This is a genomic window from Pantoea sp. USMM079 (assembly GCF_037153115.1).
Classification (GTDB): domain Bacteria; phylum Pseudomonadota; class Gammaproteobacteria; order Enterobacterales; family Enterobacteriaceae; genus Pantoea; species Pantoea communis.
This window is the reverse complement of the sequence record NZ_JBBCKX010000014.1, coordinates 56,599-114,269: the sequence shown is the minus strand read 5'-3', so window position 1 is coordinate 114,269 and position 57,671 is coordinate 56,599. Positions and strand designations below refer to the sequence as shown.

The following is a 57,671-nucleotide window of genomic DNA, read 5'->3' as shown; positions in this document are numbered from 1 at the left end:
AGCACCTGCCGCAGGGCTTAACGGAAGTCCAGTGGATCTACCTCGAAGACCTGAAAGATACGGTCACACTGAAAGACAAGTTGTGGATTCTGGCTCACTTGCTGATGCCGCGTCGCGCACAGGTCAGGCAGCAGCCGGAAGATGCCGCGATGGTGCTGTTCACTTCGGGTTCGGAAGGCAATCCCAAAGGCGTGGTGCACTCGCACAAAAGCCTGCTGGCTAACGTTGAACAGATTCGCACCGTGGCGGATTTCACCCCGCGCGATCGCTTTATGTCGGCGCTGCCGCTATTCCATGCTTTCGGCCTCACGGTCGGCTTGTTTACGCCGCTGCTAACCGGCGCACAGGTGTTCCTCTATCCGAGCCCGCTGCATTACCGCATCGTGCCGGAGCTGGTGTATGACCGTAACTGCACCGTGCTGTTTGGCACCTCGACTTTCCTCGGCAACTATGCGCGCTTTGCCAGCCCGTATGATTTTGCACGCCTGCGCTATGTGGTAGCGGGTGCAGAGAAGTTGCAGGAAGGCACGCGCCAAATCTACGCCGAGAAGTACGGCATTCGTATTCTTGAAGGCTACGGCGTGACCGAGTGTGCACCAGTGGTGGCAATCAACGTGCCGATGGCGGCGAAAACCCACACCGTGGGCCGTATCCTGCCGGGCATGGATTCACGTTTGATCTCCGTGCCGGGTATTGAGCAGGGCGGTCGTCTGCAACTGCGTGGTCCGAACATCATGAACGGTTATCTGCGCGTCGAGAATCCTGGCGTGCTGGAGAAGCCAGTAGCCGATAACGGTGAAGGCGAGATGGAAGCCGGTTGGTACGATACCGGCGACATTGTTAGCTTCGATGAAGGTGGCTTCTGTCAGATTCAGGGCCGTGCCAAACGCTTCGCCAAAATTGCCGGTGAGATGGTGTCACTGGAAAGCGTCGAACAGATCGCTTTGAAAGCCTCGGGCGAGAAGCAGCATGCCGCGTCACTGCGCCCTGACGGTCATCGCGGTGAAGCCTTAGTGTTGTTCACTACTGACAGCGAACTGGGGCGTGAGCAACTGCTTAAAGCCGCCCGCGATATCGGTGCGCCAGAACTGGCTGTGCCGCGTGACATTCGCTTTATGAAACAGCTGCCGCTGCTGGGTAGCGGTAAACCAGACTACGTCAGCCTGAAACAGCTGGCCGAAGAGGATCAAGCATGAGTCAGGCGGTTAATCCCGATTCACCGTTACTGTCACGCAATATGATGGCGGTGATTGTGGCGCAGTTTTTCTCCGCGTTTGGCGATAACGCGCTGCTGTTTGCCACGCTGGCGGTGCTGAAAAGTCAGCTCTATCCCGACTGGAGCCAGCCGATTCTGCAGATGATGTTTGTGGCCACTTACATTCTTCTGGCACCGTTTGTCGGGCAGATGGCTGACAGCTTTGCCAAAGGCCGGGTGATGATGTTCGCCAACAGCCTCAAGCTGCTGGGCGCACTGATTATCTGTTTTGGCTTCAATCCATTCCTTGGCTATACGCTGGTGGGTATTGGTGCGGCATCCTACTCGCCTGCTAAGTACGGCATCCTCACCGAGATCACTAGCGGTGAACGACTGGTGAAGGCCAACGGTCTGATGGAGTCCTCTACCATTGCTGCCATCCTGTTGGGTTCAGTGGCGGGCGGTATTCTGGCGGACTGGAATCTACTGGCCGCACTGATTGTGTGTGCACTCACTTACGCGTTGGCAGTGGTGGCGAATATCTTTATTCCTAAGCTGTTGGCGGCACGACCGGGTCAGAGCTGGCAGTTTGGTGCCATGTTCCGCAGTTTCAAAGATTCCGCTTTGCTGTTGTGGCGTAACGGCGAGACGCGTTTTTCCCTGCTCGGCACCAGCATGTTCTGGGGCGCAGGCGTGACGCTGCGTTTCCTGCTGGTGCTGTGGGTGCCCGTGGCGCTCGGTATCACCGACAATAAAACGCCGACCACGTTAAATGCCATGGTGGCGATCGGGATTGTGATTGGCGCTGCCGCGGCGGCGAAACTGGTGACGCTGCAAACCGTGCGCCGCTGCATGCCCGCCGGGATATTAATTGGCGTGATGGTGGTGGTGTTCTCACTGCAAACCAGCTTGCTGAATGCCTATCTGGTACTGATGGTGTTGGGTGCGCTCGGTGGCTTCTTCGTGGTGCCGCTTAATGCGCTGTTGCAGGAGCGCGGCAAAGAGTCGGTGGGCGCGGGTAATGCGATTGCCGTGCAGAACTTCGGTGAAAACATCGCGATGTTGGTGATGCTGGCGCTGTACACCATCGCTGTTAAGTTGGGTGCACCTGCAGTGGCAACCGGTATCGGGTTCGGTGGGATTTTTGCTGTGGCGATTGCGTTGCTGTGGTGGAAATCGCGCCGTTAAGGCGGTGCGTTGAAAAACCAGGTCGCCAGCAATGGCGACCATAGATCCGAAATGCGCGCATTCGGGTGTGCACAATCAAAAACTGCGTCATACGCCTGTAGGGTGTGCATCCAGGCACATCGGGCCAAAGTCTTAGCCACCAGGCCATCAATGCTGCAGGTCGTTGCGATGCAAACCGTTGCGCCGCAACGATGACATCCCGTTAGGGTGCCGGGTAAGTATACTGACGATGAATCGCTTCCAGTTCCTCTAACACATCGGCATTCAGCGTCAGGTTGAAACTCTCCACGTTAATCTTCAGCTGTTCCAGCGTCGTCGCGCCCAGCAGGGTACTGGCGACAAATGGCTGCTGACGCACGTAAGCCAGTGCCATCTGTGACGGATCCAGGTTGTGCTTCTTCGCCAAATCCACGTAAGCGGCAATCGCCTGATTCGACTGCTCACCGCTGTAGCGGGTGAAGCGGCTGAATAGGGTGTTACGCGCACCGGCTGGTTTCGCACCATTCAGATATTTGCCGCTCAAAGTACCAAACGCCAGGCTTGAGTAGGCCAGCAGTTCAACGCCTTCGTGCTGGCTGATTTCCGCCAGGCCAACTTCAAAGCTGCGGTTCAGCAGGCTGTACGGGTTCTGAATGGTCACAATACGCGGCAACTCGTGCTTCTCAGCCAGCTGCAGATAGCGCATCACGCCCCATGCGGTTTCGTTAGACACGCCGATGTAGCGAATCTTACCTGCGCGCACCTGCTCATTCAGGGCTTCCAGCGTTTCCAGCAGCGTCACGTTGGCGGTGGTTTCGCTGTACTGGTAGCCCAGTTTGCCGAAGTAGTTGGTTTGACGTTGCGGCCAGTGCAGCTGGTAGAGATCGAGATAGTCGGTGTTCAGACGTTTCAGACTGGCATCCAGCGCTTCGCGAATGTTTTTGCGATCCAGCGCCTGGTTAGGGCGAATCGACGCATCTGCGCCGCGCACCGGACCGGCAATTTTGCTGGCCAGAATGATCTTGTCACGGCTGCCGCGCTTCTTCAGCCAGCTGCCAATGTACTGTTCGGTTAATCCCTGGGTTTCCGGGCGCGGCGGCACCGGATACATTTCAGCGGTATCAATCAGGTTGATGCCACTGCTAATCGCGTAATCGAGTTGCGCGTGGGCGTCGGCTTCGCTGTTTTGCTCACCAAACGTCATGGTTCCTAACCCCAGTTGGCTGACTTCCAGCGTACTGTGGGGGATGCGGTGATAATGCATTGCCGGCTTCCTTTTTTCATTATGAAAGGGAATGTTGTGTCCTCTGGGACTATATCCTGTGAAGCGGCGCGGAAGGAAGGGGGGAAAGTTCGGGAAATCGCCTGCACTGGGGAAAAAATCGTGCAGGCAATCGAATTTGGCACTTAACGCTCAATGATGGTGGAGACCTCGTCACCATTGATCTGCATCACATGACCTTGATCGTCAGTGTACTGCACCAAACCTGTCTCTTTATCGATGGACGGTTTGCCATCAGTTTTAATCATACGGCCATCTTTGGTCGCCATCACGTAATCACTGCTGCAACCACTCAACGTCAGCGCGACCAGCATAATACCCACGACACTCACCAACCCTTTCATTCTTATCTCCCTCAACCTACTTCAACTGCAAAAGTGTAGTAATAAATGCTTTCGCTGGCTGACGTAATCGCATCATTCCTAAAATTAAAGGGCGAGATGCGCTCGCCCTTGACATCGTTAAGCCGCGCTTTTCTTGCTGCGCATCAGGTTCAGGCACTCCACGGCCATGGAGAAGAACATGGCAAAATAAATGTAACCTTTTGGTACATGGATACCGAAACTCTCCAGAATCAGGGTAAAGCCGACCAGAATCAGGAATGCCAGCGCCAGCATTTTCACCGATGGATGACGCTCAACAAATTCACCAATGGCGCGTGCGGCAAACATCATCATCAGCACCGCTATGACCACGGCAGCCATCATGATGAACAGATGATCGGACAAGCCGACAGCGGTGATCACCGAATCGAGGCTGAAAATAATGTCCAGCAACATGATCTGAACGATCGCGCCGAAGAAGGAGTGGACGTTGGTTTGGTGCTCACCTTCGGCGCCTTCGATGGTTTCATGAATCTCCATGCTGGATTTCCACAGCAGGAACAGACCACCAAACAGCAGGATCAGGTCGCGCGCAGAGAAGCTGTGATCCATCAGGGTAAACAGCGGATTGGTGAGACGGACTACCCAGGCAATGGACGCCAGCAGACCCAGTCGCATCAGCATGGCACCCATTAAACCGAGGCGGCGAGCTTTGTTTTGCTGGTGTTTCGGCAACTTAGCGACAACCAGCGACAGGAAGATAATGTTGTCGATACCCAAAACCACTTCCAGAATGGTCAATGTTCCCAGTGCCAGCCAGGCATTGGGATCAGCAATCCAGTCAAACATGAATCATTCAATCCTAAACGAAAATTAAACGGCGATTATACACGTCCTGTTTCGGCTTGCAGCTGCCTTGGTTGCTCACGTTCACCCCAGTCACTTACTTATGTATGCTCCCGGGGATTCGCGTACTTGCCGCATGGCTGCACCAAAAAAAGGCCCCATCAGGGGAACCGAACCAGTCGTGTAAGGAGTCGAGTCATTTACAGTAGAAAATGGCGTGCCAGCAGCGGTCCGGTGAAGCTTTTCTTGAGATAAAAACCGCGCGGTAGCGTCATTATAGGCTCTCCATGCTCACCGATGGCTTCCGTCAGCGCTTTGCTGTTGGCCGCTTTCGGGCGAATCTGCAGCCAGGCGCCGTGACGGGCGGTAATACGTTCCACCTGGCCCAGCACGATCATATCCATCAACTCTTCCCAGTCTTCACGCAACTGCTGATCTTCTTCTTCGCTCGGTTGCCATAACAGCGGCGATCCCACTCGACGATCCGCGAGGGGCAAAGCACGGTCACCCTCAATCGGGATCCACAAAACGCGAGCCAGCTTGTGGCGCACATGGCTGGTCTCCCAGGTTACGCCGCTGTTGCCGGTCAGAGGCGCAACGCAGACAAAGGTGGTTTCCAACGGTTTGCCCAGCGCATCCACGGGGATGGTCTTGAGTTCGATACCGAGATGGGCGAAATCCTGTTCCGCTTTGCTGCCCGCGCTGGCACCAAGGTGCAGCTCAATCAGCATGCCAACCCAGCCCTTATCCCGCCTCAAATCGGCTGGCACCGGCAAACCCAGCTGAGCTGCCAGTGCGGCAAACGTCTGGCCTGCCAGCTGTTGTGCACGTTGCAGTAATTCCGCTTCATCTTGTGGTGGCGGCGGCAATAAAACGGGGGAATTCATGGCAAAACTCATATTGGTTAAAGGATGTACAGCGCTGGCGGGGACGAGTTTTCCACATGCGCGCAGCGTGAATAACCGTGATAATAGCATGATTAAGCGTGCTTTTTTATTTGCATTGCCGGACGGTTGTGGATGCTATGGCAAGGTTATCCCAGTTTGTTATCGACAATGAACAGGATCTCCAGACTACTTATCCACAGAATGGTGGGATAACCCCCCTCACAGAGCACCCCTGTTTCGATTTACAGCCTTGACTTTAGCGATTTGAACGCTTTTTTTCCTTTCTTTGACCAGGTTTAGGGCATTATCTGTGGATAAAAGCGACGGTGGTGGATCTTTGAGCAGCGAATGGAACCTGAGGATAATTAGAAAGTGATCCTCGTTGAAACAACACTGTGATTTTTTCCTATCACTATGATTAATGGTGTTTTTAGTGCTATTCTTAGTCTGCCTTATGAGAATTTTCCGAAGTGGTTATTCAACTCATTCCCGTGTTCTGCACAAAGCTATCCACAGAAAAGGTGAATAAGATCGCCCTGAAAACCGCTCCGCTGTTTATAACTTGGCTAAACTCTGTGAGTTATCCTGTTTTTATTCGGCTATCGCCCCGGATATCCAGTGGTTTACCGCCTGTAAGGAGTGTGAAACAATCAGGCTATTCAAATTTAGCTTTGAGGTAGTCCAGTGATCGATGATGATGGCTACCGCCCGAATGTTGGTATCGTAATCTGTAACAGGCAAGGACAAGTGTTATGGGCCAGGCGCTTTGGACAGCACTCCTGGCAATTTCCTCAGGGAGGCATCAATCCGGGTGAAACCGCTGAACAGGCGATGTATCGCGAACTGTTCGAAGAAGTGGGTTTACACCGCAAAGATGTTCGAATACTTGCTTCAACCCGTAACTGGTTACGTTACAAGTTGCCAAAACGTTTGGTGCGTTGGGACACAAAGCCGGTGTGTATCGGCCAGAAACAAAAGTGGTTTCTTCTGCAGTTGATGTGTAGTGACGCGGAGATCAATGTGCAACACAGCAGCACGCCGGAGTTTGATGGTTGGCGCTGGGTCAGCTTTTGGTATCCGGTGCGTCAGGTCGTCTCTTTTAAGCGCGATGTCTATCGCCGCGTGATGAAAGAATTCGCTGGCGTGGTGATGTCTATGCAGGAGAGTGCGGGGCAGCGTAATAACAATGCCGCTCATCGACGTAAAAGAGGATAGGCCACGCCCTTTATGCTCACTCAGTTGCGCGAAATAGTAGAGAAAGTGGCGAGTGCTCCGCGTCTGAATGAAGCACTCGACATTCTGGTAAACGAAATTTGCCTTGCGATGGAAACCGAGGTCTGCTCGGTTTATCTCGCAGATCACGATCGTCGTTGCTACTACCTGATGGCGACGCGCGGGCTGAAAAAGCCGCGCGGTCGCACTGTCACGCTGGCGTTTGATGAAGGTATTGTCGGGCTCGTCGGACGTTTAGCCGAGCCGATCAACCTTGCCGACGCGCAAAGCCATCCCAGCTTCAAATACATTCCTTCTGTTAAAGAAGAGCGTTATCGCTCTTTCCTTGGCGTGCCGATCATCAGCCGTCGCCAACTGCTTGGCGTGCTAGTGGTTCAGCAGCGCGAACATCGTCAGTTCGACGAAAGCGAAGAATCCTTCCTGGTGACGCTGGCCACGCAGATGGCGGGCTTGTTATCGCAATCACAGCTCGGCCAACTGTTTGGTCAGTTCCGTCAGACGCGGGTGAAAGCCATCGCGGCGGCACCTGGCGTGGCGGTCGCGCCCGGTTGGGTTGATGAAACCCAGCCCTTGCTGGATCAAGTCTCTGCGGCCTCCACGCTGGATGTGCAGCGTGAACGCGAGCGTCTGGTGCTGGCAATGGGCGAGGCGGGCAATGAATTTCGCCGCTTCAGCAAACGCTTTACCGCCAGCGTGCAGAAAGAGAGTGCGGCGATCTTTGATCTCTACTCGCACCTGTTAACCGATGCCCGTTTGAAAAAAGATCTGTTTGCCGAGATTGATCGCGGATCGGTTGCCGAGTGGGCGGTGAAAACGGTGATCGAGAAGTTCGCCGAACAGTTTGCCAGCCTGCAGGATCAATATTTACGCGAGCGTGCGGGCGATTTGCGCGTGCTCGGACAACGTCTGCTATTCCATCTCGACGATACGCTGGTCGGCACCAATGCCTGGCCTGAACGCTTCGTGCTGGTGGCGGATGAACTCACCGCGACCACGCTGGCAGAGCTGCCACCGGAGCGTTTAGCCGGTGTGGTGGTACGCGACGGTGCGGCCAATTCCCACGCGGCTATTCTGACGCGCGCGATGGGCATTCCCACCGTCATGGGTGCGGATATCATCCCTGCGCAGCTCAACAAACGCCTGCTGATTGTCGATGGCTATCGCGGCGAGTTGTTAATCGATCCTGAACCCGTGCTGGTGCAGGAGTATCAGCGTTTGATCAGCGAAGAAAATGCGCTGAGCAAAATGGCTGAAGGTGTGGTGGAGCAGCCCGGCGAGCTGAAAAGCGGCGAACGGGTGCAGGTGATGCTGAATGCGGGCCTGAGCCCTGAGCATGAGCAGAAGCTGGATAACTGGGTGGATGGCATCGGCCTGTACCGCACAGAAATTCCATTTATGCTGCACAACGGATTCCCGTCGGAAGAGGAGCAGGTCGCGCAATATCAAGGCATGCTGCAACTGTTCTACGATAAGCCGGTGACGTTGCGTACGCTGGATGTCGGCGCCGATAAACAGCTGCCTTACATGCCGATCAGTGAAGAAAATCCTTGCCTCGGCTGGCGCGGCATTCGTCTGACGCTCGATCAGCCAGAAATTTTCCTGGTGCAGGTACGTGCCATGCTGCGTGCCAACGTGGCCTCCGGCAATCTCAGCATTCTGCTGCCGATGATCAGCCATATCGATGAGATCGACGATGCGCGTCGTCTGATCGATCGCGCCGGTCGTGAAGTGGAAGAGATGCTGGGCTATGTGATCCCGAAACCGCGTATTGGCGTGATGATCGAAGTGCCGTCCATGCTGTTTATGATCCCGCATCTGGCGGATCGCGTGGACTTTATTTCGGTGGGCACCAACGACCTGACGCAGTATCTGCTGGCGGTAGACCGTAATAACACGCGTGTGGCGAACCTTTACGATCCGCTGCATCCGGCGATGCTGCGCGCGCTGCAGAGCATTGCCCACGAAGCCCGTCAGGCCAAACTGGAACTCTGCCTGTGTGGTGAAATGGCCGGCGATCCGATGTGCGTGGCGCTGCTGGTGGGCATGGGTTATCACCACCTCAGCATGAACGGTAAAAACATTCCGCGCGTGAAGTATCTGTTGCGTCACCTCGATCACGAGGAAACGCAGAAGCTCAGTGAAAATGGTGTGGCGGCCCATACCGCTTCAGAAGTGCGCCATCTGGTGTCCGCGTTTATGGAACGACGTGGCCTGGGCGGTTTGATTCGCGGCGGCCGTTAACGGCGTTTACATTTCCGCGGCAATTGTGAAAAGCGGCTGTGCTATCATGCGCAGCCTTTTATGGTATGACCCCTTAGCCAGACCCGTTTCAGGGCAGAAAAAACGATGGTGAAAGATGACTAACGGCTACATTTCGTTTCCCCAATTCGATCCGGTAATTTTCTCCATCGGACCGATTTCGCTTCACTGGTACGGTTTGATGTATCTGGTGGGCTTTGTATTTGCTATGTGGCTGGCGGTGCGCCGTGCCAATAAACCCGGCAGCGGCTGGAAAAAAGAAGAAGTGGAAAACCTGCTGTATGCGGGCTTCCTCGGCGTGTTCCTCGGTGGCCGTATCGGCTACGTGCTGTTCTATAACCTGCCGCTGTTCCTCGATAATCCACTCTATCTGTTCAAAGTCTGGGATGGCGGTATGTCGTTCCACGGTGGCTTGATTGGGGTGATTGTGGTGATGCTGGTGTTTGCGCGTCGTACTAAACGCACTTTCTTCCAGGTATCTGATTTCATTGCACCACTGATTCCATTTGGTTTGGGCGCCGGTCGTCTCGGTAACTTCATCAACGGCGAGCTGTGGGGGCGTGTCGATCCCAACTTCAAATTCGCCATGCTGTTCCCGGGTTCGCGCAGTGAAGATATCGCGCTGGCGGCCAACAATCCGCAGTATCAGCAGTTGCTGAGCACTTACGGTGTGTTGCCGCGTCATCCTTCGCAGCTGTATGAGCTGTTCCTCGAAGGTATCGTGCTGTTCATCATCCTCAACCTGTTTATTCGCAAGCCGCGCCCGATGGGCAGCGTCTCTGGCCTGTTCCTGATTGGCTATGGCGCTTTCCGCATCATCGTCGAATTCTTCCGCCAGCCGGATGCCCAACTGGGCCTGTTTGAAGGCGGCATCAGCATGGGGCAGATTCTCTCGATCCCAATGATTCTGGCCGGTGTGATTATGATGATCTGGGCGTTTCGTCGTCGTCCGCAGCAACAAACTCGTGAGGTAAAATGAAACAGTATCTGGATTTAATGCAACATGTGCTGAATGAAGGCGCAGAGAAAGCCGACCGTACCGGTACAGGCACCCTGTCGATTTTCGGCCACCAGATGCGTTTCAATTTGCAGGATGGTTTTCCACTGGTCACCACCAAGAAGGTGCACCTGCGTTCGATCATTCATGAACTGCTGTGGTTCCTGAAAGGCGAAACCAATATCAGCTACCTGAAAGATAACAAGGTGACGATTTGGGACGAGTGGGCGGATGAGAATGGCGATTTAGGACCGGTCTACGGTAAGCAATGGCGCAGCTGGGGCAGTGCGTCAGGCGAAGAGATCGACCAGATTAGCAAAGTGATTGAGCAGTTGAAGCGCGATCCCGATTCACGCCGCATCATCGTATCGGCATGGAACGTGGGCGAGCTGGATCAGATGGCGCTGGCACCTTGTCATGCCTTCTTCCAGTTCTACGTGGCAAACGGCAAGCTCTCTTGCCAGCTTTATCAGCGCTCGTGCGATATCTTCCTTGGTCTGCCGTTCAATATCGCCAGCTATGCGCTGCTGGTGCATATGGTGGCGCAGCAGTGCGATCTGGAAGTGGGTGATTTTGTCTGGACCGGTGGCGACACGCATCTGTACAGCAATCATCTGGAGCAGGCACAGCTGCAGCTGACGCGCGAGCCACGCCCGCTGCCGAAACTGGTGATCAAACGTAAACCTGCTTCTATCTTCGATTACAACTTTGAAGATTTTGAGATTGAGGGTTACGACCCGCATCCGGCCATTAAAGCGCCGGTTGCGGTGTAAACGCACGCGTCATCACGCTGAAGCCCTGCCACTGTGCGGGGCTTTTTTATCTCTGTTATCTGTATCCGCCTCGCAAAAATTTGTCTCTGCCTGTACCGCGCAAAAAACAGCCTGCGCGACGCTTTCCATCCTGCCGCTTGATGCCTTGTTGCCTGTTCGATTGAAGCGCACATTGGCTGCCATGAACAAACACGCAAACCTCGGTTTCACCCTGCTGGAGCTGCTACTGGTGATGGTGATCGCCGGCATACTCAGCCTCGGCGCCCTGCACAGTTGGCAGCGCTGGCAGCAGCATCAACAACTGCGCGATAGCGTGCTGCAGCTGCAGGGGTTTCTGTTACGGCTGCGCGCCCATGCGAACGGGCATAACAGCGATCTCAATTTGTGGCTGATTCCCGGCGAACGCGGCTGTTTGGGCGTAGGTGTAAAACCGGCGGAGGGCTGTGAACTGCCTTCACGCTGGTGGCTAGCACCGCCGCATGCCGGGGTACGCTTCAGTGCCATCATCGGCGAGCCGGGTTTCTTTGGACGGCGTGACGTGGCGCGCCCTGGCAGCATTGAGATTGAAAGCGCGGCCGGTCGCTGGCGGGTGATTATCTCTGCGCGAGCACGTATTCGCGCCTGCCAGACCGGAGAAAAAGGGTGCGAGTAGCGGAGGCCGGTTTCAGCCTGCTGGAAATGCTGATTGCTCTGGCAGTAGGCGCGATATTGATGGTGAGTGTGGGCCGATTTTTGCCGCTGCTGCTGGAGCAAAATCTGCGCCTGCAGCAGCGCGTGCAATTGCAGCAGGAGCTACAGCAGCTTTCTCATACGCTGCAAAAAGCGTTACAGCGCGCGGGATACTGTCGTGGGCAATGTACTGGCCCCGCACTGACTCTGGCTGCGAGTGGCAGCTGTGTGCTGCTGCGCTGGGATGAAAACAGCAATGGGCGCTGGGAAGATGTGGGCAGCAGTGACAGCGACTTTTACGGCTATCGGTTGCGCAGCGGGCAGCTGGAAATGCAGCGCGCGGTGGATAACTGCAACGGCAACGGTTGGGAACGCCTAACCGATCCCGCTTTCCTCACCATCGAACATTTTAGCGTGGTGCGGCAAGGCACCCGATTAATGCTCCATCTGACGGGGCGATCGGGTACACAAAGCCTGCAGGTGGAGCACTGGATTGAAGGACGAAACTTATGAGCCAGCACGGCAACAGCACGCTGGGCATGGTGCTGATGCTGTTACTGCTCGGCAGCCTGACGCTGCATGCCACACGCACGCAGTTGTCACAGGATATGGTGCTGGTGGCCGATACGCAGCAGCACCATAAAGATTTTGCGCAGGCACAGGCTGCGCTGCAATGGGGACTGATGCAGAGTTGGCCAGAGGCGTCCGGCTGGCAATGTCAGCAACAGCCCGTACACCAGTGGTTAAGCTGTTTATTACATACGGAGGAGGGCAATGCGCTGTTATCGGGTCAGGATGAAAAGAGTGAACTCCGCCTCTGGCAATGGGTCTCGCCACGCAACCAACGGCTGCATCCCCAGGCGCACGGCTGGATTGACTACTGTCCATTGTCTAAACCTGAGCACTGCCAGCCGCAGGAAGGATCAGCAGGGCTTTAGCCTGGCAGAAACGCTGGTGGCGATGCTGCTGCTGGCGATGACCATTAGTACGCTGATGCAATACCATCGAGCGCTGGCCTTAGGGTTTAGTCAACAGTGGCAGCAGCGCCAGGCGTGGCAGGTTGCCGGACAAGCCTTGCTGGGGCGTGAGGTGGTGGGCTGGCAGATCGATCGTCAGCAGCAGAGTGTGGGCATAGGATGCGTGCTGGAGCGTATCACGGTGACGGGCTCGCAACAGCGCAGTGCCAGCCTGGCTCAGCTCAATTGTCACTAAGGTGACCTCGGCGATAGGCATCGTTAGCGATACAGGGTAGAGTGACCAGGCTGCGCTGTTTTCCCTCTCAAGGAGATTTATGTTCCGGGTTTACCACTCCAATCAGCTTGATCTGTTGAAAAATCTGGCAGGTATTCTGATTGAAAACCAGCCGCTGAACGATGCGTTCGCGGCCGAACAGGTGCTGGTGCAAAGCCCCGGCATGGCGCAGTGGCTGCAGATGGAACTGGCAAACAGTTTTGGTATTGCAGCGAATATCGACTTTCCGCTCCCTGCGACCTTTATCTGGAACATGTTTGTCAAAGTGCTGCCCGGCATTCCAGAGGAGAGCGCTTTCACTAAAGCCAGCATGAGCTGGAAATTGATGCATCGCTTGCCCACCTTGCTGGAGCAGGAGGCCTTTCAGCCGTTGCGTCACTACCTCAATGATGACGATGACAAGCGCAAGCTTTATCAGCTCAGCGCCCGCGTGGCCGATCTGTTTGACCAGTATCTGGTGTATCGATCTGACTGGCTCAACAGTTGGGAGCGCGGAGAACTCATCGACGGCTTGAGCGATGCCCAGCAGTGGCAGGCACCGCTGTGGCGCGATCTGGTGGCGTTCACTGAACAATTGGGCCAGCCGATGTGGCACCGTGCCAACCTGTATGCGCGCTTTATCCATGCGCTGGAGCAGGCCAAAACGCCACCGGCGGAATTGCCGCAGCGCGTGTTTATTTGTGGTATCTCCGCGCTGCCGCCGGTGTATTTGCAGGCGCTGGAAGCGCTTGGCCGCCATATCGATATTCACCTGCTGTTCACCAACCCCTGCCGCCACTACTGGGGCGATATTCAGGATTACGCTTTCCTTGCCAAATTGCAGAGCCGCAAACGTCGCCGCATGCAGTCTGAAGAAGCACAGCCGCTGTTCCGCGATCCCGAAGCAGCGCCGACGCTGTTCAATGAACTCGGCGAGCAACAACTCACCAATCCGTTATTGGCCTCGTGGGGCAAACTGGGGCGCGATAATCTGTTTCTGCTGAGTCAGATGGAATCCGCCGCTAACGATATTGATGCCTTTGTTGAGATGCCGCAGGACAGCCTGCTACACAGTCTGCAAGCCGACCTGCTCAACCTGGATGACCACGCCGTGATCGGTTTGCACGCCGATGAACTGGGTAACAGCCACAAAAAACGGGTGCTCGACCCTGATGATCGCACCATCACGCTGCAGGTATGTCATAGCGCTCAGCGTGAAGTGGAAGTGTTACAGGATCATCTGCTGGCGCTGATGGAGGCCGATCCAGATCTCAAACCGCGCGACATCATCGTGATGGTGGCGGATATCGATAGCTACGCGCCCTTCATTCAGGCGGCGTTTGCCAGTGCGCCTGCGGATCGTTATCTGCCGTTTGCCATCTCGGATCGCCGCGCCAGCCAGGCACATCCGGCGATTCTGGCCTTATTAAGCTTGCTGGCGCTGCCAGACAGCCGCTTTGCTTCCGAAGAAGTGCTGGCACTGCTCGAAGTGCCTGCGCTGGCGCAGCGCTTCTCGGTGGATGAAAGCGGTTTGCGCCTGCTGCGCCGTTGGGTGATGGAATCCGGTATTCGCTGGGGGCTGGATGATGCCAGCGTCGAAGCATTGGCACTGCCTGCCACCGGTCAACATACCTGGCGCTTCGGCCTGCAGCGCATGCTACTCGGTTACGCGCTGGAAAGCCGCAACGGTGACTGGCAGGGCATTCTGCCTTACGACGAATCCAGCGGATTGATTGCCGAACTGGCCGGGCATCTGGCCGAATTGCTCTCTCGCTTAGAGTCGTGGCGCACCCGACTGACCGGCGAGCGTACGCTACCGGAGTGGTTGCCGCTGTGCCGCGAGCTGATTGAGAACTTCTTCAACGGCGATGCCGAAAGCGACGCAGCATTACTGCTGGTTGAAACCCAGTGGAAACAGATTATTGAGCAGGGCACGCAGGCTGATTATCAGCAACCGATTCCCGTCACCTTACTGCGTGATGAGTTGCGCTCGCGCCTCGATCAGCAGCGTATCAGTCAGCGCTTCCTGGCCGGGCCGATAAACTTCTGTACCCTGATGCCAATGCGTTCGATTCCGTTCAAAGTCGTCTGCTTGCTGGGGATGAACGATGGCGTCTATCCACGCACGCTGGCGCCGCTCGGTTTTGACCTGATGCAGCAGCAGGCACGCAAAGGCGATCGTAGCCGCCGTGATGATGACCGCTATCTGTTCCTTGAAGCCCTGATTTCGGCACAGCATCAGCTCTACATCAGCTATATCGGCCGCGCGATTCAGGACAACACCGAGCGTTATCCCTCCGTGCTGGTGACAGAGTTGGTGGATTATCTTGGTCAGAGTTTTTGTCTGCCAGGCGATGAAGCGTGCGAACCCGACGTCAGCGAGCAGCGTGTACGTGAGCATTTACAGAAGCTCCACAGCCGCATGCCCTTTGCAGCGGAGAACTTCCGCCCTGACGCTTACGGCCAGAGCTTCGCCGCAGAGTGGTTGCCTGCTGCTACCGACAGTGGCGTGGCACAGCCAGACTTTGTGCAACGGTTGCCGCCACTGCCGCTGGAAACGCTCTCGCTTGAGCAATTGCTGCGCTTCTGGCGTCATCCGGTACGGGCCTGGTTCCAGCAGCGGCTGGGCGTGGCTTTCTGGATGGAAGAGAGCGAATTGCCGGACAGCGAGCCGTTTGCCCCGGATAGTCTGGAGCGTTATCAAATCAATGCGCAGCTACTGAATACCCTGGTCAACGGTGAGGATCCTGCGCAGCTTTATGCGCGTCATCGCGCTGCGGGCAATCTGCCTTATGGTGCTTTTGGGGAACTTTTCTGGCAGAGCCAGACCGAAGAGATGCAGGAAGTGGCTGCGGAAGTGAGTGGACAGCGTCAGCCCGCAGAGAGTTGGGAAATCAATCTGCCGCTGAATGGGGTGCAGTTGACCGGTTGGTTAACCCAGGTGCAAGCTGATGGACTGTTACGCTGGCGTCCGGGTGTGCTGAACATGAACGATGGTCTGCTATTGTGGCTGGAGCATCTGGTGTACTGCGCGTTGGGCGGCACAGGTGAAAGCCGCATGTACGGGCGCAAACAAAGCCGCTGGCGTTTTAAAGCCATCGACGCTGAGTCTGCGCTGTCACTGTTGAACGAATACGTGACGGCTTATCAGGCGGGGATGACGGAACCGTTGATGTTGCTGAACAAATCGGGTGGCGCGTGGCTGGATGCCAGTTTTGATCGAAAATCCGGCCAGTTGCTGGACGATGACGCCACGCAGAAAAAGGCATTGAACAAATTGCTGCAAGCCTGGCAGGGTGGTTTTCAGGTGGAGGGCGAAGGCAGCGATCCTTATCTGCAGCGCCTGAGCCGTACGCTGGATGATGAGGCGGTGCAGGTAATTGTTGCCGCCGCTCGCCAGTGGTATTTACCGGTGCGCCTTGCGCATCAAGATGATGAATAGCAATTGGGTAACGCCGCTTTTGCGGGTGTTCCCAAAATCATAAAAAGTTGTCTATTGCGCCGCTGGGCACACAGCCAGCGGTAAAGGGTAAAGAAAGGGGTTTAAATGCGGATTTACGCACGCTGGATGGGAGCGCTGCTGCTGAGCATGCTGGCGCTGAATGCCTTTGCCGATAGCGATCGCGGCTGGCAGCCCATCAATGAAACGATTCGAAAAAGCGATCACGATCCGCGCAGTTATCAGGCCATCACGCTAACTAACGGTATGACGGTGTTGCTGGTGTCTGACAAAGAAGCGCCTAAATCACTGGCCGCACTGACGTTGCCTATCGGCTCGCTGGACGATCCGAATCAGCAGCTAGGGCTGGCGCACTATACCGAACATATGGTGTTGATGGGCTCAAAACGCTATCCGCAACCGGATAATCTGGCCGAATTCCTGAAAAAGCACGGCGGCAGTCACAATGCCAGTACCGCTTCTTATCGCACCGCGTTCTATCTGGAAGTGGAAAACGATGCACTGCAACCGGCGGTGGATCGTCTGGCCGATGCCATTGCAGAGCCTTTGCTCGATCCGGTCAACGCTGATCGTGAGCGTCATGCAGTTAATGCAGAGCTCACTATGGCGCGTTCGCGCGACGGCCTGCGTATGGCGCAGGTCGGGGCGGAAACTCTGAATCCAGCGCATCCAGCTTCCCGCTACTCAGGCGGTAACCTTGATACGCTGCGCGATAAGCCCGACAGCAATTTGCATCAGGCGCTGACCGAGTTTTATCACAGCCACTACTCCGCCAATCTGATGAAAGCGGTGATATACAGCAACAAATCGCTAGCAGAGATGGCTGATATTGCGGTCCAGACGTTTGGACGAGTGGCTAACCATCAGGCCATCGTACCGAAAATCGAAGTGCCGGTGGTGACTGATGCGCAGAAAGGCATCATCATCCACTACGTGCCTGCCCAACCGCGAAAACAGCTTAAAGTTGAATTCCGCATCGCCAACAACAGCGACCAGTTCCGCAGCAAAACCGATACGTTGATCAGTTACATCCTGGGCAACCGCAGTAAAAATACCCTCAACGACTGGCTGCAAAAGCAGGGGCTGGCTGACGGGGTGAATGCCGGTGCCGACCCAATGACAGACCGCAACAGCGGCGTGTTTGCTATCACGGTCTCCCTGACCGACAAAGGCCTGGCCCAGCGTGATGAAGTGGTGGCGGCGATCTTTAGCTACCTCGACATGCTGCGTAATAAAGGCATCGATAAGGGCTATTTCGATGAAGTGTCGCATGTGCTGGCGCTGGATTTCCGCTATCCGTCGATCACCCGTGACATGGATTATATTGAATGGTTAGTGGATACCATGCTGCGCGTGCCGGTGGATCACACATTGGATGCACCTTATCTCGCGGATAACTTTGACCCTGCGGCAATCAAATCTCGTCTGAATGAGATGACACCGCAAAATGCCCGCATCTGGTATATCAGCCCTAATGAGCCGCACAACAAAGAAGCCTATTTTGTCAATGCGCCTTACCAGGTCGATAAAATCAGTGATACACAGTTCAGTGACTGGCAGCAGCGCGGCAAGCAGATTCAACTGTCGATGCCGACGCTGAATCCGTATATCCCTTCTGATTTCTCCATTATGCCTGGTGATGGCAAAACGTATACGCATCCGGTGGCGCTGAGCGACGGTGACAGCATGCGCATCTACTGGATGCCAAGCCAGTTCTACGCCAGTGAACCAAAGGCAGCCATTACTCTGGCACTGCGCAACAAAGCGGCAATAAGCGACGCGCGTCAGCAGGTGTTATTTGGCCTGAATGATTATCTCTCAAGCGTGGCGCTGGATGAGTTGAACTCGCAGGCGTCAGTGGGGGGGATCAGTTTTTCTACCGGTGAAGATGACGGCATTGTGTTCAGCGCCAGTGGTTTTACCCAGCGTCTGCCGGAGTTACTGAAAAAACTGGTTGAGGGCTATGCCAGCTTCCAGCCGGACGCACAGCAACTGGAACAGGCAAAATCCTGGTATCTGGATCGACTGGAAGCCGCCGAGAAGGGCAAAGCCTTCGAGCAGGCGATTCAACCGATGCAGATGCTGTCACAGCTGCCGTATACCCAGCGTGAGACGCGCCGCAAGCTAGTGAAAGATCTGACGCTGAAAGACGTGACGGATTACCGTGATGCCTTACTGCGCAACGCTACGCCGGAAATGATGGTGGTGGGCAACCTCTCCGCCGATCGCGTTAAACAGCTGGGCACCGATCTGCAACAGCAGTTGCACAGCGATGGCCACAGTTACTGGCACAGCGATTACGTGGTGATCGATAAAGCCATGAAGGCCAACCTGCAAACCGCAGGAAGCAGCACGGATTCTGCGCTGGCTGCGCTCTACGTACCACTGGGTTACGACGAGTATCAAAGCATGGCTAACAGCACCATGTTGAGCCAGATTGTCCAACCCTGGTTCTATAACCAACTGCGCACTCAGGAACAGTTGGGCTATGCGGTGTTCTCGTATCAGATGCCGATTGGTCGCCAGTGGGGGATTGGCTTCCTGCTGCAAAGCAACAGCAAGCAGCCGGCCTATCTGATGCAGCGCTTTGAAGCGTTCTATCCGCAGGCTGAGCAACGCCTGCGCGACATGAAACCGGAAGATTTTGCCCAGTATCAGCAGGCGCTGATCAACGACTTAAAACAGCGCCCGCAAACGCTTGATGAAGAAGCGAATCGCTACAGCCGTGACTTCAACCGGCAGAATTTTGCTTTCGATACCCGTGAAAAAGCCATCGAGCAGATTCAGAAGCTCACGCCGCAGGGCGTGGCCGATTTCTTCCATAAAGCGGTGCTGGAACAGCAGGGCATGGCGATGATTTCGCAGATTGGCGGTAGCCACGATGGCGCCACCAAAGATGATTATGCACCTCTGCCGGGCTTCACGACCTGGGATCAGGTGGAGAAGCTACAGCAATCCCTGCCGGTTAAGAGTGACGCGCAATGAGTCTGATTCAGCCGCCAGAACCGCTCAATCCGCTGACGCTGCCATTGCGTGGCGAGCGGCTGATTGAGGCGTCTGCTGGAACCGGCAAAACCTTCACTATTGGGCTGCTTTATCTGCGGCTTTTGTTGGGGCTGGGCGGGCAACATGCCTATGCCCGACCACTGTCGGTCGAAGAAATTCTGGTCGTGACCTTTACCGAGGCGGCCACCGCAGAGTTGCGCGGACGTATCCGTGCCAACATCCATGAGCTGCGGCTGGCCTGCATTCGCGGTACCAGCCGCAATCCGATGCTGATGCAATTGCTACTGGAGATGCCGCAGCCAGCAGAAGCGGCATCGCTACTGCTGGCTGCAGAGCGGCAGATGGATGAAGCGGCGATCTTTACCATCCACGGCTTTTGTCAGCGCATGCTCAATCTCAACGCCTTTGAATCCGGCATGCTGTTTGAACAGCAGTTGATTGAAGATGAACAACAGCTGCTGCGTCAGGCCACTGCCGATTTCTGGCGTCGCCACTGTTATCCACTCTCACTGGATATTGCCCGCGTGATTGTCAGTGAGTGGAGTGGTCCGGAGCAATTGCTGGCGACGTTGCGGCCGTGGCTGCAAGGCGAATCACCTAACCTGCGTTTAGCGCCCGCTGACGACGAAACGCTGACGATGCGCCACAACGAAAACCTGGCGCGTATTAACGCGATGAAAGCCGAGTGGCGCGCGGTGGGTGAAGAGGTGCTGACGCTGGTGGGGCAGTCCGACGTGGACAAACGCAGCTACAGCAGTAAAAATCTGCCGGTGTGGGTGAATAAAGTCAGTTTCTGGGCACAGAGTGAAACCCTGGATTATCAGGTGCCCGCAGAGCTGGCGCGCTTTGGTCAACGGGTGCTGGAGGAGAAAACCAAAAAAGGCCATCCTCCGCACCATGCCCTGTTTGCGACCATCGACCTGTTTCTGACTCAGCCCATTTCACTACGCGATTTGCTGATTGCGCGCGCGCTGGTGGATATCCGCGCCGCCGTACGGAAAGAGAAACGCCAGCAGGCGCTGCTGGGTTTTGATGATCTCCTGAGCCGACTGGATGATGCCCTGCAGCAGCCTGCAGGAGAAATGCTGGCGCAGGCGATTCGTCAGCGTTTCCCGGTGGCGTTAATTGATGAGTTCCAGGACACCGATCCGCAGCAATATCGCATTTTCCGTACGCTGTACGGTAATCAGCCTGACCATGCATTGCTGTTAATTGGCGATCCAAAACAGGCCATTTACGCCTTTCGTGGCGCAGACATCTTTACCTATATCCGCGCGCGCAATGAAGTGAGCGCGCATTACACCCTCGACACCAACTGGCGCTCTTCGCCAGCAATGGTGGAGAGCGTCAATCAGCTGTTCAATCGGCTCGAAGCGCCTTTTGTCTTTGATGCTATCCCTTTCTTGCCGGTGCACTTCGCTGAGCCAAATCAGACGCTTTCTCTCACACTGGATAACCAGGATCAGGCGGCACTGCGTTTCTGGCTGCTGCCGGGCGACGGGTGCAGCGTAGGCGATTATCAGCAGGCGTTAGCGCGACAGTGTGCCGCGGATATCAGCCACTGGTTACAGGCGGGGCAGCAACAGCGTGCGCTGCTGGGTAAAGCGGCCGCGCAACGCCCGGTGCAGGCATCGGATATCACGGTGCTGGTGCGCAGCCGCAACGAAGCCAATCTGATCCGTGAAGCACTTAACCAGCTTGGCATTCCCTCGGTCTATTTATCGAACCGCGACAGCGTCTACACCACGCCCGAAGCGCGTGAGTTGCTGTGGTTACTGCAGGCGGTGCTGGCACCCGAACAGGAGCGCATGCTGCGCACGGCGCTCGCTACCTCGCTGTTTGCCTTCGATGCGGCACAGTTGGATGCATTGGATCAGGATGCGCGCGGCTGGGATGAGCTGGTAGAGACTTTTGCCCGCTGGCAATTGCTGTGGCAGCAGCGCGGTGTACTGCCGATGCTGCGCCAGCTGATACAGGAACGCCAGCTTGCGGAAAACCTGCTCGCCTCAGAAAATGGCGAACGCCGCCTGACCGATTTGCTGCATCTGGGTGAACTGATGCAGGAGGCGGCGGCGCAGCTCGACAGCCCGCACGCGCTGGTGCGTTATCTGGCGCAGCAGATAGCCAGCCCGGACAGTCAGTCGTCCAGCCAGCAATTGCGTCTGGAAAGCGATCGCCATTTGGTGCAGATCGTCACTATCCATAAATCTAAAGGACTGCAATATCCGCTGGTGTGGCTGCCGTTCGCCGCCGGATTCCGCGAGGCGGATACCGCGCTGTATCACGATCGCGACAACTTTGAAGCGGTGCTGGATCTGCAGGCTGATGACGCAAGCCTGGCGATGGCCGAGCAGGAGCGTTTGGCCGAAGACCTGCGCTTGCTGTACGTGGCACTTACCCGTTCGGTGTATCACTGTAGCGTAGGTGTGGCACCGCTGTTTCGCGGCACGCGCAAAAAAGAAGGCGAGAGCGATCTGCATAAAAGCGCACTGGGCCATCTTTTGCAGCGTGGTGAAGCGGCGACAGCGGCACAGCTGGAAACTTTACTCAATCAGCACAATGTCGCGGGTACCGAGGTGATGCACGTGCAGGAACAGGTAGCCGAACGCTGGCACGCGCCTGATCCCGCTCATGACACATTGGCTGCCCGCACCGTTAGCCGCACGCTGGTGGAACCCTGGCGCGTCACCAGCTACTCAGGCTTGCAGCAACACGGTAGCCAGCGACTACTTGATGTGATGCCACGCTTCGATCTGGAAGCCGCAGGCGAAGAACAGCAGGAAGAGATCGCTGAAGCTGCACTGACACCGCACCATTTCCCGCGCGGCGCCGCGCCGGGGACTTTCCTGCATGAACTGTTCGAATCTCTCGATTTCCCACATCCCCCCACGGCCGCATTGCTGGAGCAACATCTGCAGCAGAATGGGTATCCATTATACTGGCAACCGATACTGACGGATTGGATTGCGCGCGTAGTGAGTACGCCGCTCAACGATCAGGGGATACAGCTCGGTCAGGTACAGACCAGCGATCGACTCGTGGAGATGGGCTTCTACTTGCCGATTGACGGTTTGCTGACCGCGAATGATCTGGATGCGCTGATCCGTCAGGATGCTTTATCGTCCGATGCGCCGCCGCTCGATTTTCGTGAGGTACAGGGCATGTTGAAAGGCTTCATTGACCTGGTGTTCCGCTGGCAAGGCAAATATTACCTGCTGGATTACAAATCCAACTGGCTGGGCGACAGCCACGAAGCTTATACACCAGCAGCGATGAGACAGGCGATGATCGACCACCGCTATGATTTGCAATATCAGCTCTACACGCTGGCGCTACATCGCTATCTTCAACATCGCGTGGCAGATTATGACTACGAGCAGCACTTTGGCGGCGTGTTTTATCTGTTCCTGCGTGGCATGGATGGCACTTCACCGGCCAACGGCGTATTCCACACACGGCCAACTCTGGATTTTGTTTCACAACTGGATAGCCTGTTTCGCGGGCAGGGAGCCTCGGCATGAGTGGCATTACAGCGCTACTTCAACAGGCGGTTGAGCTGCGTTTGCTGCGCTCACTGGATGTTCAGTTCGCCCTGTTGCTGGCGGATGGCACGCAGCCAGCACGCCTCCTGGCGGCTGCCTGTCTCAGCGCGGAAGCGGGTGAGGGGCACGTCTGCTTACCGCTGTCACAGCTGAGCCGTGAAGGGTTATTCAATGGCCGCCATCCTGAACTGGCGCAGGCCATCTGGCTGGCGGCGGGCGAGCCGCAGGACTGGACGCAAATTCTGGCTGGCTGGCCTGCTCTGAGCAACAGCAACAACGATCAGGCAGCACCGATTGTACTGACCGAAGGCCGTCTTTATCTGCATCGTCTCTGGCACCATGAAGGGCAGGTGGCGCGTTTCTTTCAGGCGCAGTCTGCTCCGCAGGCATTTCCTGATGGAGAGGTGCGTGCTGTACTGGATAACCTGTTTGGTACTGAACCCGATGACTGGCAAAAAATCGCGGCAGCGGTGGCGCTAACGCAGAAAACAGCAGTCATTTCCGGCGGCCCAGGCACCGGGAAAACCACCACCGTGGCAAAATTGCTGGCGGCATTGATTCGCCTGAGCCAGGGTGCACTGCGCATTCAACTGGCAGCCCCGACCGGCAAAGCGGCGGCGCGTTTAACCGAATCGCTCGGTAAAGCGCTGCAAAAACTGCCGGTCAGCGACACTGAGCGCCAACGCTTCCCAGCGGAAGCTACCACGCTGCACCGTTTGCTCGGTGCCCAGCCCGAAACCCAGCGCTTGCGCTATCACGCCGGTAACCTGCTGCATCTGGATGTGCTGGTGGTGGATGAAGCCTCAATGGTTGATTTGGGCATGATGGCCAATCTCATCGCCGCACTGCCACCCCAGGCGCGCGTGATTTTTCTTGGTGACCGCGATCAGCTGGCGTCAGTAGAAGCCGGGGCGGTACTGGGCGATATTTGCCGCTGTGCGGAAGCGGGATACAGCGTCGCGCGTGCAGCCCAGCTGAGTGCGTTAACCGGTTGCCAGGTTGAAGGCCACGATGATGACAGCGCGCCAGCCGTGCGCGACGCCATCTGCCTACTACGCAAGAGCTATCGCTTTGATGCTAACTCGGGCATCGGCAAGCTGGCGGCTGCGGTCAATGCCGGTGAGCCAAAGGCGGTTGAGGCCGCATTTAACGCGGGCTTCAGCGATATATCACGCCAGCCACTCAATGATGGCGAGGCCTATCAGGCAATGCTGAATGCTATCGCGGAAGGCTACCGTCCATTCCTGCGGCTGGTGAGCCAGCGAGCACAGCCCGCAGAGATTCTGCACGCATTTGGGCATTATCAGCTGCTGTGCGCATTGCGCGAAGGGCCGTTTGGCGTGCAGGGATTAAATCAGCGTATTGAGCAAAAACTGATGCAGATGCAGCTGATTCGTCGTCCGCTGGGGGGGAGCCGCTGGTATCAGGGCCGTCCGGTGATGGTGACTCGCAATGACAGCGCGCTTGGGCTGTTTAACGGCGATATTGGCATTACGCTGTTTGATGATGAAGGGCTGCTGAAAGTTTTCTTCCCGTTGCCGGATGGCAGCATCAAAGCCGTACAGCCAAGCCGGTTACCGGCGCATGATACGGCCTGGTCGATGACGGTGCATAAATCGCAGGGATCGGAGTTCGACCATACCGCGCTGGTGATGCCGGCACAGTTTTTACCGGTACTCACCCGCGAACTGATTTACACCGCCATTACGCGTGCGCGCAAACAGTTAACCCTTTACAGCGATGAAGGCGTATTTCGTCGTGCGGTGCAATTACGCACTCAGCGTCGCAGCGGATTGTTGGACCGGTTAAGCGGAGAGTCATTCTGAGCGAGAGTTGAGGTCGGTAAAGAAACCGACCGCAGGCAATGCAGATGTTTTATTGGATGCGCGTGGATGCGCATCCTGACAACGTTATCAGTTTAAGACGTTGGGCAATTCCAGACCGTTTAGCGAAACCTACCCTACGCTGCCTTTAACCGCGCTAGCTGGCATTCCCCGCCGTTAGCGCAAATCCGCCATCAACACTTTTGAACGGCGCTGATAGTTATACATCTGCTTCTTACTCTCCGGCAGTGATTCAATATCCACCGGCGTAAAGCCGCGTTCCTGGAACCAGTGAATACTGCGGGTGGTCAGCACAAACAGCTTCTTCAACCCCATCTGGCGTGCCTGCAGGGCTACGCGCTCCAGCAGCAACTCGCCGCGTGAGGAACTGCGGTAGTCAGGATGCACCGCCACGCAGGCCATTTCACCAATCTGCTCATCCGGGAACGGATAGAGCGCGGCACAGGCAATGGTCAGGCTATCGCGCTGAATAATGGTGAACTTGTCGATCTCCATTTCCAGCTGCTCGCGAGAACGACGCACCAGAATGCCTTGCTGCTCCAGCGGGCGAATCAATTCGAGAATACCGCCGATATCGTTGATGGTGGCGCGGCGAATCTGCTCAGCGGACTCCATCACGATCTGCGTACCAATACCGTCACGGGAGAATAGCTCCTGAATCAGCGCGCCATCTTCCTGATAGCTAATCAGATGGCTACGACGCACGCCGCTGCGGCAAGCTTTCACCGCACCACGCAGGAAACGCACGGTGCCCGACAGGAAATCACCGTCGTTCTCCATCTCATCGATACGCGCCTGCGCTTCGTTGGGGAACAGCTCAGAGATAATGGTACCTTCGCGGTTGGTGACGCCTTGTTCAGAGCAGAAGCCAATCATTTTCTCGGCTTTCAGCTTAATCGCCAACTGCGTGGCCACTTCTTCTGATGTCAGGTTAAAGCTTTCACCGGTCACCGACACCGCGACTGGGCCGAGCAGCACAATGGCATCATTATCCAACTGACGATGGATGGCTTCTTCATCAATACGACGAATACGGCCGCTGTGGCAGTAGTCCACGCCATCATCGACGCCCAGCGGCTGGGCAATAATAAAGTTACCGCTTACCACGTTGATGTGCGCGCCCTGCAGCGGGGTGTTATTCAGGCTCATCGACAGACGTGCGGTGATATCCAGCTGCAAACGTCCTGCTGCCTGCTTCACCAGTTCCAGTGATTGGGCATCGGTTACGCGCGTGTGTTTGTGGTAAATCGGTTCCAGCTGCTGTTGCGCCATGCTGGCATCAATTTGCGGTCTGGCACCATAGACAACCACCAGGCGAATGCCGAGACTATGCAACAAGCCAATGTCGTTAACGATGTTGGAAAAGTTCTCATGCTCGATAGCTTCGCCGCCAAGCATAATGACAAAGGTCTTGTCACGGTGGGCATTTATATAGGGAACGGTATGGCGAAAACCCTGAACCAGTTCAGTACTACGTTCCTTCACGGCAAACCCTCTGTGAATGTTTATTCGTAATTTGTGTATTTTTATGCTCTTTTGCCAGCTAATGCAAGCGCCGGGCCTGACGTTACTTTACGATTTTCCTGATGCAACCCATGCTAACAGCCTGCATTATCTGGTTTTTCTGGCAAAACATGACACGGCTTGCTAAGCAAAGTTTTCGCCTTTCACTCGTCGATTGACGATATTTTAGACATTACACAGCAGTTGGAGCGGCATGTCCGAAGCATTTACACGACGACGATTATTACAGGGTGCGGGCGCGCTCATGCTATTAAGCGTAACGCGAACCGGGCTGGCGGCCAGTCAGCATATTGTGGCGGTGCGCATCTGGCCTTCGTCAACCTACTCCCGAGTGACGCTGGAGTCGAACGTCCCCCTCAAGTACAAACAGTTCACGTTGAGCAATCCCGATCGTCTGGTGATCGACATCGATAACCTGCATATCAATCCGGTCCTGAGAGGGGTGGATAAGCAGGTGCGCGTTGACGATCCCTATATCAAACATGCGCGAGTTGGCCAGTTTGATGCCAACACGGTGCGGGTGGTGCTGGAACTGAAACGCAACGTGGCGCCGAAGATCTTCACGCTGGCACCGGTTGCGGGCATCAAACATCGCTTAGTGGTCGATCTCTATCCGAGCCAGCCCTCGCCGGAAGAGGATCCGCTACTGGCGTTACTGAACGATTACAACCAGGGCGATCTTGAGCGAGATCAACCGGCGCAAGCACCTTTGCCGGGCAAAGCGGGGCGCGACCGTCCGATCATCATCATGATCGATCCCGGTCACGGTGGCGAAGATCCCGGCGCACATGGCAAATACAAAACGCGCGAAAAAGACATTGTGTTGAAGATTGGTCGCTATCTGAAGGCGCTGATCGACAAAGAGCGCAACATGAAGGCGTATATGACGCGCAACGAGGATGTGTTTATCCCGCTGCGCGTGCGGGTAGCGAAAGCACGTAAACAGCGCGCCGATCTGTTTGTCTCGATTCACGCCGATGCTTTTACCAGCCGTGCGGCGCGTGGTTCGTCGGTGTTCGCCCTTTCGACCAGCGGCGCAACCTCAACTGCCGCGCGCTTCCTGGCACAAACCCAGAACGAATCGGATCTGATTGGTGGGGTGAGCATGAGCGGTGACCGCTATCTGGATCACACCATGTTCGACATGGTGCAGCGGCAGACTATCAGCGACAGCCTGAAGTTCGGCAAAGAGGTGTTATCGCGCATGGGCCATATTAATCACCTGCATAAACGCACGGTGGATCAGGCGGGGTTTGCGGTGCTTAAAGCCCCAGATATTCCGTCGATTCTGGTGGAGACCGCGTTTATCAGTAATGTGGAGGAGGAGCGTAAGCTGCGCACGCCGCGTTATCAGCATCAGGTGGCTGAGGCGATTCTGCATGGGATTAAGGCGTATTTCGATAAAGGTGCGGTGCTGGCGCGTCGCTGAGAGGAGGGCGGCCACTGCGCCGCTTTTTTTACCGGAAGCCAAAAACAAAAAAACACCCGTTAAGGTGCTTATCTGTAATTGGTTGCGGGGGCCGGATTCGAACCGACGACCTTCGGGTTATGAGCCCGACGAGCTACCAGGCTGCTCCACCCCGCGTCCGTCTGCCGCGTTAAGCGACTTTTCACATTGTATTCTTCTTAAGACAATTGGTTGCGGGGGCCGGATTCGAACCGACGACCTTCGGGTTATGAGCCCGACGAGCTACCAGGCTGCTCCACCCCGCGTCCGTCTGACGCGTTACACGACTTTCAAATTGTCTCTTCACTTAAGAAGAATTGGTTGCGGGGGCCGGATTCGAACCGACGACCTTCGGGTTATGAGCCCGACGAGCTACCAGGCTGCTCCACCCCGCGTCCGTGGATGCGCACTATACTCTCGACGCGCGGCGATGCAACCCCTTTTTGTGTTAAAGCCTTAAATTTACAGCCAGTTGGTGATTAATAGTGCCATTGGGCGATTAATTGTACAGATGTGAGCGCGGTAACTCGTGGCGGATTTCATTCTCTCTGCCCCTTTGTTATCGTCGCGGTGCAAACAACCGAGAAAAAGAGAAAGTGATGAAAGGACATTGGGCGAAGTATGCACTTACTGGCGCGTTTCTCGCGCTGTTAGCAGGTTGTAGTTCTAAACCGACTGACCGTGGTCAGCAATATATTGATGGCAAGCTGGAGCAACCGCTTGGGCTGGTCAATGAACCGAATGCCAAAGGGCGTCCGGTGAATGGCAGAGATTTTGGTGTGCAGATTCAGCAGATTCAGAGTGCCTCCAGCGGCTTATACAGCCGCAACACCGGCACTTACAGCGCTATTCAGAACTGGCTGCTCTCCGGTGCCGATACCCGTCAGTTGAGCCAGTTTGGACTTAATGCTTATCAGATGGAAGGCACCGATAATTACGGTAACGTGCAGTTTACCGGCTACTACACCCCTGTGGTGGAAGCACGCTACACGCGTCAGGGTGAGTTCCAGTATCCCATTTATCGCATGCCACCGCGCACGCGCGGTCAGAAGCTGCCGAGCCGTGCTTCTATATATAGTGGCGGACTTGATGATCGTTACGTGATTGCCTGGAGCAACTCGCTGATCGACAACTTTATGATGGACGTGCAGGGGAGCGGCTACGTTGATTTCGGCGACGGTCGCCCGCTGCGCTTCTTTGGCTACGGCGGCAAAAATGGCTGGGCCTATCACAGCATCGGCAAAGAACTGATCGATCGTGGTGAAGTGAAGCGAGAAGATATGTCGATGCAGGCGATTCGCCAGTGGGCACAGGAACATACGCCGGAGCAGGTGCGTGACGTGCTGGAGACCAACCAATCATTCGTGTTCTTTAAGCCAGAAGAGTATGTGCCGGTGCGCGGTGCCAGCGCAGTGCCTTTGATTGCCAAAGCGTCTGTCGCATCCGATCGTTCATTGATTCCCGCAGGTACGGCGCTGTTAGCCGAAGTGCCGCAGTTGAACGATAAGGGCAAATTTAACGGCAAGTATGAGATGCGCCTGATGGTGGCACTGGATGTGGGTGGGGCGATCAAAGGTCAGCACTTCGACATCTATCAGGGTGTGGGTCCAGACGCTGCGCATCTTGCCGGATTTTATAATCACTATGGCCGCGTTTGGGTGCTGAAAGCCGCGCCAGGTGCAGGACAGCCGCTGTTCAGCAATCCGCAAAATGGCAATAATGGTTCACTGATTATCGGGGCGAATTGATATTCTTCCCTGCAGCAAATCAGCGGGAGTATTCAGCTGATTTGCCATGGGTCGCCAGTCTTCGCGATCCAATGCGTCCATCACTGTTTCTGTAGGGTGCGTATTCCTGCGCACCGCATCAAAAGGTTTGATATGAAAGTAGTCAGCGATGCCTGGCGGCAACGTTTTGGCGGTACGGCACGTCTGTATGGGGAAGAGGCGCTGCAGCGTTTTGCCGACGCCCATTTTTGTGTGATTGGTATCGGCGGTGTCGGTTCGTGGTCCGCCGAAGCGTTAGCGCGCACCGGGATTGGTAAAATCACGCTGATCGATATGGACGACGTCTGCATTACCAACACCAATCGCCAGATCCACGCCCTGCAAGGAAAAGTAGGACAAGCGAAAACCGAGGTGATGGCGGAGCGTATTCGCGCCATAAATCCTGAGTGCGAAGTGATCTGCATTGATGATTTCATCACGCCGGATAACACCGCTGAAATGCTGTCAGCCGGTTTTGATTACGTGATTGATGCGATTGACAGTGTGCGCCCGAAAGCCGCGCTGATTGCCTGGTGTCGTCGTAACAAGATTCCGTTGATCACCACTGGCGGTGCGGGCGGGCAGATCGATCCGACGCAGATTCAGGTCAGCGATTTAGCCAAAACCATTCAGGATCCGCTGGCGGCAAAACTGCGTGAGCGCCTGAAGAGTGATTTTGGCGTGATCAAAAACAGCAAAGGTAAGCTGGGCATTGATTGTGTGTTTTCGACGGAAGCGCTGGTGTATCCGCAGCTGGATGGCAGTGTCTGCACTTCCAAAAGTACCGCTGAAGGCCCAAAGCGTATGGATTGTGCGGCGGGCTTCGGTGCGGCCACCATGGTGACCGCCACTTTCGGGTTTATCGCGGTGTCGCACGCGTTGAAGAAATTCCTCGCGCGTGCGGCGCGTCAGGCTGCTTGATGCGCGCGCGCGTGGCGCTGCACTGCATCCGCCAACGCTTTTAAGCCACTGCTGCGTGAGGCGCTAAGCTGCGCACGCAGGCCTAAAGTATCAAACAACGCCAGCGGATCCTGTGCTAACAGATCGGCTGGCGTTTTGCCTTCCACCGCCGTCAACAGCACCGCCAGCAAACCGCGCACGATGCGGCCTTCACTGTCGCCGTAAAAGTGCAGTTTGCCGTTGGGTAGCCGTTGGCTGCTCAGCCAGACACGATTTTCGCAACCGCTCAGCTCAATCTCTGCCGTCTTCACGTCATCTTCCAGAGCAGGCAGCTGGCGGCTGAGCTGGATCAGCTGGCGATAGCGATCTTCCCACTGATGAAAATGGGAAAATTTTTCGGTCAGGCTGGCTTCAGTAATCACATCGCCAAACGGATGTGGGCCGATCAGGGTGGTCATAACGTTATTCACTCAATAGGTCTACGGCATGATGCATGGCGCGCACCAGCGCATCCACGTCCTGCAAATTATTATAGGGGGCGAATGATACGCGCAGGGTGCCGCTGACACCCAGTGCCGCCATTAAAGGCTGTGCACAGTGCTGTCCGGCGCGCAGCGCAATATCCTGCTCTGCCAGCAGCGTGACAATATCGCTGTGATGAATGTCCGCGATATCAAACGCCAGCAGACTGGCATTACCACAACGGAAACTGCGAAAGCCGGGAATCTCGCCTAATTGCTCTTCGGCGAGGCTGGCCAGTTGCTGGCTCCACATCTCTGCTTTTTCAGCGTGGTGATGCGACAGCCATTCCAGCGCCGCGCTCAGGCCCACCACGCCCGCGACATTGGGCGTGCCGGCTTCAAATCGCCACGGTACCGCCTGCTGCGTGAAGCCATTAAAGTCGACGTGCGTTAACATCTTGCCGCCGCCTTGCCACGCATCCATCTCTTCCAGCAGCTCGGCTTTGCCGTACAGCGCACCGATGCCCATTGGTCCATACAGCTTGTGCGCGGAGAAGGCGTAAAAGTCGATGTCCAGCGCCTGAACGTTGGGGGGCGCGTGCACCACGCCCTGTGCGCCATCTACCATCACTTTGGCGCCAACATGATGTGCCAGGGTAATCGCCTGTGCCAGATCCGGACAGCCACCGGTGACATTCGACATCTGCCCAATCGCCAGCAGCTTAGTGCGTGCGTTTAGCAAATCAGGCAGTAGACGAATATCGGGCAGACGATCCGCGCCAATCGGCCATTTCACCACTTTCGCGCCTGCGGCTTGTGCCACCTTTAACCACGGCACCAGATTGGCGTGATGCTCGGCTTCGCTGACTACGATTTCATCGCCAGGTTGTAAGCGCGGTGCCAGCCAGCTGTGCGCCACCAGATTGATGGCCTCCGTGGTGCCACGCGTCCAGACAATCTGACGTTCATTGCTCGCGTGCAGCCATTTGGCCACTCGGCCGCGCGCCTGTTCATACTTCTCTGTCAGGTCGCGTGCTGATTTGAACTGGCTGCGATGCACGGTGCCTGCGCTCAAGCTATAGAACTGCGATGTGGCGTCGATCACAGCCTGAGGCTTCAGGGCAGTGGCTGCGCTATCAAGATAAACGCCCGCATCGCTTAATGCCGGAAACTGCGCACGGAAGGCGGTTGGGGAGAAGATGGTCATACGAAACCCACTGTATTCAATTTTAGGACCAGGCTGAAACCCGGCCGATTCGCTGGCAAAGCTGGAAAAGCGCGTTATGCTATTTATTGCAAGGTTTGAACCGCAACCCGCATAACGAATCGACCTTTACCAGTCGATTTCACTTTTTGCTGCCTCTGGTCAGCGCTTGCGGGTGGTTTAATGCAATCAATCTGCAAGGAGATAGAAGATGAAAAAACTCGCCGCAGTGCTGGCCGTGTGTACCATGGCCTTTACCCTGGCTGCTTGTTCCAGCAATTATGTCATGCATACCAATGATGGTCGCACCATTGTAGCGGACGGGAAACCGAAAGTTGACGATGAAACCGGTATGATCAGTTATAAAGATGCCAATGGCAACGAGCAGCAGATCAATCGTACAGATGTGAAAGAGATGGTTGAGATGGGGCAGTAAGCAGCAAGCCAAAAATTTCCCGGAGAAATTTTTACGTCGCTTCAGTGACGGCCCGAAAGGGGTACACAGGGATGTGTAGGACAAAAAAAAGCACCGCAATTTGCGGTGCTGTATAAAATCACTTGGACAGACAGGGTAAATCTACAGGAATTAAAAGCTTGATCTGCAATCGTCAGATCAAAATGCAAACACAACATCACGACCACAAGCCAAAAGCTCTCCAAAAGTCTGCGATCTCTCGCACGTTTCCAGAAATCTTTTCGTTCCGGCTCAGGAAGTGCGGCAACTATAGGTATTTGCTGGAGCTTCCTCAACGGACAAATTATAATGTCTCGGATTAAAATAACTAATACGTAACGACCTTGTATAAGTCGGACTGTTACCTTGTGAATCCGCTGATGGAAAACCATGTCTAAACGCCTTCCACCGCTTAATGCTTTACGCGTCTTCGATGCTGCAGCCCGCCATTTAAGCTTTACAAAAGCCGCTGAAGAGCTGTTTGTCACCCAGGCAGCTGTTAGCCACCAGATTAAATCTCTGGAAGATTTTCTCGGTCTAAAGCTATTTCGACGGAGGAATCGTTCGCTTTTACTGACAGAAGAAGGTCAAAGCTACTATCTGGATATTAAAGAGATCTTCTCGGCTATCAACGATGCGACGCGTAAACTTCAGGCGCGCAGCGCGAAGGGTGCTTTAACCGTCAGTCTGTTGCCCAGCTTTGCCATTCAATGGCTGGTACCCCGTCTTTCCAGCTTTAATATGGCTTATCCGGGCATCGATGTGCGTATCCAGGCGGTGGACCGTGATGAAGAGAAACTGGCCGATGATGTTGATGTGGCGATTTTCTATGGGCGCGGTAACTGGCCGGGTCTGCGCGTTGAGAAACTGTATGCCGAATATTTGCTGCCGGTCTGCTCGCCCATGTTTCTGACTGGCGACCATCCGCTTAAAACGCCCGCCGATCTGGCACACTTTACGCTGCTGCATGATGCTTCGCGCCGCGACTGGCAATCCTATATCCGTCAGCTAGGATTGCAGCACATTAATGTGCAGCAGGGGCCGATCTTCAGCCATAGCGCGATGGTGCTGCAGGCGGCGATTCACGGCCAGGGCGTGGCGCTGGCTAATAATGTGATGGCGCACAGTGAAATTGAAGCTGGACGGCTGGTCTGTCCATTTAATGACGTGTTAGTCAGTAAAAATGCTTTTTATCTGGTTTGTCATGACAGCCAGGCAGAACTGGGTAAAATAGCCGCCTTTCGTCAGTGGATCCTGGAAAAAGCCGCAGCTGAACAAGAAAAATTCCGCTTTCGCTACGATCACTAACGCGTTGAGTGCTGCACATTGATGTGCAGTGTCATCCTGAGGAACAATGAATGTCCAGTCGTGCCATGTTTGTGTTTGCCGCCATCAGCGGATTTCTGCTGGTGGCCTTTGGTGCTTTTGGGGCACACGTGCTGAGCAAATCGCTCGGCCCGGCCGAAATGGCGTGGATCCACACCGGTCTTGAATATCAGGCCTATCACACATTAGCGGTGATCGGTCTGGGTGCAGCCATGCTGCGTCGCGCCAATATCTGGTTTTACTGGAGCAGCGCTGCGCTGGCGCTTGGCACCGTGTTGTTCAGTGGCAGCCTGTATTGTTTAGCGTTGTCGCACTTGAAGTTTTGGGTTTTTGTTACGCCAGTGGGAGGGTTGTTCTTCCTGATTGGCTGGTTCTTGATGTTGATTGGCGCATTGCGTCTTAAACGAAAGGCGGATCGCCATGAATAAAGTTTTACTCTATTGCCGTCCTGGCTTTGAGAAAGAGTGTGCGGCAGAGATCAGCGCCAAAGCCGCTGAACGTGAAGTTTACGGTTTTGCCCGTGTCAAAGATGATTCTGGTTACGTGCTCTATGAGTGCTATCAGCAGGAAGATGCCGAAAAGCTGATTCAAACGCTGCCGTTTGCCGAGCTGATTTTTGCCCGTCAGATGCTGGTGGTGGGTGAACTGCTGCGCGATTTGCCGCCAGAAGATCGTATTACCCCGATTGTCGGCATGCTAACCGGTGTGGTGGAGAAGGGCGGCGAGCTGCGTGTCGAAGTGCCGGATACCAATGAAGCGAAAGAACTGACCAGGTTCTGTCGTAAGTTAACCGTACCGCTGCGCGCCAGCCTGCGTGAGAGCAAAATCCTGCTCAACTACGAATCGCCGAAACGCCCGGTGGTGCATGTGTTCTTTATTGCACCGGGTACCTGCTATGTCGGTTACTCGCTGCCAGAGAACAACTCACCATTCTATATGGGCATCCCGCGCCTCAAGTTCCCGTCGGATGCGCCAAGCCGTTCAACGCTGAAGCTGGAAGAGGCGTTTCACGTCTTCATCCCGGCCGATGAGTGGGATGAGCGCCTGGGCAGCGGCATGTATGCCGTGGATCTTGGCGCGTGTCCTGGCGGCTGGACCTATCAGCTGGTTAAACGCAGCATGTGGGTGTACGCCGTAGATAACGGCCCGATGGCGCCCAGCCTCATGGATACCGGGCAAGTCACGCACTGCCGTGAAGACGGTTTCAAATACCGCCCATCGCGCAATAACATTAGTTGGCTGGTGTGTGACATGGTGGAGAAACCCGTTCGCGTCGCCAGTTTGATGACGGAGTGGCTGGTCAACGGCTGGTGCCGTGAGGCGATTTTCAACCTCAAGCTGCCGATGAAAAAGCGTTATGAAGAAGTGACGCAAAATCTGGCCATGATGGATGCGGCATTGAAAGAGAAGGGCGTGAATGCCCAGATTCAGGCGCGCCAGCTGTATCACGATCGGGAAGAGATTACTGTACATGTGCGCCGGCTTTGGGCGGCTGTGGGCGGCCGTCGCGACGAACGCTAAATTTCCCGTCATACTTCGCGCCACAGGTGCGTTGGCTACGTTTATACGCCCCAGTCACATACTGATGTATGTCTCTGGGGACTTAATAAACTTGCCGATCCTGCTTCATACTTTGCACTACAGCGGCGTTGGCTGCGCTTGTTCGCCCCGGTCACATACTGGCGTATGCTCCCGGGGACTCACGCACTTGCCGCCTTGCTGTAGTACAAATTATTTCGCAGGATCTCTCGGGTTAAGTTCGTCGCAGTGCAATTTTTTGCACCTATCACCTATCACCTATCACCTATCACCTATCACCTATCACCTATCACCTATCACCTATCACCTATTACCTATCACCTATCAATAGATTCGCGGGTTTATGTGGCAGAGGGTGCTGCAACCGCTATTCAAGCCTTATACCGCAACGTATTTAAATTCCCCTGCAGAACCAAATCGCGTTTTAACGTTGAGACCTGGCGGCAAATCTCTGCTATCTGCTGGTGGTCGCGCAATTTCTTTTGCCACTTTTCCGGAACCTGATCGAACTGCTGATAAAGAGCTTCAAGGGTGCCGAACTGCGTGAGTAAATCGCGGGCGCTTTTGGGGCCAATGCCGGTAACGCCGGGGATTTTGCTGCTGCTAATGCCGCACAGTCCCCAGTAATCGGGTAATTGTGCGGGCGTGACGCCAAACTCGTGCTCGATGAAAGGCACGTCCAGCCAGCGTTTCTGGAAATAATCACGGATGCGGATATTCGGCGCTAAAAGCTGGCAATAACCTTTGTCGGTGGAGACGATAGTTGCCTGATGTCCGGCATCGGCCATTTTCACCGCCAGCGTGGCAGCGAGATCGTCAGCTTCATCGAGATCGGCGACCCAGCAACGCACGCCGACAGCCTCAAAGGCCTGCTGGATAACGGGCATCTCCATCTGCAAATCATCCGGCATCGGTGGGCGGCCCGCTTTGTAATCGGGCAGCAGTTGATGCCGCCAGCCAGGGTGGCGATCGTGGCTATCGAATACCGCCACGACGTGCGTCGGTTGCGTGTGGCCTAAAAGCTGATGCAGCGCGGCAACGCAGGCTTCGCGGCAGGGCGTGCCTTGCACGGCATGCAAACGGCGGATCAGGTTCAGCGCATCAATAATCAGAAGATGAAACGACATAGTGATAATGGCAGCCCGCAGGCTGCCTTCCTGATGGGTTATTTAATGATTTCGTAGCAGGGGATGTAGGCACTGCCTGGTAACTTCATACGCTGCTGGGCGACGAAGCCCTGCAGCAGTTCATCCATGCGATGCATGATGTCGGCGTCGCCGTGCAGTTTGTACGGACCTTTTTCACGAATTTCGCGGATGCCCACTTCCTTCACGTTTCCTGCCACGATACCTGAGAAGGCGCGACGCAAATCAGCGGCCAGTTTCTCAGCAGGCTGGTTCGGGAACAGTTTCAGATTGGCCATGTTTTCGTGTGTTGGAACAAACGGCACCTGCAACTCTGGCGCGATGCGGATTGACCAGTTAAAGCTATAAGCATCGCCAGTTTCACGACGATACTCTTTCACCTGCGGCATCGCTTTCTTCATCAGACGCGCCACTTCAGCAGCATCATCAATGATGATCTTGTAGTGCTTACGCGCGGTTTCACCCAGCGTATTAACAATGAAATCATCCAGAACGCGGAAGTAGTCGGCGCTCTCTTTCGGGCCGGTGAGAATCAGCGGCAGAACCTGATCGCTGTTGTGTGGATTCATCAGAATCCCCAACAGATACAGCAACTCTTCTGCGGTGCCAACACCACCCGGGAAAATCACGATGCCATGGGCAATACGCACGAAGGCTTCAAGGCGTTTTTCGATATCCGGCATGATGATCAGTTCATTCACCAGCGGATTCGGTGGCTCAGCCGCGATAATCGACGGTTCGGTCAGACCAATGAAACGGCTGTCATGATAGCGCTGCTGGGCATGACCCACCGCGGCACCTTTCATCGGCGCTTCCATCACGCCAGGCCCACAGCCGGTGCAGATGTTGAGTTCACGCAGGCCCATTTGCGTACCGACATTGCGGCAATACTGATACTCCACCGCGTTAATCGAGTGACCACCCCAGCACACCACGGTGTTGGGATATTCGCCAATGTGCAGCGCACGCGCGTTACGCAGAATCGAAAACACCTGATTCGTGATGTGAGCGGAATCATCAGCGTTTTTCTGATCGCTGCGCTCAAGCTGGCCATTCACAAACAGAATATCGCGCAACACGGCAAACAGGTTGGCCTGCAATGAGCGGATAATACGGCCATCAACAAAGGCTTCTTCCGGAGGATTAATCAGTTCGAGTTTGACGCCGCGCTCACGGCGCAGCACGTTGATGTCGAAATTTTCAAAACGGGAGAGCAGTTCCTGACTACTGTCGGTCTGGCTGCCGGAGTTGAGCACCGCGAGTGAGCAGTTGCGAAAAAGCTGGTAAAGGTCGCTGCTGGCCGTTTGCTTCAGCATGTCGACTTCCAACTGGGAGAGCAGATCCATTGAGCCAAGCGGGCTGATATGTGTAATCAAGAGAACTCCTTTACACGCAAATGCGTGGCGGGTGACGCTGCGCTTAACTTGCTGAACGCAGTGACGAAAATCCTTCGGGACGCAGGTTTAGACCTTAGCGCCTTTGACAGAGTAACGTTGTACGCAGTGAATGCTCAAGTGGAACCGCGCATCCGTGCTGCGGCCTGCGAGGCGTCTCGCAATCTGTTACTGACGGACCAGGCGCGAAAACCCGGGAGAGAAGGGGACGTTGCTGCGCCACGGATTAATATCCAGTCCACCACGACGCGTATAACGTGCATAAACAGTGAGGGCTTCTGGTCGGCAAAAGCGTTGAATGTCGTTGAAAATGCGCTCAACGCACTGTTCATGGAATTCATTGTGCTGACGGAATGAGATCAGGTAACGCAGCAGGGCTTCACGATCAATACGTGGGCCTTTGTAGCGAATCATCACAGAGCCCCAATCGGGCTGATGGGTGATCAGACAGTTGGATTTCAGCAAATGGCTCACCAGCGTTTCTTCCACCACTTCACTGCCCGCAGCCTGCACTAAATAATCGGCGTTAAAAGCATAGTCGTGAATCTCGATATCCTGCTCGTCAATGACATCGCCAGTGAAATGGCCGATCGGCTGTCCTTCCACTTCGCCCAGACGGAACAGCGCCACGCTGACCTCGCCATTGGCGCAGGCGCGCAAATCGCGCTCGAGTGTCTGGCGCACTTCGCCCCAGTCAGCGAAACGCGTCTGGTTAAAACTGTTAAGATAGAGCTTAAAGCTCTTGGACTCGATCAGGTTTTCGCTGTCCGCGCGCAGTACCACTTCGCCTACCGCCACCTGCGGCACGCCTTTGCTGTTGAGCCAGGAGAGTTCGTACAGCGTCCAGATATCTGCGCCCTGGAACGGCAGATTATCCGGGTAGAGCCCCAGCGGTTCGCGATTCAGGCTGCGCGGCACCGATTGCAGCAGCGTGTTATCGTAGCGATCAACATAAGCCGTGGGCTTACCTAACGTCAGGCCGCTTAACGCCTGATCGCGGTTTTCAGAAGACATATCGGTTACCACTAAATTCCATCAAAGTGGCTAAGTGTAACCGATCACAAGCGAGAAGAAGAATGATGCAGCAAACCGCAGATGCCCTACGTGAGTTTACCGCCCGTTATGTGCAACATTGGCAGCAGCAGGCTGGACATCTGCCCGCCAGTTCGGATCTGCTGGGTGTGCCATCCCCTTGTATTGTCAGCACGCTGGATGATTGTGTGCTGTGGCAACCACAGCCCTTCACCTTGCCAGCCACGCTGGAAGCCGTCGAGCGGGCACTGGATATTCAGTTGCAATCGGAAATCAGTGCTTTTTACACCTCGCAGTTTGCCGGCGATATGACCGCAACCTTTCAACAGCAGCCGATAACGTTGTTACAGGTGTGGAGCGAATCAGACTTTACCCGCTTGCAGGAGAATCTGATTGGCCATCTGGTCATGAAGCGCCGCTTAAAACAGAGTCCAACATTATTTATTGCCACTACTGAATCGGAGCAGGATGTGATTGCTTTGTGTAATCTTTCCGGTGAAGTGATTCTGGAACAGCCTGGTAGTAAAAAGCGTCAGGTGATGGCGGCAAGCATTCAGACATTTCTTAATGATTTACAACCGGTTAAAGCCTGATTAGCAGATTTCACAGGTTAGATTTGTAAGAGATCTCTCACATCAGGTGTGAGAGATCGCTAGATCATCTTGCAGCTATCCGGAAAACAAAGATGTAAAAATATTGTGAATCATAAGCTTATGGCATCACTCCTAAAATTAGTAGTGTGAGAAATCTATTAACGCGTCTTACTAACTTGTTATTACGATGGTTTCTGACAGAATAGTCACCACTGGCAGGATGCTGGGGATAAAGAGACGTTCAGGAGAATGTCAGCCAGGAGGCAGGAACGTAACGGAGTTTACGGCACATGGAAGGCTTCAGGATGAAGCAGGACACTCAGGATTGAGTCAGGGACACCTCCAGGACGGAGAATGAGAGCCACGTGGATGGTGGTGGGCCAGGATGCTAAGGATAACTGTCACGATGACAGGCAATGGAAAGCAGAGGACAAGTTGTCATGGATGAGCAGGGAGCACAGCGGTGGCGGGAATGCTGCGAACGAAACCGGGAGCACTGTAATCACAGTGCTCCCTTTTTTTATGCCTTTTTTGCACGTTGAACGACTAATGGTATGCTTGCCGCCCAATTTTTCTCTGGAGGTGGCGTATGTCGTCGCAAATGATTATTCAACAGCTGCAGCAGATCGAAGCGGTGATGCGCGAACACGGCCACTGGCAGACGCAATCCCCTGAGCCGGCAGCCTTCGCCAGCACCGAGCCTTTTTGCCTCAATACCATGGAGCCGCTGGAGTGGCTGCAGTGGGTACTCATCCCACGTTTCCATGCGTTAATCGAAGCCGGAGTGCCGCTTCCGCAAAATTTCTCTGTCATGCCTTACTATGAAGTGGCGTTGCCTGCCACCACACCCGGCCATGCGGTCCTGTTGCTGACATTAGGCCAGTTTGATGCGCTTTTTCAGGACCCGACCTCTTAATGCTGGAAATCCTTTATCAAGATGAATGGCTGGTCGCCGTCAACAAACCGTCAGGCTGGCTGGTGCATCGTAGTTGGCTCGATCGCGATGAAAAAGTGGTGGTGATGCAAACGGTACGCGATCAAATTGGTCAGCACGTATTTACCGTGCATCGCCTCGATCGCCCCACCTCCGGCGTACTGTTAATGGCGCTCTCCAGCGAAGTGGCGCATCTACTGTCACAGCAGTTCGAGCAGCATAAAATGCAGAAGACCTATCATGCGGTGGTGCGTGGTTGGCTGGATGGCAGCGCGACGCTCGACTACCCGCTGGTCGAAGAGCTGGATAAGATTGCCGATAAGTTCGCGACTCAGGAACGTACCGCGCAGCCTGCCGTCACTGATTATCGCTCACTGGCGCAAGTAGAAATGCCGGTGGCGATCAGCCGTTACGACAGCGCGCGTTATACCCTGGTGGAGATGTCGCCGCATACCGGCCGTAAACATCAGCTTCGCCGCCATATGGTGCATCTGCGCCACCCGATTATTGGCGATAGCGCCCATGGTGATTTGCGGCAGAATCGGGGGGCAGCAGAGCACTTTGGTATGAATCGATTGATGCTGCATGCCAGTGCGCTGAGTCTGACGCATCCGGTCACCGGAGAACCTCTGGTGATTCGCGCCGGGCTCGATCGCGTCTGGCAAGGCATGCTGGAACAGTTTGGCTGGCAGGATCAGATCCCTGAGGTTCCCAGGGTTGAGTTTGCCGACGAGGCAGTCCAGGATAAGCCAACAGAATAAAGGAGCGGCAAGATGGCAAAGATTGGCATTTTTACAGGTACGGTTTACGGCAATGCATTGCTGGTGGCGGAAGAAGCGCAGCCGGTACTGGAAGCGCAGGGCCACGAAGTGAAAGTTTTTGAGGATGCGTCACTGGCGGATTGGCAGGCTTACAGCAAGGAGGTCATTCTGATTGTCACCTCCACCACCGGCCAGGGCGACTTCCCGGACAATATTGCCCGCTTGTATGTGCAGATACGCGATGAAGTGGGTTATCAACCAGAGCTTCGCTACGGCGTGATTGCACTGGGTGATAGCAGCTATGAGAACTTCTGCGGCGCGGGTAAAACTTTTGATGCCACCTTGCAGGAGCAAAGTGCCAAACGCATCGGTGATGTGCTGCTGGTGGATGCCACTGAAGATCCTGAGCCTGAGTCAGTGACCACGCCGTGGGTTGAGAGCTGGGGTAAGCTGCTGTAATTCTGCCTTCGCTTCGTCTTTGGCAAGCGGCTATCTGAACGGCCTGAAAATATGATGATGATGTTTCAGGCGCGCCAGATTGCATCCTCTCCCTTGTTGGGAGAGGGTGAGATCGCACTCAGGTCACCGGAGCCGGATTAAACACCGCCAGCTGATTGCGAATGCCCCAGCGATCAGACCAGGTTTGTTTGCGACCACTGGCAATCTCCAGTATCAACTCAAACAACCGCCAGCCCACCTGCTCGATACTCTCTTCACCCGTCGCAATGGTGCCTGCATTAATATCCATCAAATCGTGCCAGCGCTCCGCCAGCGCATTGCGCGTCGCCATCTTAATCACCGGAATCGCAGCCAGACCGTAGGGTGTGCCGCGCCCAGTAGTAAACACCTGCAAGGTAATACCTGACGCCATCTGCTGGGTGCCGCAGACAAAATCACTGGCCGGTGTCGCTGCATAGATCAAACCGCGTTGAGTCGGGCGCTGCCCGGGTGACAGCACTTCTACAATCGGACTGCGTCCTGATTTGGCAATCGATCCCAGCGCTTTCTCCACCACGTTCGCCAGCCCGCCTTTCTTATTACCCGGCGAGGGATTGGCGCTGCGGTCGGTTTGGCCCTGGCTAAGATAATCGTCATACCACGCCATCTCTTCCAGTAGGCGCTTACCCACATTTTCATCGACCACGCGCGGCGTCAGCAGATGTATTGCATCGCGCACTTCGGTGACCTCGGAGAACATCACGGTGGCGCCGCAGCGTACCAGCAAATCAGAAGCAAAGCCGACTGCCGGATTGGCCGTCACGCCGGAAAATGCATCGCTGCCGCCGCACTGCGTGCCAATCACCAGTTCTGATGCCGGGCAGGTCTCGCGCTGGCGCAAATTCAGTTTTTTCAGATGGCGTTCGGCGACCTGAAGAATCTCATCCACCATCGCGCCAAAGCCAACATGACGCTCATCCTGTAAACGCACAATGTCGTTGTCATCCAGCGAGATGGCCTGCACATCTGGCGTGCCGGTCAGCAGACGCTCCGGCTGTAACTTCTCGCAGCCGAGACTGACGATCATCACTTCGCCCCCAAAATTGGGGTTCAGCGCGAGGTTATGGATAGTGCGGATCGGCACCACCGCAGCGGGCGCATTGATCGCCACACCACAGCCATAAAGATGATTCAGTGCCACTACGCCATCAACGTTGGGATAGCGTGGCAGCAGATCGCGCTCGATCATTTGCACCACGTAATCCACGACGCCAGCGACACAGTGCACGCTGGTGGTGATACCGAGCAGATTGCGTGTTCCTACGCTGCCATCGGCGTTGCGATAACCCTCAAAGGTGTATCCTTCGAGCGGTGGCAGAGTGGGGGGCACATTGTTCGCCAGTGGCAAACTGTTGAGCGGAGGCGCTTCGGGTAGCGCCACCAGAGATTCTTCAATCCAGCTCCCTTGCGCAATCGGGCGCAAGGCGGTGCCAATCACTTCGCCGTAGCGCAGGATGACGCCGTTTTGAGGAATATCCACCAGCGCCACTTTATGTCCCTGCGGCACGTGTTCGGTGAGCTGCAGGCCATCCTCAAAGCGGGTACCCGCAGGCAAACCCTGATTATTCACCACGATCGCCACGTTGTCGGCGTCGTGTACTTTTATATAAAGCGGTTTCTCTGTTAGCGGTCGGTTCATTGCTCACCTTCCAGTTCGTCGCGCTGTACATGGCAGCGCGTTGTAAATGCTTCCGTCACGTCATCATTTTTTGCCAGCCTCAGTATATGCAGGGGTATTGGCCTGCGCATTGTGCAACTGACTGGCTTTTTGGGGTTTTATTACCTGAGTTTGGTTCGTTTATCCAAATACAAGTGAACAGACTCACAAAGCGCACGTTGGCTGGCTGCTTCTTAATCAATCTATGGGTGAAAAATCAGGTTCCGTGAGCTACGCCGCAGGGATATGTGCAATTGCCATAAAATCAGCATGAATCAATGTTCATCATCATGCGTTCTTCCAATGCCTCGTGGTGGGGCTGTTCCTATACTGATTCTCGTTCTTCAACGTTTGGTTATTCGTCACGACGCATCATCGTTTTGCCATAACAACAATCGCCGTGTTTAACCCGACATCATTCTGATACCCAACGCGATGTGTATGCAGTCAGAGTGAATGTAGCGTTCGCTATATTTCAGGAGTGCATCATGAATAGTTTCAGCCAGACAGCGGAAGCGGTGCAAAAACGCACCAACGCCCGTTACTGGATTGTGGTGATGTTATTTATCGTCACATCATTCAACTACGGTGACCGTGCAACCATCTCGATTGCCGGTTCCGCGATGTCTAAAGATATCGGCCTCGATTCGGTCGGTCTGGGCTATATCTTCTCCGCCTTCTCATGGGCTTACGTTATTGGACAAATACCTGGCGGCTGGCTGCTCGACCGCTTTGGCTCAAAACGCGTTTACTTCTGGAGCATTTTCCTCTGGTCGCTGTTTACCTTGCTGCAGGGCTTTGTCGATCTGTTCAGTGGCTTCGGCATCGTCGTTTCACTGTTCCTGCTGCGCTTTATGGTCGGCCTGGCAGAAGCGCCTTCCTTCCCGGGTAACAGCCGTATTGTCGCGGCCTGGTTCCCGGCACAGGAGCGTGGCACCGCCGTCGCGATTTTCAACTCGGCGCAGTATTTCGCCACGGTGATCTTCGCCCCGATTATGGGCTGGCTGGTGGCCGAAGTGGGCTGGGCGCACGTGTTCTGGTTCATGGGCGGACTGGGCATCATCCTCAGCTTCGTCTGGCTCAAGTTCATGCACGATCCGAACAACCATCCGGGTGTGAACAAAGCTGAGCTGGAGTACATGGAGCAGGGCGGCGCGTTGATCAACATGGATGCCAAAAAAGCCGACCGCAAAGTGAGCTGGGATGAGAAGTGGTATCAAATCAAACAGCTGCTTTCGACCCGCATGATGTGGGGTATCTATCTCGGACAATATTGCGTTAACGCGCTGACCTACTTCTTTATTACCTGGTTCCCGGTTTATCTGGTGCAGGCGCGCGGCATGTCGATTCTTAAAGCGGGCATGATCGCCTCGATTCCGGCCATCTGTGGCTTCCTCGGTGGTGTGTTAGGTGGCGTGATTTCCGATTACCTGATGCGCAAAACTGGTTCGCTGAACGTTGCACGTAAGACTCCCATCGTGGTTGGCATGCTGCTCTCTATCAGCATGGTGATGTGTAACTACACCGAAACTGAGTGGGTAGTGGTGCTGTTTATGGCGCTGGCGTTCTTCGGCAAAGGTATTGGTGCGCTGGGCTGGGCAGTGATGGCGGATACCGCACCGAAAGAGATCAGTGGATTGAGCGGTGGCTTGTTCAACATGTTCGGCAACTTCTCCGGCATCGTGACGCCGATTGCTATTGGTTACATCATCGCCGCTTCTGGCTCTTTCGAAGGAGCGCTGATTTATGTCGGGATCCACGCCTTCGTCGCTGCGTTTAGCTTCCTGTTCATCACGGGTGATATCAAACGTATTGAACTGAAACACCGAGCATAAGGACGAACTATGAATACGCAAAGTAGCCCGGTGATCACCGATATGCAGGTGATTCCGGTTGCCGGTTACGACAGCATGTTGCTGAACATTGGTGGAGCGCACAGCGCCTGCTTCACCCGCAACATTGTGGTACTGACCGACAGTGATGGCCATACCGGCGTCGGTGAAGCGCCGGGTGGCGAAACGATCTACCAAACGCTGGTGGAGGCGATTCCACAGGTCAAAGGCCAGCAGGTGGCGCGCATGAACCGCCTGGTGCAGCAGGTGCACAAAGGCAATCAGTCGGCGGATTTCGATACCTTCGGTAAAGGTGCCTGGACCTTCGAACTGCGCGTCAACGCGGTCGCTGCGCTGGAAGCGGCACTGCTGGATTTGCTGGGCCAATGCCTCGGCGTGCCGGTTGCGGAATTGCTCGGTCCGGGCCAGCAGCGTGATGAAGTGACGGTACTCGGTTATCTGTTCTATCTCGGCGATCGTCGTAAAACCGATTTGCCCTACCTGACCGGCGAAGGTGCCAGCCATGACTGGTATCACCTGCGTCATCAGGAAGCACTGACGCCAGATGCGGTGGTGCGCCTGGCGGAAGCGGCACAGGACAAATACGGTTTCAAAGATTTCAAATTGAAAGGCGGCGTATTGCCGGGCGAGCAGGAGATGGAATCCGCGGCCGCGCTGAAAAAGCGTTTCCCGGATGCGCGTATCACCGTTGATCCCAACGGCGCCTGGACGCTGGATGAAGCGATTGGCTTGTGCAAAGGCATGGGCGAGGTGCTGACCTATGCTGAAGATCCATGCGGTGCCGAACAGGGCTATTCCGGCCGTGAAGTGATGGCGGAGTTCCGCCGTGCCACCGGGTTGCCGGTCGCCACCAATATGATTGCCACCAACTGGCGCGAGATGAATCACGCGGTGATGCTCAACTCAGTCGATATCCCGCTGGCCGATCCGCACTTCTGGACGCTGAGCGGTGCGGTGCGCGTGGCGCAACTGTGCGACGACTGGGGCTTAACCTGGGGTTGCCACTCTAACAACCACTTCGATATTTCGCTGGCGATGTTTACCCACGTTGGCGCTGCCGCACCGGGCAAACCGACGGCTATCGATACCCACTGGATTTGGCAGGAAGGCGATCAGCGCCTCACCAAAGAGCCGCTGCAAATCCGCAACGGCAAGATTGCCGTACCGGATAAGCCCGGCCTCGGCGTCGAGCTGGATTGGGATCGTCTGCATCAAGCCAATGCTCTCTACAAATCTCTGCCGGCAGGTGCGCGTAACGACGCCACGGCGATGCAGTATCTGGTTCCCGGTTGGTCATTCGACCGTAAGCGCCCGGCCTTCGGCCGCCGTCATGCATAAGGAGCAGGAAATGAGTCAGACACCAAAAATCACATCGCTGCAGGTCATTCCGGTGGCCGGTCACGACAGCATGTTGCTGAATCTGAGCGGCGCCCATTCACCGTTCTTCACCCGTAACATCGTCATTATCAAGGATAACGCGGGCCACACCGGCGTGGGTGAAATTCCCGGCGGTGAGAAAATTCGTCAGACGCTGGAAGATGCGGCGGCGCTGGTGGTGCAGAAGAGCGTGGGTGAGTACAAAAACATCCTTAACCTGGTTCGCAGTACTTTTGCCGACCGCGATTCCAGCGGACGCGGCAATCAGACCTTCGATCTGCGTACCACCATCCATGTGGTGACTGGCATTGAAGCGGCGCTGCTGGATCTGCTCGGTCAGCACCTGGGCGTCAACGTTGCCTCGCTTCTCGGCGATGGCCAACAGCGTGACCGCGTGGAGATGCTGGGTTACCTGTTCTACGTCGGTGACCGCAAGAAAACCTCGCTGCCTTATCAGAGCCAGGAAACAGACAAGTGCGACTGGTATCGCCTGCGTCATGAAGAGGCACTGACGCCGGATACCGTGGTGCGACTGGCGGAAGCGGCCTATGAAAAATATGGCTTCAACGATTTCAAACTGAAAGGCGGCGTGCTGCGCGGTGGCGAAGAGGCCGAAGCGGTCACGGCATTGGCGAAACGCTTCCCGCAGGCGCGCGTCACTCTCGATCCCAACGGTGCCTGGTCGTTGAACGAGGCGATTCTGCTCGGTAAACAACTCAAAGGCGTGCTGGCCTACGCAGAAGATCCATGCGGGGCCGAGCAGGGCTACTCTGGCCGCGAAGTGATGGCGGAATTCCGTCGCGCAACCGGCTTGCCGACCGCCACCAACATGATCGCCACTGACTGGCGTCAAATGGGCCACACGCTGTCGCTGCAATCGGTGGATATCCCGCTGGCGGATCCACACTTCTGGACCATGCAAGGTTCAGTGCGCGTGGCGCAGATGTGTCATGACTTCGGCCTGACCTGGGGTTCGCACTCTAACAACCACTTCGATATTTCGCTGGCGATGTTCACCCACGTGGCCGCTGCCGCGCCGGGCGCGATTACCGCCATCGATACCCACTGGATCTGGCAGGAGGGCAATCAGCGCCTGACCAAAGAGCCGTTCCAGATTAAGGGCGGCATGGTACAGGTACCGCAAAAACCGGGTCTTGGTGTCGAGCTGGATATGGATCAGGTCATGCAGGCCAATGCGCTGTATCAGAAACACGGTTTGGGCGCGCGCGACGATGCGCAGGCGATGCAGTACCTCGTGCCGAACTGGACCTTCGATAACAAGCGTCCGTGCCTGGTGCGCTAACGTTTCCGGCGCCCCGTGCGGGCGCCTGTTGTAACAGACAGGAGTAAAGACAATGAGCAATGCCTGGCCGAACCACTTTCGTCGCCGTTTGCAGGCAGGGGAAACCCTGATTGGTAGCTGGTGCGCACTTGCCAGCCCGATTTCCACCGAAGTTCTGGGTCTGGCGGGTTTTGACTGGCTGGTGCTGGATGGCGAACACGCGCCCAACGACATCACCACCTTTATCCCGCAGTTGATGGCGCTGAAGGGCAGCCACAGTGCGCCGGTGGTGCGTCCGCCGTGCAACGAACCCATCATCATCAAACGCCTGCTGGATATCGGTTTCTACAACTTCCTGGTGCCGTTTGTGGAGACCGAGGAAGAGGCGATTCGCGCCGTGGCGTCAACGCGTTATCCGCCAGCGGGCATTCGCGGCGTGTCGGTTTCGCACCGCAGCAATATGTACGGCACGCTGCCGGATTACAACGCCACCATCAATGACAACATCACAGTGCTGGTGCAGATCGAAACGCAGCAGGCGGTGGATAACATCGATGCGATTGCTGCCGTTGACGGCGTGGATGGCATTTTTGTCGGACCGGGCGATCTCTCGGCGGCGATGGGCTATCTCGGTCAGCCTGCACATCCTGAAGTGCTGAAAGTAATCAAACACATCTTTGAACGTGCCAAAGCGGCGGGCAAGCCAAGCGGCATTCTGGCGCCGGTGGAAGCCGACGCGCGCCGTTATCTCGAATGGGGCGCCACATTCGTTGCCGTGGGCAGCGATCTCGGTGTTTTCCGCAACGCCACGCAGGCGCTGTGTGACAAATTTAAGAAATAACTGACGAAGAGGAAAGGCAATGAAAATTGGATTTATCGGCCTCGGTATTATGGGCAAACCGATGAGTAAAAACCTGGTGAAAGCCGGTTATTCACTGGTGGTACGTGACCACAACGTCAGCAATGAAGCCGAGCTGGTGGAGCTGGGCGCTACCGTGGCTAAAACGCCAAAAGAGGTCGCCGAACAGGTTGATGTGGTGATCACCATGGTGCCGAACTCACCGCAGGTGAAAGAGGTTTGCCTCGGCGCCAACGGGATTATCGAAGGTGCGAAGCCAGGACTGATTGTGATCGACATGAGTTCGATTGCGCCGCTGGCCAGCCGTGAAGTGCACGATGCGCTGGCAGAAAAAGGCATCAAGATGCTGGATGCGCCGGTCAGCGGCGGCGAGCCAAAAGCGATTGAGGGCACGCTGTCTGTGATGGTTGGCGGCGATAAAGCGGTATTCGACCAGTGCTATGACATCATGAAAGCCATGGCCGGTTCGGTGGTGCACACCGGCGATATCGGTGCAGGTAACGTCACTAAGTTGGCGAACCAGGTGATTGTGGCGCTGAACATCGCGGCGATGTCCGAAGCGCTGTCGCTGGCAACCAAAGCCGGTGTGAACCCAGAACTGGTCTATCAGGCGATTCGTGGTGGGCTGGCAGGCAGCACGGTACTCGATGCCAAAGCGCCGATGGTGCTCGATCGTAACTTCAAGCCAGGCTTCCGCATCGATCTGCACATCAAGGATTTAGCGAATGCGCTGGACACTTCACACGGCATTGGCGCGCATCTGCCGCTGACGGCTGCGGTGATGGAAATGATGCAAGCGCTGAAAGTCGACGGCAAGGGCACATCTGACCATAGTGCGCTGGCTTGCTATTATGAAAAATTAGCTCAGGTCGAGATCACCCGGTAGTTTGCCTGTCCGGTGTCTGCGGATGCCGGACAGCTTACTGCATTAGCAGGACGGAACTCCGTCATCCATCGCGCTCGGATTGCCTATGAAAATTGTCATCGCACCGGATTCATATAAAGAGAGTTTGTCCGCCCTGGAAGTGGCTGCGGCGATTGAAGCGGGATTTAGCGAAATTTTTCCCGACGCCGAATACGTGAAAATACCGGTCGCCGACGGTGGCGAAGGCACGGTAGAAGCCATGGTGGCGGCGACGCAGGGAAGTATTGTCAGATTAACGGTGACCGGACCGCTCGGCGCGCCGGTTGAGGCATTTTATGGATTATCGGGTGATGAGCGCAGCGCCTTTATTGAAATGGCGGCAGCCAGCGGCCTGGAATTGGTGCCGGCCGCGCAGCGTGACCCGTTGATCACCAACTCTTATGGCACTGGCGAGCTGATTAAAAACGCGCTCGATCGCGGTGTTGACCACATCATTATTGGCATTGGCGGCAGCGCCACCAACGATGGGGGATCCGGCATGATGCAGGCGCTGGGCGCTCGCTTGCTGGACCAGCAGGGCAATGAGATTGCCTTTGGCGGCGGCGCACTGCCGCAGCTGGCGCGGATTGAAATCGATCAGCTGGATAAACGTATTCAGCAGTGCCGCATCGAAGTGGCCTGCGATGTCACCAATCCCCTGACCGGTGAAGAAGGCGCCTCGGCGATTTTTGGCCCACAAAAAGGGGCCACGCCGGAACTGGTGCAGCAGCTGGATAAAGCGCTGGCGCACTATGCTGAGATTATCCATCGCGATTTAGACATTGATGTGCTGCACATTGCGGGCGGCGGTGCGGCGGGGGGCATGGGCGCGGCACTGCATGCGTTTTGCCAGGCCGAGCTACGTCGCGGTATTGAGATCGTCACGGAAGCCCTTGCGTTAGCGGATCAGGTGCAGGATGCCGATCTGGTGATTACCGGCGAAGGGCGTATTGATAGCCAGACCATTAACGGCAAAGTGCCGATTGGTGTGGCGAAGGTGGCAAAGCAGTTTAACAAGCCGGTGATTGGCATTGCGGGCAGTTTAACCGCAGATGTTGGCGTGGTGCATCAGCACGGGCTGGATGCGGTATTCAGCGTGTTGTTTAGCATTGGCTCACTGGAGGATGCGTTAGCCAATGCGGCGCAGAATGTGCGACTGACCGCGCGCAATGTGGCGGCAACAATCAAGGTGGGGCAGGCCTTATAGATGCGGCTGATCGCGCGCAATGTCGTGGCAGCGAACAATGTGGGGCAGGCCTTACAGGCGCGCCCCTCTCATCCTAACCCTCTCCCGTTATCGGGCGAGGGGACCGTTGGTGGCGATGATTGAGACGACGAGTCATTCTTTAACCATGCTCGATTAGCGCTCTCTTGTGCTTAAGAGAGGGCATGAAACGTTCCGTTATCCCACGCCCAACACTTTCCTGGCCTCACGCGCCACGTTCGCCATCTCATCACTCAACTCCAGCAATTCCGGCTCCAGCGCTTCGATATCACTCTCCTGATGCAGGCTCTTTTCCAGCTGCTGACACAGCTGTTTCAGTCTGGGCACGCCGCTGTAGCTGGCACTGCCGTGCAGCTTATGGATGATCTCGCGTAGGCCATTAACATCGTTACTGGCCATGGAACCCTCCACGCGCGCTTCCACCTCCGGCAGGAAATCCAGCAGCATCTGCAGCAGATCGCGCGCCAGATCCGGTTTGTTGGCGGCCTGACGCAGTGCCAGCGCCCAGTCGAGCGATGGCGCAACATCCGGCAGTAGTGTGGGTGCCGCCGTGGGGTTCGGGGCATAGCGCTGCAACAGCTGGCTCAGTTTGCCTTCGTCTATCGGCTTCGCCAGATAATCATTCATCCCGGCGCCAATCAGCTGCTGGCGCTCGCCATCCAGCGCATGCGCGGTCACCGCGACAATCGGGGTATTGGCATGCAGCGGCAGGCTACGGATAATTTCACTGGCGCGAATGCCATCGATATCCGGCATCTGGATATCCATCAAAATCACATCCAGCTTGTGTAAACGCGCCTGGCGGATAGCCTGTTCCGCGTTGTCGCACAGAATGATGTGCTGAACCTGCTCCTCCAGCAGCGCACCGATTAACTTCAGATTGGCAGGATTGTCATCCACCGCCATCACCGTCAGCGGCTGACGGGTACTGTGCGGTAAGGCATCGTTATGCAAACTGTGCAAATCCAGCAGCATCGGCAATAAGCGCGTCAGTGAGACAGGTTTGGCGATGCAGCCGGCGATGCCTCGTGCGCGCAAATCGTCGGCGAACAGCATCATCTCGCTGGGCAGCGCCAGCAGTACCGAATCGGCATGGGCGCGCAGCCGTTGAATTAAAGCATCCGGCAGCGTGGCGGGGTGAGGATCGTTCACCGGCAATCCCATCAACAACAGCGGGAAGCGGGTATCCGGCAGCGCTTCCAGTGAAGTGAAATGCTGAACCTGCAGCGGCGTGATGCTAAGCATCTCCTGCACCGCTTTCGCCACCGCCGCATGGGGTTCGATATAGGCTAACGGGATGGCGCGCAGATCTTCCAGCATACGCGGAATGGGCGGCGCGTTGGGATTGAGATCGAGATGAACGTGCACCCAGAAAGTGGATCCCTGATTCTGACGGCTGTGGAACGCGATCTCTCCGCCCATCTCCGACACCAGTTTTTGCGTGATCACCAGACCCAAACCAGTGCCGCCGTGGCGGCGGGAAATACTCGCATCGGCCTGACGAAACGCCTGGAACAGCTGTGACTGTTGCTGCTCAGAAATGCCAATGCCGGTGTCGTGTACCTGAATTTCCAGTTCAACGCGCGTGGTGCTCAGGCTACGCAGCTCAACACGCAAATCGATGTGCCCCTGCTCAGTAAACTTAATGGCATTACCAATCAGGTTAATCATGATCTGCTGTAAACGTAGCGGGTCGCCAATCACATTATCCGGCACCTGTTTTTCCAGACAAACGGTGATCTCGAGTCCTTTGTCATGTGCTGAAGGTGCCAGCAGCACCAGCGTTTCATCCAGCGTGGCGCGCAGCGGGAAGGGGATCGATTCCAGCACCAGTTTGCCGGCTTCGAGCTTTGAGAAATCCAGCACATCGTTGATGATGCTCAGCAGGTTATTGGCCGAGCGTTCAATGGTGCTCATATAATCGCGCTGGTTGGTGCTCAGTCCGGTTTTCAGCATCTGACGGGTAAAGCCAATCACTCCGTTGAGCGGTGTTCGTAACTCATGCGACATATTGGCGAGGAATTCTGATTTAATACGCGCCGCTTCCTGCGCGCGCTTCTTCGCCAAATCCAGCTCGACGTTTTGAATCTCCAGCTGCTCCAGGGTTTCACGCAGATCGTAGGTGGCCTGATCGATATTCTGCTGCATCTCTTCGTGATAAGCGGTGAGCGACATCGCCATGGCATTGATGCCGTTTTTCAGGATGCTCAGTTCGCCCAGCATGTAGCCATCAACGCGGCTGTCGAGTTGGCCGCGACGAATGCGGTCCACGGTGGAAACCATGTTACGAATCGGCCCGGTGACGTCGCGCATTAGACGATAGGCAAACAGCATGGCGATGCACAAACAAAACAGTAAGAGCAAAGTGGCCACAAACACCTCTTTGTACTGCTCCAGCCGCACCGATTGCAGATCGAGTTCAATAGCCACATACCCCAACGGATTACCCGCCGGTTTGGCATCTTCTCCGGGCAGTTCGTCTACGGAATAGCGTTCGGAGATAATCGGGGTTCGCAGCACCATCAAATTGCCGTGGCGCTCGACGGAGACACCATCTTCCAGCGTCGAGATGTCTTCTTTCTGCAACAACGCCAGATTTTGGTTGTTGTTCGAAGTGACGTAGATGTGATTGTTGTTGTCGAAAACGGTAATGGCACGGACAATATCGGAATGACGACGATGCAGCAGGCTGACCAGCTCGCGAATCGCATCACGATTGTGCCAGGTCATGCCGTATTCGCTGGAGACTGCCAGCGGTTCGATAATGTTCGATCCGGCATCGCGCACCTGATGTTGTAATTCGTTATAACGGTGCACCACGAAGAAGGTACTGAGCAGCAGACCAATCATTAACGTTGGCGCCAATATCAAAATCATCATTCGCGCCCGCAGGCTATATTTGGTCATAATTGTGGCCTGGCAACTCCTGGCATTGATATCCCTGTGCACAATCCGCTTGCGATGGCACACCCCATTAATTTAGAGAATTCACAACACTATGGCGCAATTTTACTCCGCAAAACAGCGTGTGGCGACAAAGCAGCGTATTACCGTCACTATCGAAGACCTTGACCCCTTTGGACAAGGTGTTGCGCGCCATAATGGCAAAGCGATGTTTGTCAGCGGCGCACTGCCGGGTGAACAGGCCGAAGTTATGGTCGTGGAAGATAAACGTCAGTTCTCGCGGGCCAAAGCCAAAAAGATTATGCAGCCAAGCGCACAGCGGGAAAAACCGCGCTGTGTGCACTTTGGCGTGTGTGGTGGCTGCCAGCAACAGCATGCCGCGATCGCGTTACAGGAGGACAGTAAAGCACGTGCGCTGAGCCGAATGTTGAGCCGGGAGGCGCCTTTGCCGGTGCAGGTGAAGGAGATCATCAGCGGCAACACCTGGGGCTATCGCCGTCGCGCCCGTCTGGGACTGCAATGGCAGCCTAAACAGCAGCGTTTACAAATGGGGTTCCGCCAGGCGGCCAGCAACGATTTGGTTGAGTTAACTCAATGCCCCATTTTGGTGCCCGAGCTTGAAGCGTTACTGCAGCCGTTGCACCAGTGTCTTAGCAGCTTACAGGCCGCACGGCGACTGGGGCATGTCGAGTTAGTGCTGGCAGATAATGGCCCGGTGATGGTGCTGCGTCATCTTGATGCATTGTCCGCAGGCGATCGTGTAAAACTGGAACGCTTTTCGCATGAGCATCAGCTCATGTTGTATCTGGCGGACGGCAGCGAGCATTTGCAGCCGCTGGGGGATTATGCACCTTTCTACCAATCGTTTGATTTGAAACTGACTTTCAGCCCGCAGGATTTCATCCAGGTGAATGATGGCGTGAATCAGCAGATGGTGACAAAAGCCATTGAATGGCTCGATTTACAGCCCGAAGATCGGGTGCTGGATCTGTTTTGCGGTATGGGTAATTTCACTTTGCCTGTAGGAAAGTTCGTACAAAATGCTGTGGGTGTGGAGGGTGTTGCAGCATTAGTCCACCAGGCAGCGTATAATGCTGAGCTGAATAATCTTAAAAATGTCCGCTTTTTCCAGCACAACCTGGAGGAGGACGTTGCCCACCAGCCTTGGGCAGCGCAGGGATTTAACAAGGTGTTACTGGATCCAGCACGTGCTGGGGCCGCGGGTGTGATGTCGCATATCGTTAAACTTGCGCCGCAACGCGTGGTCTATGTTTCCTGTAACCCAACAACACTTGCGCGCGACAGTCAGGCATTACTGTCGGCGGGCTACCATTTGGAAAGGGTCGCGATGCTGGATATGTTCCCACATACCAGTCATCTCGAGTCCATGGTGCTGTTTAGCAAAGCATAAGCGGCGTTTTCGTCGTTATGGCAGGAGAGGATATGGTTGCGGTTAGAAGTGCGCATTTAAATACGGAAGGGGAATTTGCCCTTGACCAGTGGATCGCCAGTTTAAATATCAATAATCCGCAATCCTGTCAGCGATTGGCGGACACCTGGCGCTACTGTGAAACCGAAACGCACAACCATCCAGATCAGGCTCTGCTGCTGTGGCGCGGTATTGAGATGGTGGAAATACTCACCATGCTCAGTATGGACAACGATAGCCTGCGCGCGGCCTTACTGTTCCCGCTGGCCAACGCGGATGTGGTCAGTGAAGAAGAGCTGGAAAAGTCGTTCGGCAAAGGCATTGTCTCGCTGGTACACGGTGTGCGCGATATGGACGCGATCCGCCAGCTGAAAGCCATCCACAATGATTCTATGGCCTCCGAGCAGGTGGATAACGTGCGCCGCATGCTGCTGGCGATGGTGGAAGATTTCCGCTGCGTGGTTATCAAGCTGGCAGAGCGTATTGCCCACCTGCGTGAAATGAAGGATGCACCAGAAGACGAACGTGTTCTCGCCGCCAAAGAGAGCACCAACATCTATGCGCCGTTAGCCAATCGTCTGGGTATCGGTCAGCTCAAATGGGAGCTGGAAGATTACTGCTTCCGCTATTTGCACCCCGATGAGTACAAACGCATCGCCAAACTGCTGCATGAACGCCGTATTGACCGCGAAGGTTACATTGATAATTTCGTGAGTAACTTACGTGCAGAGATGCAGAAGGAGGGCGTGCGTGCTGAAGTGTATGGCCGCCCGAAACATATCTACAGCATCTGGCGCAAGATGCAGAAAAAGTCGCTGGCGTTTGATGAGCTGTTCGATGTGCGCGCGGTGCGCATCGTGGCAGAACGTTTGCAGGATTGCTACGGCGCGTTAGGCACCGTGCACACACTGTACCGCCATCTTCCCAGCGAGTTCGACGACTACGTTGCCAATCCAAAACCCAACGGTTATCAATCCATTCACACCGTGGTGCTCGGTCCGCAGGGCAAGACGGTAGAGATCCAGATTCGTACTCGCCAGATGCATGAAGATGCGGAGTTGGGCGTGGCCGCGCACTGGAAGTACAAAGAAGGCCCGACTTCCAGTAACGCGCGCGGTGCGGCAGGGCACGAAGAACGCATTGCGTGGCTGCGTAAGCTGATTACCTGGCAGGAAGAGATGGCGGATTCCGGCGAGATGCTGGAAGAGGTGCGCAGTCAGGTATTTGACGATCGGGTGTACGTGTTTACCCCGAAAGGCGACGTGGTCGATCTGCCATCGGGTTCTACACCGCTGGACTTCGCTTATCACATTCACAGTGATATCGGCCATCGCTGCATTGGTGCCAAAATCAGCGGTCGCATTGTGCCGTTCACCTATCAATTGCAGATGGGCGATCAGATTGAGGTGATTACCCAGAAGCAGCCGAACCCGAGCCGCGACTGGCTGAACCCGAACCTCGGCTATATCACCACCAGCCGTGGCCGTTCAAAAATTCACGCCTGGTTCCGCAAACAAGATCGCGACAAGAACATTCTGGCTGGCCGCCAGATTCTTGAAAGCGAGTTGAGCCAGCTGGATATCAGTTTCCGCGATGCAGAAAAAATTCTGCTGCCGCGTTATAACGTCAGCTCGCAGGATGAGCTATTGGCGATGATTGGCGGCGGCGATATTCGTCTCAATCAGATGGTCAACTTCCTGCAGGCCAAGCTCAATAAGCCGAGTGCGGAAGAGGAAGATCGTGAAGCGCTGCGCCAGCTGACGCAAAAATCACATCAGCCCTCATCTGCGCGCAGAGAAAGTGGACGCGTGGTGGTGGAAGGCGTGGGCAATCTGCTGCACCACATTGCGCGCTGCTGCCAGCCGATTCCGGGTGACGATATCGTGGGCTTTATCACCCAGGGGCGCGGTATTTCCATTCACCGAGCCGACTGTGACCAGTTAAGCGAACTGATCTCCCATGCGCCGGAACGTATTGTTGATGCGGTGTGGGGCGAAGATTACTCGAGCGGCTATTCGCTGGTGGTACGCGTCACCGCCAACGATCGCAGCGGGTTACTGCGCGATATCACTACCATTCTGGCGAATGAGAAGGTTAACGTGCTGGGCGTTTCCAGCCGCAGCGACACCAAAAAGCAGCTGGCAACCATTGATATGGATATCGAAATCTACAACCAGCAGGTGCTGGGTCGCGTGCTGGCGCGTCTTAATCAGGTGCCGGATATCATCGACGCACGCCGTCTGAACTGATGTGGCCAGGCCGCCATGAAAGGGCAGCCTGGCATTTACTGTACGCCCGAAATGGCACGTCCAGGTTGTTCTGCGCGTCGACCAGATTTCGGTGCGCCTCAGGGTCGCCATTTTGGCGACCTTTTCCATTTTAACCCCTAAGGATTTCCCCATGACAGCCCTGAATCGTCTGCTCACCATCATGCAAACCTTGCGCGACCCGGAACGTGGCTGCCCATGGGATCGTCAGCAGACCTTCGCC

The 57,671-nt window shown here is 55.5% G+C and carries 46 protein-coding genes and 3 tRNA genes (2 of these 49 only partly in view); 34 read left to right on the top strand and 15 right to left on the bottom strand.

What is annotated here, in order from left to right:
• A protein-coding gene (aas, locus tag WFP70_RS17725; protein ID WP_337023958.1) for a bifunctional acyl-ACP--phospholipid O-acyltransferase/long-chain-fatty-acid--ACP ligase crosses the window boundary here: on the top strand, window positions 1-1,196 show its 3' portion. 955 nt of this gene lie to the left of the window's left edge; 1,196 of the gene's 2,151 nt are visible here — the last part of the coding sequence; its start codon lies beyond the left edge, outside the window; it ends in the stop codon at window positions 1,194-1,196.
• Complete coding sequence (gene lplT / locus WFP70_RS17720) at window positions 1,193-2,383, top strand: lysophospholipid transporter LplT (RefSeq protein ID WP_337023957.1); 1,191 nt, start codon at window positions 1,193-1,195, stop codon at window positions 2,381-2,383. The genes aas and lplT overlap by 4 nt, the downstream gene beginning before the upstream one ends.
• 202 nt (window positions 2,384-2,585) lie before the next feature.
• On the opposite strand, the gene WFP70_RS17715 is transcribed toward lplT, so the two are convergent.
• From WFP70_RS17715 to mutH, 4 genes are all read right to left on the bottom strand, one after another.
• Window positions 2,586-3,626: an NADP(H)-dependent aldo-keto reductase gene (locus WFP70_RS17715; protein ID WP_034823131.1), complete on the bottom strand. Its 1,041-nt coding sequence runs from the start codon at window positions 3,624-3,626 to the stop codon at window positions 2,586-2,588.
• A gap of 143 nt (window positions 3,627-3,769) precedes the next feature.
• Entirely contained in the window at window positions 3,770-3,988 is a 219-nt protein-coding gene (locus tag WFP70_RS17710) for a YgdI/YgdR family lipoprotein (protein ID WP_034823127.1), read from the bottom strand.
• 117 nt (window positions 3,989-4,105) lie between these two features.
• The gene (locus tag WFP70_RS17705; protein ID WP_337023956.1) at window positions 4,106-4,816 is read right to left on the bottom strand and encodes a TerC family protein; all 711 of its coding nucleotides are present in this window, start codon (window positions 4,814-4,816) and stop codon (window positions 4,106-4,108) included.
• Between the two features lie 197 nt (window positions 4,817-5,013).
• Window positions 5,014-5,700 carry a DNA mismatch repair endonuclease MutH gene (mutH, locus tag WFP70_RS17700; protein ID WP_034823117.1) on the bottom strand — a complete coding sequence of 229 codons (687 nt, stop codon included), beginning with the start codon at window positions 5,698-5,700 and terminating at the stop codon, window positions 5,014-5,016.
• A 684-nt stretch (window positions 5,701-6,384) separates the two neighbouring features.
• Here mutH and rppH point away from each other — a divergent pair.
• From rppH to recD, 12 genes are all read left to right on the top strand, one after another.
• Complete coding sequence (gene rppH, locus WFP70_RS17695; protein WP_034823115.1) at window positions 6,385-6,915, top strand: RNA pyrophosphohydrolase; 531 nt, start codon at window positions 6,385-6,387, stop codon at window positions 6,913-6,915.
• Between the two features lie 12 nt (window positions 6,916-6,927).
• Window positions 6,928-9,174 (top strand): phosphoenolpyruvate--protein phosphotransferase, encoded by a 2,247-nt coding sequence (gene ptsP, locus WFP70_RS17690; RefSeq protein WP_038645088.1) that lies wholly within the window; start codon window positions 6,928-6,930, stop codon window positions 9,172-9,174.
• A gap of 115 nt (window positions 9,175-9,289) precedes the next feature.
• Window positions 9,290-10,171, top strand: a complete 882-nt coding sequence (gene lgt / locus WFP70_RS17685; protein WP_034823111.1) for a prolipoprotein diacylglyceryl transferase — start codon at window positions 9,290-9,292, stop codon at window positions 10,169-10,171.
• Complete coding sequence (gene thyA, locus WFP70_RS17680) at window positions 10,168-10,962, top strand: thymidylate synthase (protein WP_045816400.1); 795 nt, start codon at window positions 10,168-10,170, stop codon at window positions 10,960-10,962. The genes lgt and thyA overlap by 4 nt, the downstream gene beginning before the upstream one ends.
• Window positions 10,963-11,143: 181 nt before the next feature.
• Complete coding sequence (locus WFP70_RS17675) at window positions 11,144-11,614, top strand: prepilin-type N-terminal cleavage/methylation domain-containing protein (protein WP_337023955.1); 471 nt, start codon at window positions 11,144-11,146, stop codon at window positions 11,612-11,614.
• A complete protein-coding gene (locus WFP70_RS17670) occupies window positions 11,605-12,144 on the top strand; it encodes a prepilin peptidase-dependent protein (RefSeq protein WP_097117991.1) in 540 nt (179 codons plus the stop codon). The genes WFP70_RS17675 and WFP70_RS17670 overlap by 10 nt, the downstream gene beginning before the upstream one ends.
• Window positions 12,141-12,569, top strand: a complete 429-nt coding sequence (locus WFP70_RS17665) for a DUF2509 family protein (RefSeq protein WP_337023954.1) — start codon at window positions 12,141-12,143, stop codon at window positions 12,567-12,569. Before WFP70_RS17670 ends, WFP70_RS17665 begins: the two co-directional genes overlap by 4 nt.
• Window positions 12,505-12,843 (top strand): prepilin-type N-terminal cleavage/methylation domain-containing protein, encoded by a 339-nt coding sequence (locus WFP70_RS17660; RefSeq protein WP_337023953.1) that lies wholly within the window; start codon window positions 12,505-12,507, stop codon window positions 12,841-12,843. The genes WFP70_RS17665 and WFP70_RS17660 overlap by 65 nt, the downstream gene beginning before the upstream one ends.
• Before the next feature lie 79 nt (window positions 12,844-12,922).
• The gene (recC, locus tag WFP70_RS17655; RefSeq protein WP_337023952.1) at window positions 12,923-16,303 is read left to right on the top strand and encodes an exodeoxyribonuclease V subunit gamma; all 3,381 of its coding nucleotides are present in this window, start codon (window positions 12,923-12,925) and stop codon (window positions 16,301-16,303) included.
• A 105-nt stretch (window positions 16,304-16,408) separates the two neighbouring features.
• Window positions 16,409-19,306 carry a pitrilysin gene (gene ptrA / locus WFP70_RS17650; RefSeq protein ID WP_337023951.1) on the top strand — a complete coding sequence of 966 codons (2,898 nt, stop codon included), beginning with the start codon at window positions 16,409-16,411 and terminating at the stop codon, window positions 19,304-19,306.
• Window positions 19,303-22,848 carry an exodeoxyribonuclease V subunit beta gene (gene recB, locus WFP70_RS17645; protein ID WP_337023950.1) on the top strand — a complete coding sequence of 1,182 codons (3,546 nt, stop codon included), beginning with the start codon at window positions 19,303-19,305 and terminating at the stop codon, window positions 22,846-22,848. The genes ptrA and recB overlap by 4 nt, the downstream gene beginning before the upstream one ends.
• Entirely contained in the window at window positions 22,845-24,695 is a 1,851-nt protein-coding gene (gene recD / locus WFP70_RS17640; RefSeq protein ID WP_337023949.1) for an exodeoxyribonuclease V subunit alpha, read from the top strand. The genes recB and recD overlap by 4 nt, the downstream gene beginning before the upstream one ends.
• A 174-nt stretch (window positions 24,696-24,869) precedes the next feature.
• On the opposite strand, the gene argA is transcribed toward recD, so the two are convergent.
• Window positions 24,870-26,198, bottom strand: coding sequence for an amino-acid N-acetyltransferase (gene argA / locus WFP70_RS17635; protein WP_337023948.1), 1,329 nt, complete (start codon window positions 26,196-26,198; stop codon window positions 24,870-24,872).
• 232 nt (window positions 26,199-26,430) lie between these two features.
• Between argA and amiC the strand changes: the two genes are divergently transcribed.
• Window positions 26,431-27,666 carry an N-acetylmuramoyl-L-alanine amidase AmiC gene (amiC, locus tag WFP70_RS17630; protein WP_160868327.1) on the top strand — a complete coding sequence of 412 codons (1,236 nt, stop codon included), beginning with the start codon at window positions 26,431-26,433 and terminating at the stop codon, window positions 27,664-27,666.
• Between the two features lie 79 nt (window positions 27,667-27,745).
• On the opposite strand, the gene WFP70_RS17625 is transcribed toward amiC, so the two are convergent.
• From WFP70_RS17625 to WFP70_RS17615, 3 genes are all read right to left on the bottom strand, one after another.
• A tRNA-Met gene (locus WFP70_RS17625) sits at window positions 27,746-27,822 on the bottom strand.
• A gap of 51 nt (window positions 27,823-27,873) precedes the next feature.
• Window positions 27,874-27,950: transfer RNA gene (locus tag WFP70_RS17620), tRNA-Met, on the bottom strand.
• 52 nt (window positions 27,951-28,002) lie between these two features.
• A tRNA-Met gene (locus WFP70_RS17615) sits at window positions 28,003-28,079 on the bottom strand.
• Between the two features lie 204 nt (window positions 28,080-28,283).
• On the opposite strand from WFP70_RS17615, the gene mltA reads away from it, so the two are divergent.
• Together mltA and tcdA are read left to right on the top strand one after the other, a co-directional pair.
• Window positions 28,284-29,432 carry a murein transglycosylase A gene (mltA, locus tag WFP70_RS17610; RefSeq protein ID WP_337023947.1) on the top strand — a complete coding sequence of 383 codons (1,149 nt, stop codon included), beginning with the start codon at window positions 28,284-28,286 and terminating at the stop codon, window positions 29,430-29,432.
• A gap of 132 nt (window positions 29,433-29,564) precedes the next feature.
• Window positions 29,565-30,371 (top strand): tRNA cyclic N6-threonylcarbamoyladenosine(37) synthase TcdA, encoded by an 807-nt coding sequence (tcdA, locus tag WFP70_RS17605; protein WP_160868328.1) that lies wholly within the window; start codon window positions 29,565-29,567, stop codon window positions 30,369-30,371.
• On the opposite strand, the gene csdE is transcribed toward tcdA, so the two are convergent.
• Entirely contained in the window at window positions 30,359-30,808 is a 450-nt protein-coding gene (csdE, locus tag WFP70_RS17600) for a cysteine desulfurase sulfur acceptor subunit CsdE (protein ID WP_097117983.1), read from the bottom strand. The two genes, tcdA and csdE, sit on opposite strands and share 13 nt — an antisense overlap.
• Before the next feature lie 4 nt (window positions 30,809-30,812).
• The gene (gene csdA, locus WFP70_RS17595) at window positions 30,813-32,018 is read right to left on the bottom strand and encodes a cysteine desulfurase CsdA (RefSeq protein WP_337023946.1); all 1,206 of its coding nucleotides are present in this window, start codon (window positions 32,016-32,018) and stop codon (window positions 30,813-30,815) included.
• Between the two features lie 208 nt (window positions 32,019-32,226).
• Here csdA and WFP70_RS17590 point away from each other — a divergent pair, with 208 nt between their 5' ends.
• The 4 genes from WFP70_RS17590 (at window position 32,227) to rlmM (ending at window position 35,316) form a co-directional block, all read left to right on the top strand.
• Complete coding sequence (locus WFP70_RS17590) at window positions 32,227-32,451, top strand: YgdI/YgdR family lipoprotein (protein WP_034823084.1); 225 nt, start codon at window positions 32,227-32,229, stop codon at window positions 32,449-32,451.
• A gap of 408 nt (window positions 32,452-32,859) precedes the next feature.
• Window positions 32,860-33,777 (top strand): transcriptional regulator GcvA, encoded by a 918-nt coding sequence (locus tag WFP70_RS17585; RefSeq protein ID WP_337023945.1) that lies wholly within the window; start codon window positions 32,860-32,862, stop codon window positions 33,775-33,777.
• 50 nt (window positions 33,778-33,827) lie between these two features.
• Window positions 33,828-34,223 carry a DUF423 domain-containing protein gene (locus WFP70_RS17580; protein ID WP_034823080.1) on the top strand — a complete coding sequence of 132 codons (396 nt, stop codon included), beginning with the start codon at window positions 33,828-33,830 and terminating at the stop codon, window positions 34,221-34,223.
• Window positions 34,216-35,316 (top strand): 23S rRNA (cytidine(2498)-2'-O)-methyltransferase RlmM, encoded by a 1,101-nt coding sequence (gene rlmM / locus WFP70_RS17575; RefSeq protein WP_097117981.1) that lies wholly within the window; start codon window positions 34,216-34,218, stop codon window positions 35,314-35,316. The genes WFP70_RS17580 and rlmM overlap by 8 nt, the downstream gene beginning before the upstream one ends.
• A gap of 389 nt (window positions 35,317-35,705) precedes the next feature.
• Here rlmM and xni read toward each other — a convergent pair whose 3' ends face one another.
• From xni to queF, 3 genes are all read right to left on the bottom strand, one after another.
• Window positions 35,706-36,461 (bottom strand): flap endonuclease Xni, encoded by a 756-nt coding sequence (xni, locus tag WFP70_RS17570; RefSeq protein WP_337023944.1) that lies wholly within the window; start codon window positions 36,459-36,461, stop codon window positions 35,706-35,708.
• 38 nt (window positions 36,462-36,499) lie between these two features.
• Window positions 36,500-37,855, bottom strand: coding sequence for a nucleotide 5'-monophosphate nucleosidase PpnN (gene ppnN, locus WFP70_RS17565; protein ID WP_034823077.1), 1,356 nt, complete (start codon window positions 37,853-37,855; stop codon window positions 36,500-36,502).
• Window positions 37,856-38,041: 186 nt separating this feature from the next.
• A complete protein-coding gene (gene queF / locus WFP70_RS17560; RefSeq protein ID WP_337023943.1) occupies window positions 38,042-38,887 on the bottom strand; it encodes an NADPH-dependent 7-cyano-7-deazaguanine reductase QueF in 846 nt (281 codons plus the stop codon).
• 62 nt (window positions 38,888-38,949) lie between these two features.
• Here queF and syd point away from each other — a divergent pair, with 62 nt between their 5' ends.
• From syd to WFP70_RS17540, 4 genes are all read left to right on the top strand, one after another.
• A complete protein-coding gene (syd, locus tag WFP70_RS17555; RefSeq protein ID WP_337023942.1) occupies window positions 38,950-39,498 on the top strand; it encodes a SecY-interacting protein in 549 nt (182 codons plus the stop codon).
• A 589-nt stretch (window positions 39,499-40,087) separates the two neighbouring features.
• Window positions 40,088-40,414 carry a YqcC family protein gene (locus tag WFP70_RS17550; RefSeq protein WP_337023941.1) on the top strand — a complete coding sequence of 109 codons (327 nt, stop codon included), beginning with the start codon at window positions 40,088-40,090 and terminating at the stop codon, window positions 40,412-40,414.
• A complete protein-coding gene (truC, locus tag WFP70_RS17545; protein WP_337023940.1) occupies window positions 40,414-41,193 on the top strand; it encodes a tRNA pseudouridine(65) synthase TruC in 780 nt (259 codons plus the stop codon). The genes WFP70_RS17550 and truC overlap by 1 nt, the downstream gene beginning before the upstream one ends.
• Before the next feature lie 12 nt (window positions 41,194-41,205).
• Entirely contained in the window at window positions 41,206-41,652 is a 447-nt protein-coding gene (locus tag WFP70_RS17540; protein WP_034823070.1) for a flavodoxin, read from the top strand.
• Between the two features lie 118 nt (window positions 41,653-41,770).
• Here the strand turns inward: WFP70_RS17540 and garD are convergent, their stop codons facing one another.
• On the bottom strand, window positions 41,771-43,330 hold the full coding sequence (gene garD / locus WFP70_RS17535; protein ID WP_337023939.1) for a galactarate dehydratase: 1,560 nt from the start codon (window positions 43,328-43,330) through the stop codon (window positions 41,771-41,773).
• Window positions 43,331-43,836: 506 nt separating this feature from the next.
• Between garD and WFP70_RS17530 the strand changes: the two genes are divergently transcribed.
• From WFP70_RS17530 to WFP70_RS17505, 6 genes are all read left to right on the top strand, one after another.
• Entirely contained in the window at window positions 43,837-45,183 is a 1,347-nt protein-coding gene (locus WFP70_RS17530; RefSeq protein ID WP_058961512.1) for an MFS transporter, read from the top strand.
• Between the two features lie 9 nt (window positions 45,184-45,192).
• Window positions 45,193-46,539: an enolase C-terminal domain-like protein gene (locus WFP70_RS17525; protein WP_337023938.1), complete on the top strand. Its 1,347-nt coding sequence runs from the start codon at window positions 45,193-45,195 to the stop codon at window positions 46,537-46,539.
• Between the two features lie 10 nt (window positions 46,540-46,549).
• Window positions 46,550-47,881, top strand: coding sequence for a glucarate dehydratase (gudD, locus tag WFP70_RS17520; protein ID WP_337023937.1), 1,332 nt, complete (start codon window positions 46,550-46,552; stop codon window positions 47,879-47,881).
• A 52-nt stretch (window positions 47,882-47,933) separates the two neighbouring features.
• A complete protein-coding gene (gene garL / locus WFP70_RS17515; RefSeq protein ID WP_097117971.1) occupies window positions 47,934-48,701 on the top strand; it encodes a 2-dehydro-3-deoxyglucarate aldolase in 768 nt (255 codons plus the stop codon).
• Window positions 48,702-48,720: 19 nt separating this feature from the next.
• Window positions 48,721-49,605: a 2-hydroxy-3-oxopropionate reductase gene (gene garR, locus WFP70_RS17510; RefSeq protein ID WP_034823058.1), complete on the top strand. Its 885-nt coding sequence runs from the start codon at window positions 48,721-48,723 to the stop codon at window positions 49,603-49,605.
• A gap of 85 nt (window positions 49,606-49,690) precedes the next feature.
• Window positions 49,691-50,830, top strand: a complete 1,140-nt coding sequence (locus tag WFP70_RS17505; protein ID WP_097117970.1) for a glycerate kinase — start codon at window positions 49,691-49,693, stop codon at window positions 50,828-50,830.
• 195 nt (window positions 50,831-51,025) lie between these two features.
• Here WFP70_RS17505 and barA read toward each other — a convergent pair whose 3' ends face one another.
• A complete protein-coding gene (gene barA, locus WFP70_RS17500) occupies window positions 51,026-53,755 on the bottom strand; it encodes a two-component sensor histidine kinase BarA (RefSeq protein ID WP_160833105.1) in 2,730 nt (909 codons plus the stop codon).
• A gap of 91 nt (window positions 53,756-53,846) precedes the next feature.
• Here barA and rlmD point away from each other — a divergent pair, with 91 nt between their 5' ends.
• The 3 genes from rlmD to mazG form a co-directional block, all read left to right on the top strand.
• Window positions 53,847-55,163, top strand: a complete 1,317-nt coding sequence (rlmD, locus tag WFP70_RS17495) for a 23S rRNA (uracil(1939)-C(5))-methyltransferase RlmD (protein WP_337023936.1) — start codon at window positions 53,847-53,849, stop codon at window positions 55,161-55,163.
• A 32-nt stretch (window positions 55,164-55,195) separates the two neighbouring features.
• Window positions 55,196-57,430, top strand: a complete 2,235-nt coding sequence (gene relA, locus WFP70_RS17490; protein WP_034823050.1) for a GTP diphosphokinase — start codon at window positions 55,196-55,198, stop codon at window positions 57,428-57,430.
• Between the two features lie 151 nt (window positions 57,431-57,581).
• Window positions 57,582-57,671: the start of a nucleoside triphosphate pyrophosphohydrolase gene (gene mazG / locus WFP70_RS17485; RefSeq protein ID WP_034823048.1), read on the top strand. The gene runs 702 nt beyond the window's last position; only the first 90 of its 792 coding nucleotides appear in the window; the start codon lies at window positions 57,582-57,584; its stop codon lies off the right edge, out of view.

Excerpts from the sequence above, each read along its gene's own strand:
- lplT (WP_337023957.1), top strand. The coding sequence starts at position 1,193 with ATGAGTCAGGCGGTTAATCCCGATTCACCGTTACTGTCACGCAATATG.
- WFP70_RS17715 (WP_034823131.1), bottom strand. The coding sequence starts at position 3,626 with ATGCATTATCACCGCATCCCCCACAGTACGCTGGAAGTCAGCCAACTG.
- WFP70_RS17710 (WP_034823127.1), bottom strand. The coding sequence starts at position 3,988 with ATGAAAGGGTTGGTGAGTGTCGTGGGTATTATGCTGGTCGCGCTGACG.
- WFP70_RS17705 (WP_337023956.1), bottom strand. The coding sequence starts at position 4,816 with ATGTTTGACTGGATTGCTGATCCCAATGCCTGGCTGGCACTGGGAACA.
- mutH (WP_034823117.1), bottom strand. The coding sequence starts at position 5,700 with ATGAATTCCCCCGTTTTATTGCCGCCGCCACCACAAGATGAAGCGGAA.
- ptsP (WP_038645088.1), top strand. The coding sequence starts at position 6,928 with ATGCTCACTCAGTTGCGCGAAATAGTAGAGAAAGTGGCGAGTGCTCCG.
- lgt (WP_034823111.1), top strand. The coding sequence starts at position 9,290 with ATGACTAACGGCTACATTTCGTTTCCCCAATTCGATCCGGTAATTTTC.
- thyA (WP_045816400.1), top strand. The coding sequence starts at position 10,168 with ATGAAACAGTATCTGGATTTAATGCAACATGTGCTGAATGAAGGCGCA.
- WFP70_RS17675 (WP_337023955.1), top strand. The coding sequence starts at position 11,144 with ATGAACAAACACGCAAACCTCGGTTTCACCCTGCTGGAGCTGCTACTG.
- WFP70_RS17665 (WP_337023954.1), top strand. The coding sequence starts at position 12,141 with ATGAGCCAGCACGGCAACAGCACGCTGGGCATGGTGCTGATGCTGTTA.
- recC (WP_337023952.1), top strand. The coding sequence starts at position 12,923 with ATGTTCCGGGTTTACCACTCCAATCAGCTTGATCTGTTGAAAAATCTG.
- ptrA (WP_337023951.1), top strand. The coding sequence starts at position 16,409 with ATGCGGATTTACGCACGCTGGATGGGAGCGCTGCTGCTGAGCATGCTG.
- recB (WP_337023950.1), top strand. The coding sequence starts at position 19,303 with ATGAGTCTGATTCAGCCGCCAGAACCGCTCAATCCGCTGACGCTGCCA.
- recD (WP_337023949.1), top strand. The coding sequence starts at position 22,845 with ATGAGTGGCATTACAGCGCTACTTCAACAGGCGGTTGAGCTGCGTTTG.
- amiC (WP_160868327.1), top strand. The coding sequence starts at position 26,431 with ATGTCCGAAGCATTTACACGACGACGATTATTACAGGGTGCGGGCGCG.
- mltA (WP_337023947.1), top strand. The coding sequence starts at position 28,284 with ATGAAAGGACATTGGGCGAAGTATGCACTTACTGGCGCGTTTCTCGCG.
- tcdA (WP_160868328.1), top strand. The coding sequence starts at position 29,565 with ATGAAAGTAGTCAGCGATGCCTGGCGGCAACGTTTTGGCGGTACGGCA.
- csdE (WP_097117983.1), bottom strand. The coding sequence starts at position 30,808 with ATGACCACCCTGATCGGCCCACATCCGTTTGGCGATGTGATTACTGAA.
- csdA (WP_337023946.1), bottom strand. The coding sequence starts at position 32,018 with ATGACCATCTTCTCCCCAACCGCCTTCCGTGCGCAGTTTCCGGCATTA.
- WFP70_RS17590 (WP_034823084.1), top strand. The coding sequence starts at position 32,227 with ATGAAAAAACTCGCCGCAGTGCTGGCCGTGTGTACCATGGCCTTTACC.
- WFP70_RS17585 (WP_337023945.1), top strand. The coding sequence starts at position 32,860 with ATGTCTAAACGCCTTCCACCGCTTAATGCTTTACGCGTCTTCGATGCT.
- WFP70_RS17580 (WP_034823080.1), top strand. The coding sequence starts at position 33,828 with ATGTCCAGTCGTGCCATGTTTGTGTTTGCCGCCATCAGCGGATTTCTG.
- rlmM (WP_097117981.1), top strand. The coding sequence starts at position 34,216 with ATGAATAAAGTTTTACTCTATTGCCGTCCTGGCTTTGAGAAAGAGTGT.
- xni (WP_337023944.1), bottom strand. The coding sequence starts at position 36,461 with ATGTCGTTTCATCTTCTGATTATTGATGCGCTGAACCTGATCCGCCGT.
- queF (WP_337023943.1), bottom strand. The coding sequence starts at position 38,887 with ATGTCTTCTGAAAACCGCGATCAGGCGTTAAGCGGCCTGACGTTAGGT.
- syd (WP_337023942.1), top strand. The coding sequence starts at position 38,950 with ATGATGCAGCAAACCGCAGATGCCCTACGTGAGTTTACCGCCCGTTAT.
- WFP70_RS17550 (WP_337023941.1), top strand. The coding sequence starts at position 40,088 with ATGTCGTCGCAAATGATTATTCAACAGCTGCAGCAGATCGAAGCGGTG.
- truC (WP_337023940.1), top strand. The coding sequence starts at position 40,414 with ATGCTGGAAATCCTTTATCAAGATGAATGGCTGGTCGCCGTCAACAAA.
- WFP70_RS17540 (WP_034823070.1), top strand. The coding sequence starts at position 41,206 with ATGGCAAAGATTGGCATTTTTACAGGTACGGTTTACGGCAATGCATTG.
- garD (WP_337023939.1), bottom strand. The coding sequence starts at position 43,330 with ATGAACCGACCGCTAACAGAGAAACCGCTTTATATAAAAGTACACGAC.
- WFP70_RS17530 (WP_058961512.1), top strand. The coding sequence starts at position 43,837 with ATGAATAGTTTCAGCCAGACAGCGGAAGCGGTGCAAAAACGCACCAAC.
- WFP70_RS17525 (WP_337023938.1), top strand. The coding sequence starts at position 45,193 with ATGAATACGCAAAGTAGCCCGGTGATCACCGATATGCAGGTGATTCCG.
- gudD (WP_337023937.1), top strand. The coding sequence starts at position 46,550 with ATGAGTCAGACACCAAAAATCACATCGCTGCAGGTCATTCCGGTGGCC.
- garL (WP_097117971.1), top strand. The coding sequence starts at position 47,934 with ATGAGCAATGCCTGGCCGAACCACTTTCGTCGCCGTTTGCAGGCAGGG.
- garR (WP_034823058.1), top strand. The coding sequence starts at position 48,721 with ATGAAAATTGGATTTATCGGCCTCGGTATTATGGGCAAACCGATGAGT.
- WFP70_RS17505 (WP_097117970.1), top strand. The coding sequence starts at position 49,691 with ATGAAAATTGTCATCGCACCGGATTCATATAAAGAGAGTTTGTCCGCC.
- barA (WP_160833105.1), bottom strand. The coding sequence starts at position 53,755 with ATGACCAAATATAGCCTGCGGGCGCGAATGATGATTTTGATATTGGCG.
- rlmD (WP_337023936.1), top strand. The coding sequence starts at position 53,847 with ATGGCGCAATTTTACTCCGCAAAACAGCGTGTGGCGACAAAGCAGCGT.
- relA (WP_034823050.1), top strand. The coding sequence starts at position 55,196 with ATGGTTGCGGTTAGAAGTGCGCATTTAAATACGGAAGGGGAATTTGCC.